Source organism: Sphingomonas sp. CCH21-G11 (assembly GCF_001555965.1).
Lineage (GTDB): Bacteria > Pseudomonadota > Alphaproteobacteria > Sphingomonadales > Sphingomonadaceae > Sphingomonas.
The window spans coordinates 1-55,822 of the sequence record NZ_LSHX01000042.1; the positions used below are offsets into that span (position 1 = coordinate 1).

A 55,822-nucleotide genomic window follows, 5' to 3' on the forward strand; every position below is an offset into this window, starting at 1 on the left:
CCCGCGCCCGCCTCGATGCCGCCCGCGTTCACCCGCCCCTCGACCACCCGCAGCTCGAGCCGATAGCCCGGCGCGCCGTCGACGCGGTCGCGCGCATAGACGATGCGATTGCCGTCGATCTGCGCCTTCACCGCCACTTCGGGCGGAAAGCGGCCGATCGCCTGATAGTCGCGCAGGAAGCGGACGTTGGACAGCACCGCTTGCTTGAGCGCGAGCCTCGGCGCGGTCAGCGACGCCACCGCCCGCACGCCGTTCAGCCGCCGGCCGTGCGCGTCGCGCACGTCGACGGGCTGCGGTGCGGACTCCAGCGCCCATTGCGCCGGTGCGGCCAGCGTGTCGAACCACAGCCCGACGCCGCTGTTTCCCGCCGGGAAGGCGACCAGGATGCGCGGGTCATTGCCCGAACGCAGCAACAGGTGCGCCGCCACCGCGCCGTCGCGAACGAACGCATTGATATTCTGTCCCTCGACAAGCTGATAGCCGAGTTCGGGTTCGGGCCTGGCCTGGCCGATCGCCGGCCCGGCGGCCATGCACAGGGCGATCGCCGCGGCCATGGGTTTCAGGTGCCGCATCTTCGTCTCTCCATCCGCTGCCACGTTCCGGTCGGGGGCGCTCGCGCGCCCCCGGGGATCAGAACCGCATCGTCAGCGTGCCGCCATAGGTCGGCCCGACAATGCCGCGCGCATAGAAGAAGCCCGAATCGGCGTTCTGGGTCTGGCCCTGGCGCGGATTGCCTTCGGTCAGGCCGATTTCATCGAAGATATTGTCGGCATTGAGCGCGAGCTGCAACCGGTCGGTCAGGTTGAGCGTCAGGCCGACGCCGGTCACGCCATAGCCCGGCAACGCGACGCCGTTGCCCGAATCGGCAAAGATGCGCCCGATATATTTGTAGCGCACGAACGCTTCACCCACCCCGTTGGGAAGCTTTACGGTGGGTGTGATCGTCCAGAGCTGCGACGGGGTCCGTTCGGGGCGATTGCCGTCGAATGTCGGCTGCGCCACCCCGTTCAGGCTGAGATTGTCGAGCGTCGGATCCTGAAAAACCCCGATGAAGTTGACCGACAACCAGTCGGTCGGCCGCACCATCGCATCGATCTCGACCCCCTGGGTGCTCAGGTCGGCGAGGAACGCAGTCTGGCGCGTCGGATCGAGCGGATCGATGAAGTTGTAGAACTGGTCGTTGAAATTGGTCTGGAACAGCGTGACCGACCCGCTGAACAGCCGGCCATATTCGACGCGCGCGCCGATTTCATACAGCTCGACCCGGGTGATCGGATCGACATTGTTGGTCTGGAACCCGTCGGCATAGCGCGCATAGACCGCCAGATTGTCGGTCAGCAGGTAATTGGCACCCACCGTCCACGCGATCGCGTCCTTGCTGTCGGTGCGCGTGGTGAACGTGCCGTTGAAGGTCGAGCCGACGTCGCGCACGACTCCCCCCAGACCGGCGGGCACCGGCTGATTTACTGCCGCCGCATTGCCATCGTCGAAGCGCGAGTCGAGGAACTCCCAACGGATACCACCGTCGATGCGCAGCCGGTCGCCGATCTGGATTTCGTCGTTGAGGTAGAGCGAAACCGATTCGTCGGTGCGCTCGCGGATGCCCGCGCCCCAGTTGCCATAGGACACGAGGCCGTTGTCGGTCAGCGACCCGATGACGTTGTTGTTCGCATCCAGCGCGACGACGTCATAGAGATTGCTGTTGTTGCGCACGTCGTTGAGCGCGGTCGCGGTCGCCGACTGGTTCTGGAACCGGCGGACATCGTAGTAGAGCACGCCGAAGGTCAGCGAGTTCTTGATCGCGCCGCTTTCGAACGCCCAGCGACCGCCGGCATTGAGGCCGAAATCATGCCCTTCCTGGAAATCGTGGTTGAGCGTGGTCTGCTGAAGGAAGCCGTTGCCGTTGAGCGCGTTGAGTTCGGCAACCTGATTGGAACCGAGCACGACGCCGCTGGTCCGGCTGCGGATGCCGAAGCGCGTCGCGGTCGGGAACGCGGCCTGGCCGAGCGTCAGCAGGCCGTTGATCGGCGAGCCCGCGCCAGGCGTCAGATATTCGACCGCGCTGGCAAGGCCGGCATTGCCGGTGCCCGATCCGGGGAACAGGCCGTTGAAGTCGAACGACAGATCGAGATAGCGCGCGCGGCCGAAAATCTCGAAACTGTCGCTAAGCGGCTTTTCGAAATCGATGCGGACCTGCGCGGTCTTGATCTGCACGCCGTCGGTGAAATTGAACTCGCGGAAGCCGTCGGGGTCGACAAAGGTCGACACCGGGGCCTGGATCCGTGCAAACGAGCTGCCGCCGATATGGTCGAACTGCGGGTCGAGCCCGGCGACCGCGCCGACTTCGCCGTCGTTCAGCGCATAGGGCTGGCCGGCGTAGAACACGGTCTTGAGGTCGCCGCCCTTGGCGCTGAGCCGCACGAAACCGCCATCGTCGAACCGATATTCGAGCGCACCCTTCAGCCGCCAGCCCTCATAATTGAACGGGTTGCGGCGTACGCCGGGACTGGTCTGGAGATAGCCCCCGACACTGAACGCCAGCTTGTCGGCCAGCAGCGGCGCGGAGTAATAGAAGTCGCCGCGCAGCAGCCCGTAATTATACGCCGTCGCCCGTGCGATCCCCTCGGGCTCGTCAAAGGCCAGGCGACGCGACACGAAGTTGATCGTCGCGCCCGCGCCGTTGACGGTCAGCACGCCCGACGAGCCGCCCTTCACCGCTTCGAGCCGGTCGATCGTCAAGTCCTGGGAGAAGAAGAAGTCGGCGCCGCCGCCATTATAGATGATCGGCAACCCGTCCTCTTCGAGCTGGACGAAACGCTGGCCGCCGCCCTGAAGGCCGCGGACCGAATAGTTGTTCGACACTTCGCCGCCCGTCCCCTCGACGAAGACGCCGGGCACCAGTTCGAGCAGGTCGGCGGTCGATCGCGGCGCACGGCGGTCGATCGCCTCGCGATCGGCCAGCGTGATGTCGGCCGAGGCGGTGATCAGGGGACGGTTGCGGGTCGTCGTGCCGGTGACGATGATGTCTTCGCCGCCCTGCGCATCGGCCTGGGATGCGTCTTCGGTCGCGGTCGATCCGGCTTCGGATGACGGCGGACCGACCTGAGCGAAAGCGGGGGCAACGGAAAGGGTCGAGCCGACCAGCAAAAGCGCGCGAAAGCTGAGGCCAAGGGTCGTACGCATATACTCACTCCCGGATACACAGCGGTCTTGATGAACCGCTCTTGTCATGAGGCGTGCTAGTTAACGCCAATCAGCGGGACATGCAAACGATTGCACGACCACCCGCGTTCAAAGCGTGTGGGCACGATGCCGCACACCCGACGTGGCTAGCGGGAAAGCCAGGTCGCGACGTCGCTCGCCACGCGGTTCGCCGCAGTATTGAGCGCGGTGCCGACGGCGTCGGCCTCGACCGCGGTCACCGGCTCGCGCGCCTCGAAGCGGCGCTTTTCCACGCCGGCGACCCCTTCGCGGATCAGCGCCGCGTCATAGACGACCACCGCCTCCTGCGTATCGGCATCGATGGTGAAGCTGCGCAGCTCGCCCGACAGCATCGCGCCCGGATCGACCTGGAACTGGCGCGCGCCCAGCACGACGAGCGGCGTCTGCGCCGTAACGGTATCGGCGAGCAGCCGCGCGAACATCCGCGCCGGCGGCTCGACCCACTGCGCGTCCTTGACATAAGTGACGCGGGTCCCCGCCGACCGCACCGGCACGCGCGTCACCGCCAGCTCCTGGGGCACCACCGGCACGGTGAGCGTCACGGTACGCGCGTCGGCGGACTTCTGCTCACGCCCGACCGGCACGGCGGCGGCGGGCGTCAGCGTCATCAGCGCCGGCGGCGGCTCCGCGCCGAAGCGAACGCACGCGGCGAGCGGGATCAGGGCGATGAGGACCAGTTTCTTCATTGCGCGCCTTGCTTCCTTGGCTTGTAGTCGGGCAGCTCGGGCTGGCCCAGGATCGAGCCCGCGCCCTCGCGATCGATCTTTTCGGCGACCGAGGTCAAAGCCGCCGACATCTGGCGCAGATCCTGGACCAGCTGGCCGACCTCTGGGATCGTCTTCTTGGAAAAGGCCTGGAGCCCTGGCCGCGCGTCGTTGATCGCGGCGTCGAGCGAGTCCATGCTCTTCTGGGCCGACAATACCGTGCGATTGAGGTTGGCCACGACCGGCTTCACATCATTGCTGAGCAAGCCATTGGTCGTGCCGGCAAGCTTGCCGATCTCGTCCGCCGCCATTCCGGCCTTTTGCAGCGCGACCCGCGTCTCGGCCAGCGTCGCGGCGATCTCGGGTCCGCGGTCGGCCAGCGCATCGGTCAGCCGGTCGGTGTTGGCCAGGATGTTCCCGATCGATTTCTGGTTGCGGTCGGACAGCAATTCGGAAAGCCGCTCGGTCAACGTGCTCAGCCGTTCGAGCAGCTGCGGCGCGGAGCTGAGCAGCGCGCCCAGCCCGCCGCGCTTCGTCGGAATGACCGGAACGCCGAGCGGACAGGCGCTTTCGGGCTTGATCTCCGGGCAGCGCAGCGGCGGCGCGCCCTTGATCGCCCCGTCGAGCTGGATGGTGCTGACCCCGGTAAAGCTGCCCTGGACGCTGGCGGTCGTTCCTTCCAGCACCGGCACGTCCTCGTTCACGCTGATCCGCACGCGGACCAGCTGGGGATCGGGCTTGTAAAGCGCGATTTCCTCGACCTGTCCCGACGGCACGCCCGAATAGGCGACCACCGACCCCTTGTTCACCCCGTCGACCGCCTGGTTGAAGAAGATGTCGTATTCGCGATTGCTGGCGGCGTTCAGCCGCGCGATCCACACGGTGAACAGCGCCAGCACGGCAAGCAGGATCAGCACGACGCTGCCGACCAGAATATGGTTCGATCGGGTTTCCATCAGCCCCTCATGCCTTGGCCGCCAGCGCGGCCGCTTCGTTGGTGGCGACCGCCGCGCGTCCGCGCGGGCCGTTGAAATATTCCTGGATCCACGGATGGTCCAGCGCCAGCAGTTCGTCGATCGTGCCGACCGCGATCACGCGCTTGTCGGCCAGCACCGCGACGCGGTCGCATATCGCGTAGAGCGTGTCGAGGTCGTGGGTGATCAGGAAGACGGTCAGGCCCAGCGTCTTCTGGAGCGACAGCGTGAGCTCGTCGAACGCGGCCGCCCCGATCGGGTCGAGCCCCGCGGTCGGTTCGTCCAGGAACAGGAGCTCCGGGTCGAGCGCCAGCGCGCGCGCCAGGCCGGCGCGCTTCTTCATGCCACCCGAAAGCTCGGACGGGTATTTGGGTCCCGCGTCGGCGGGCAGACCGGTCATCACCACCTTGTACCCGGCGATCTCGTCGAGCAGTGCCTGATTGAGCTTGGGGTAGAATTCGCGCAACGGCACCTGGACATTCTCGGCGACGGTCAGTGTCGAGAACAGGGCGCCGCCCTGGAACAGCACGCCCCAGCGTTTGCGGATCTCGATCGCCTCGGTTTCCTCGCGGCCGATCGTCTCCTCCCCGAACACGCGGATCACGCCCTCGACCGGGGTCTGCAGCCCGATGATCGACCGCATCAGCACCGACTTGCCGGTCCCCGATCCGCCGACCACGCCCAGAATCTCGCCGCGACGCACATCGAGGTCGAGGTTCTCGTGCACCGTCTGCTCGCCAAAGGCGTTGCTGAGGCCGCGCACGCAGATGACCGATTCGCCGCTCATATCCAGCCGATCTCGGTGAAGAAGACCGCGAAGAATGCATCGAGCACGATCACCAGGAAGATGGCCTGGACCACCGCCGACGTGGTGCGCAGGCCGACCTGCTCGGCGTCGGATTCGACCAGCATCCCCTGAAAGCAGCCGGCAATCGCGATGATCGCGCCGAACACCGGCGCCTTGACCAGCCCGACATACAGGTCGGTGATCGGCACCACCTCGCGCAGCCGCTGGATGAAGATGACCGGCGGGATGTCGAGCGAGATCCAGCACAGCAGGCCACCGCCGATGATCGCGATCACCGAGGCATAGAAGCCGAGCAACGGCATCATCAGCACCGCGGCCAGCGTGCGCGGCACGACCAGCGCCTCCATCGGCGACACGCCGATCGTGCGCATCGCGTCGATTTCCTCGGTCAGCTTCATCGTGCCGATCTGCGCCGCGAATGCCGAGCCCGATCGCCCCGCGACCATGATCGCGGTCATCAGCACGCCGAGTTCCCTGAGCGTGATCCGTCCGACCAGGTTGATGGTGAACGCCTCCGCGCCGAATTGCCGCAGCTGGACGGCGCCCTGCTGCGCGATGACGATGCCGATCAGGAAGCTCATCAGTCCGATGATGCCGAGCGCGGAGACGCCCACCACCTCGAACCGGTGCACCGTGGCGTTGAAGCGGAAACGGCTGGGGTGGCGGACCACATTGGCAAAGGCGATGGCGGTCGCGCCCAGAAAGCCGAGCAGCCCGACCAGGGTGGTCAGCGCGCCCATCACCGCCGCACCCAGTTCGTCGAGCACGCGCAGCACCGGCGGCAGCTGGTCGGGCTTCATCGCGACCTTGTGATCGGCGGCGGCGACCTGTTCGAGCAGGTGCGCGCCATCGGGACCGAGCCCGACGACTTCGGCCGACTGGTCGCGGGCGAAGCGGTGGACGATCCACGCCCCGACCGTATCGATCCGGTCGATCCCGGTCATGTCGATGCGGGCAACCTTGTCGGGCAGTGCGGCGAGCCGTTCGGGCAGGTCACCGATGCTCGCCAGCGACAGGTCACCCGAAAAACGGATGCTGCCGGCTTCATCCGACGGATCGAGAACGAAATCGGCGGGCTTCATTGCCGCCTTCCATCGTTTATTTCCGGCGTCGCGGCAAGGTATTGCACGGCCGGGGGCGCAATCATCGGCAATGCGGCGCGTCGGTCACAGCCACAGGTCGGCGGCATGGATGACGATCCCGACGCATCCCCCGACCAGCGTACCGTTGACCCGGATGTATTGAAGGTCGCGCCCGACCGCATGCTCCAGCCGGGTGGTGATCGTGCGTGCGTCCCAGCCGCGCACCGTGTCCGACACCAGCCGCACGATGCCGTCGCCATAGTCCGCCGCCGCGCCGACCATCGCGCGGCGGACGAGCCGGTTGACCATGCGGGCAAGCGCGCGATCGGACTGGAGCGTTTCGCCGAGCTGGCGCATCGCGCCGCCCAGCTGCCCCGCGGCCAGAGCATCGGGATCGCGCGCGACGCGCAGCAGCGCGGCACGCATCGTTTCCCACACGCCCTGCCACCAGCGGCCGAGCGCGGGATTGTCAAGCAGCTCCGCCTTGAGGCGTGCCACCTTTGCCTGCATCTCGGCGTCGAACTGAAGGTCGGAGGCGAGTTTTTCCAGCCCCTCCTCCGCCTTGGCGCGCAGGGGGTGGCCGGGATCGTCGGCCATGTCGTGGACCAGGCGCTCCAGCCCCGCGATGATCTTGTTGGCCAGCGTCTCGTCCAGCCCCGTCCAGCGCAGGATCGATCCGGCGCGTTCGTGCACCATCGCGCGGATCACGTCATCATTGGCCTCCAGCACCCGCGCCGCCCAGCGGATGACGCCGTCCAGCAGCGGCTGATGACGACCGTCGCGAATCGCCGCGTCGAGCAGCTGGCCGAGCAAAGGCGCGATGTCGAGCTGGCGCAACTGGCCGGAAAGTGCCCCGCGCACCATGTGGCCCAGCCGCTCCTGATCGAGCGACTGGAGCAGGTCGACCGCAAGGCGCGCCGCCCCGCGCCGCAGTCGCCCGCCAAGCGTCCGACCATCGCGATCGGTCAGCCAGCGCCCGACCGCGCCCGCCGCGTCGACGTCGCGCATCCGCCGCGCGACCACGCCGGGGATCAGGAAGTTATCCTTCAGGAATGCCGCAAGCGTGTCGCCGATGCGGTCCTTGTTGCGCGGCACGATCGCGGTGTGCGGAATCGGCAGGCCGAGCGGGCGGCGGAACAGCGCGGTGACCGCGAACCAGTCGGCGAGCCCGCCGACCATCGCCGCTTCGGCAAAGGCCTGGATGTAACCCCAGGCAGGGTGCGCGTCCTGGAATGCGCGCGCGACGAAGAAGGTCGCCGCCATCGCGACCAGCAGGCCGGTCGCGATGAAGCGCATCCGCACAAGGGCGGGTGGCGGACGTTGGTCACCAAAATCTAGCACGCGCACAGCAGATCAAACCCGACAGCCAAATCATGTGAACAAAATAAGTTCACCTGGCGGTTCTGCGCTACGCGAATGCGTGGCCCCATGCGACAAAAAACAAGCGGGGTTCCGGACCGACTTGTCCGTAACCCCGCGGGTTTTTCGTTACCACTGGTCGCCGGATATCAATTGTCCGTGTACGAACACCCGATGTCCTGAACAAGCGTGTCCCAGATCCACTCTGCAGCCGAGCATCGTTGTGCTTTTTGCTCCAGCAACATTCCCGTACCAACCGAAGATGCAGCGAAGATCGAAATCAAGAGCAGAGCAGTTCTCACGTCATGTCTCCTTCGGTCCAGAAACTAACGGGAACATGCGTAACCTGTATTCTAGCGCGAGGCAACGTTATTCGGCCGGCTGCCCATCTTCGGCACCCGGGCGATAGCCGATCCGGCCCCCGCCCGGCTCGTGCTCGATCGTCGGCGGCACGAGCGAGCCGTCGTCGCCGGGGCGATAGCTGAGCAGGCGGCGCGACAGACGCGGCCCGATCCAGCGTTCGACCGCGATCGCCAGGCTGAACGACGCGGGCACGATCACCAGCGTCAGCAGCGTCGACAAGATGAGGCCGCCGATCACGGTCACGCCCATCGGCGCGCGCCAGGACGAATCGCCCGACAGCGAAAGCGCGGTCGGCACCATACCGGCGACCATCGCCACGGTCGTCATCACGATCGGCTGCGCGCGCTTGTGACCCGAGTCGATGATCGCGGTCACCTTGTCCACGCCCTTGTTCAATTCCTCGAGCGCAAAGTCGATCAGCAGGATCGAGTTCTTCGCGACGATGCCGAGCAGCATCAGCAGCCCGATATAGACCGGTAGCGAAATGGCATGCCCGCTGACCCACAGCGCCAGGAGCCCCCCCAGCGGCGCGAGCAGCAGGGATCCCATATTCACGAACGGCGGCATCACGCGCTTGTAGAGCAGCACGAGCACCGCGAAGACCAGGAACAGACCCGAAAAGACCGCGATGATGAAATTCTGGATCAGCTCGGCAAACCATTTCGACTGACCTTGCTGCAGCTCGGTGACGCCGAGCGGCAGGTTCTTGAAGACCGGCAGCTCATGGATCGCCTTTTGCGCGTCGCCGCTGATCACGCCGGGGGCAAGGTCGACCCCGACCAGCAGCTTGCGCTGGCGGTTGGTGCGCTCGATGCGCGTGGGCCCGGCGCCGAAGCCGATATCGGCCACCACCGACAACGGGACCGACCCGCCATTTTGCGTCTGCACCGGCAGATTCTGGATGGTCGACAGGCGCTGGCGCGAGTCCTCGCTGAGCGCGACGCGGATCGGAATCTGGCGATCGCTGAGGCTGAAACGCGCGCTGTTCTGGTCGATATCGCCCAGTGTGGCGATGCGGATCGCGCTCGACAGCGCCTGGGTCGTGACACCCATGTTGGCGGCCAGGTCCATGCGCGGGGTGATGACGATTTCCGGCCGTTGCAAGTCGCCCGACACCCGCGGCGCAACCAGCATGGGCAGGGTCAACATCTCTTCGACCAGCCTGTTGGCGGTCTGGTTGAGGAGGACGGGGTCCTCGCCGCCGAGCGTGATGGTGATATCGCGACCGCTGCTGCCCCATCCGAACTGCGACCGGAACGACACGCGCGCATCGGCGATCTTGTTCAGCTCGGGTGCCAGCGCGCGTTCGAACTCGACGCTCGTCACGTCGCGGTCCTTCGACAGCATCGCGGTCACGCGACCGTTGCCGACAAAGGTGCGCGCGTAGGTGGCGGTGACGATGTCCTGCTTTTCCAGCAGCGCTTCGACCCGCCGCACCACCGCATCGGTCTGGGCCAGCGTGGTGCCGGGCACCATCTCGACCGTGACCGTCGCGTTGTCGCGGTCCTCCGGCGGCTGGAAGGTGCTCGGCAGCACCACGAACATGACCGCGGTCAAGCCCAGCGCAAGCGCGCCGATCCCCATGATCCAGACGCGATGATCGAGCGCGATCGACGCAAGCCTGCGCAGCCACCCGCCACGCGCCGCGAACGCCGTCGCGCGGCTGTGGTCGAGCGACCAGCGCAGCAGGCCGACATAGCGGTCCATGATCGGTCCTTCGCCATGGGTGGCGTGGCCCTTCGACTTGAGGAAATAGGCCGCGATCATCGGCGTCAGCAGCCGCGCGACGGCCAGGCTCATCAGCACCGCCGCGACGACGGTGAGGCCGAAATTCTTGAAATACTGGCCCGAAATGCCCGGCATCAGTGCAACCGGCAGAAAGACCGCGACGATCGCCATCGTCGTCGCCAGCACCGCCAGGCCGATCTCGTCCGCCGCGTCGATCGACGCCTGATAGGCGGATTTGCCCATCCGCATGTGGCGCACGATGTTCTCGATCTCGACGATCGCATCGTCGACCAGAACGCCCGCGACCAGGCTCAGCGCCAGCAGCGTCATCTGGTTGAGCGAAAAGCCCAGCAGGTCCATGAACCAGAAGGAGGGGATGGCCGAAAGAGGGATGGCGAGCGCCGAGATCACCGTCGCGCGCCAGTCGCGCAGAAACAGGAACACGACGACCACCGCCAGCAGCGCGCCTTCGATCATCGCATCGATCGCGCTGTGATACTGGGCCTCGGCATATTCGACATTGTTGAACAGCACCTCGAAGCGGACCTTCGGGTTGCGTTCCTGCAGCGCCTTCAGCTTGGCTTCGGCTTCGTGGAAGACGGTGACGTCCGACGCGCCCTTTGACCGGCGGATGTCGAACGCCAGCACCGGTTGCCCATTATAGCGCCCGGCCGAACGCAGCTCAGCAAACGCGTCGCGCACGTCGGCGATGTCGGCGAGCCGGACGGTCCGGCCGCCGCCGATCGCGATCTGTGTCTGGCTGAGCTCATAGGCGGTTGCGGCATTGCCGAGCACGCGCACCGATTGTTCGGAGCCCGCGATTTCGGCACGACCGCCGGCCGCGTTCAAGTTGATCTGGCGCAGCTGCTGATTGACCTGGGTCGCGGTCAGCCCCAGCGACTGGAGCTTGGTGGGGTCGAGCAGCACGCGAATCTCGCGATTGACGCCGCCGATGCGGTCGACCGCCGACAGACCGGGAACCGCCAGCAATTCCTTCGCCACCGCATTGTCGACATACCAGCTCAACTCCTCCAGCGTCATGTCGGTGGCGATGGCGGTGAAGCTGGCGATGTCGTTGTCGGTCGTGTTGGCGCGATAGACCTGCGGCTCGAGGATGCCGTCAGGCAGGTCGCCGCGAATCTGGTTGATCGCTTCGCGCACGTCCTGGACCGCGCGGTCGATCGGCGTGCCGATGTTGAGCTGGACGACGGTCTGCGACTGGCCCTCGGTGACGGTCGAATTGATCTCGTCGATGCCCTGCAGGCTGCGCACCGCCGCCTCGACACGCTGGGTGACCTGGCTCTCGAGCTCGGTCGGCGCGGCGCCCGGCTGATTGATCACCACGATGGCGATCGGAAAATCGAGATCGGGATCCTGATTCACGTCCATGCGCATGAAGCTGACGATCCCGGCGATCGTCAGCGCCACGAACAGGACGATGGGCGGAACCGGGTTACGGATCGACCAGGCCGAGATGTTCCTGAAATTCATCGTCCCGCCTCAGCCTCCGGCTTCACCGCCACGGGTTTCACTTTCTGACCGGGGGTCAGGAACGCACCCGCGCTCAGCACCACCCGCTCGGTTCCATCAAGGCCCGATGCGATCGACACGCCGTTGTCGGACACCTCGCCGACCGTCACCGCGCGCCGCACCGCTTCATCCTTGCGATCGAGCAGATACACGAAATTGCCCTTGTCGTCGCTCAGTACCGCCGATTCGGGCAGCAAAGGCGCGCTGGTCGAACCCACCACGATCCGCGCGGTGGCAAAGCCGCCGGGGCGCAGCGCGCGATCGTAAGGCACGGTGACGCGCGCAATGCCCTGGCGCGTCTGCGGATCGATGATGGGCGAAACCTGCCACACCCGCCCGGCAAAGCTCTGGGTGCTGCCGGCGGGCGTGACCTCTGCGCTGCTGCCGACGCGCACGCGCGCGAGATCGGCCTGGCTCAGCTGGACCTGCATCTCGATCTCGCCGTCCTTGGCGATGCGGAACAGCACACCGCTGCCGCGCGAGACGATCTGGCCCGGCTCGACCGAACGCGACAGGACGAGCCCGCGGGCGGGCGCGCGGATGTCGAGTTGGACGTTGCGCGCGCGCGTTTCCGCCAGCTGCGCCTGCGCCACGCGCACCCGGGCGCGCGCGGCGTCGCGGGTCGCCGTCCGCCGGTCGATGTCGGCGCGTGAGATGAAGCCGCGATCGACCAGCTGCTGGGCGCGGCGCAGTTCCGCCTCGGCCAGTTCCAGATCGGCCTGGGTCACCCGGATCTGCGCCTCGAGCGCGTCGGCGGACTGCGTCTGGACCGAACGGTCGACGGTCGCCAGCACTTGTCCCGCACCGACCCACTGCCCCGCCTCGACCAGCACGGCGCGGACCAGACCGCCCTCGCCCGCTTCGCCGACGGGCAACTCGCGCCGCGCCGCCAGCGATCCGGTGCCGGACACGACCCGCTCGACTGCGCCGCGGCCGGGCACGACATAGCTGATCGTCGGAATCTGCGCGTCCGCCGCGCCCGCGCCGTCCTTGCCGGCGGCGCCCTTGCCGTCTTCGCCCTTGCCGCCCAGCACGAACCATGCGCCGAGCGCCGCCGCCAGCACGACGACGCCGATGATGATCCAGCGCAGGCGGCGACTGCGACGCGGCGGCAGCTCGCCGTCAAATTCCAGATGCGGCGCCCCGCCGGCCGTCGCGCGTGATTCGTAATTCATCTGCGGCACTTTCCGTCGCGGCACCGTCACGGCCCGTCGTCATTATCCCGCGCTGTGTTATAGAAATAAGTCACTGGGCTCAAGACTGGATGTCGCTTTGCATGCCGATATGTTGATTTTGCGTCACTTTGCAGCGACACTTCGGGGGTAGCCGCAAAGAGCCCCTGCCGCGGCGCGGGCGGGAAGGGGTCAGGGCCGGCTATGGGAAAAGCGACTGGGAGGGGGGGGATCATGATGGCGGAGCCGGGATTTCTGGGTTGGCTGCTGATCGGCCTGATCGCCGGCGGGCTGGGCAAGCTGATCATGCCGGGCAAGGACCCGGGCGGCGTGATCGTCACGATCATCGTCGGCATCGTCGGCGCGCTGCTGGCGGGCTTTCTGGCGCGAACCGTGGGCATCGCGATCCGGGGACAAATCGCCACCTATGTGGCGGCGACGGTCGGTGCGATCGCGCTGCTGGCGCTTTATCGGCTGATTATCACGCGCCGGACGCGATGAAAAATCGCCCGGCGGCACAAAGGCCACCGGGCGGTTCGAAGTTGCAGGGGATCAGATGATCTCTTCGCCGTCGATCATGAACGGCTTGCCGGGAAATCGGACGGTCGATCCCCACAGAACGTCAACAGGCCCGGTCGGGCTGCGGAACGGGTAGATTTCCGGTGTCCCCCCGCCGCGCTCCCGTCGCGGTTCGACGCCATAGGTGATGATCGACTTCCCGCTATAATCGAGGATTGAGATGAAGTGCGCGAAAGTCGCTAATCCCGGACCGCGGCCGCCATAGCCGGCGAGGTTGATCGAGAGGGAGCCACCGACGGGATCCACCAAACGGCTGTCGGTGAACGAATACTGGACATCACCGGTCGGCCACGCGAACGTCACGCGGCGATCGCCACGGCTGATCAGCCACAGATCGTCTGATGCGGTTGCGGTCGAATTTACATAGGCAAAGCGGGGGTTACGTCCGGCCTGGAACTGGCCAAGCGGCTGTGCCGGCACCGTTCGGCCCACGGGCGAACCGAACAGGTTCAGACCCTGGACGTTGAAAATGCGCACCGTTCCATCCATCGATGCGATAAAGGCGCGGCTGCGCGCGATATAGCGTTCGGGCTCGACCCCGGACCAGTCGGCCTTGGGACTGCGCTGGAAATATTCGAAATAATAGTTGCTGCGGTCACCGAAAGTGCCGTTGGCTTGAACTCCCGCGCTGACCGACGTCGGCTGCTGCACATCCAATGTCGTGACGACAACCGGACGCTGCGAGGCCGCGACTGCAAAGGTGAACGGCCACTTGTTGGGATCGGTCGTGCTTTGATCGACCGTCTGGTCGAAGTTCGCCTGCGTCGTCAGGTACATTTGCCGATAATATTGGTAGAGCGGCGTCATATCGACGAAGGAGACCTTGTTCTCCGCCCGCGAGGCGACAACAGCGTAGCCCGACGACGGCAGCTGGCTCCATTGCTGGTTTTCGATGCCGAGTTCTTGATTGCCACCCACCGAGTAGATCGGCTCGATGCTGCTCCAGAGCTTGCGCGCCGACGGCAGCGACAGGTCGCCGCGCGCCGGTTCGGCATTGTCGCCATACCCCCGCGGATTGCCAAGCACGAGGTTGTTGGAAACGTCGACGCTGGTCGGTGCCGCAAAGGGCAGATCGGTAAAGCCGAGCAGTTTCATGCCGCGATTGGTCCAGGCACCAGGCGTGCCCCAGTACCAGCGCGTATAGGGCGTCTGCCATGGCGCGCCGTTCGCCATCTGTCGCGGCTTCAGTGCGATGAAGGCGAGCTTGCCCGATACCGTGTTGGTATCCCACACGCTGACGACCAAGAACTCGTTATAGGGCGTCACCGCCATCGCCGTCGGGACCATCCCTGCGGGCAGGCGTATGGCTGTGTCGTCGAAAAATTCCGGATCGCTGTTGCCGACAACCACCGGCGCGATCGTGCCGTCCTTGAACGCAGCAAAGCTGACCTGGCTGGCATTCGCACGACCGCGTGCGATCGCGACGGGCACAAGTGGCAGATCGGGGCGCCGCTCGGCGACAAGGTTGCGGATCTGGGGTTGGGCAGGCGTTGCGATGTTGCCACGGTTCCACCAGTCGGGGTTCCACGCCGCGATCATCCGCATGCACAGCCCGCCAGTATCGAAATAGGCGCCGTCGGCGGTGCGAACATTGCTGATGCCATAGCGATAATTGGGATCGCTCGGCGCTTCCGGCACAAAGGCGAGTTGACCGCCGATCAGCCAGCCGCCGCCCTTCAATCCGCGCGCCAGTTCTTCCTGATCGCTGCCCGGTTGACGCTCGGGCGGCAAACATTTTTCCGGCTCGCCGGGATTGTTGGTGGGTTGTGAGCCAAAAGGCCACAGGCCTTGCCCGGTCTGGTCCGGTCCCCACAGCGTCGGCGCGGGCGCTTCGCCGCTATGGTCGAAATCGGCATATTTCGGCCCAAGGCGATAGTCGATGATCGCGTCGGTGTTGATGTTGCTGGCGACGTAGCGATATTCCGCCGCGTTGATGCTGCCGTCGGCGTTCAGGATGCGCTCGCGCCAGCCGGTGGTCGCGGTGCTCGCCTTCTGTACGAATACCTTGACGCTGTCACTGCCGATCTTGCGCCCGCGCGCGTCGAAGGATTGCAGCTCGAACTTGTAGGTGCCCTCGCGGGCAAAGACGATCCGGGTCGTCGCCGAATTGGGCGAGATTACCGTCGAGCGCTCTGCGCCGGCGCGGGTCACCCACCGCGCGCTGACCCCATTGATCGTGCCGATCAGCGTGACTTCGTTGGTCGGCAGCATGATCGTCTGGTCCGGCCCGGCATCGACCGGCTTGGGCGCGGTGCTCACATTGGAGATGACGACGGTACCGACGGCGGCGAATGCGATCGGCGCGGTTGCAAGCGCGACCGCCGACCAGAACGACCGCCTCGTACCGCGGTAGCGCTTTGTGATGGATATCATACGCCCTGTTTCCTTTCTTGCGAGCTGCCGGGCGCAGTTCGACGGCTCGGGCGCACGACGCGCGGGCGCCGCTTCAAGGCGCTATGCCTTGCCGTATCCGTGATAGAAGTCCCGATCAGCGCAACAAATTTGAAGAAACCGGCGCGACCTGAAAACCCAGAATTGTAGTATTCACTACGTTAATTCGGATTTTGAGCAAATAAAGAAAAGTTGCGCGATCTGTTTCATTTTTGCGTTTTCGGCGTTTGATTTATTGCGCTTTTGGCTGCCGAACGACCAAACGTGACTGCAAAAACCAACAAGCTGTCCGAAAAATGAACAGGTCGTTCGCTTCCGTAGGGTCGTGCCCGGCTCAGCTTGCAATTTCGATGCGTCACCCGCAATTTTTGACCCGCGACGACCGGTTCCACCGTTACCCTGCGTTCCGGGGGCGTGGCAGGCCAAGGGCTTCTGAAATCTACGGTTCCGCAACGCCTCAGCCAGCGCGTGAGCGGAAGCCGCACGCGAACGAAGTATCCTGCGATGGTCGAACCGTCATTCAGAACGGGACGTCGTCGTCCAGGTCGTCGGGAAAGCCGCCGCCCGCCGGGGCACCGCCAAAGCCGCTGCCGCTGCGCGCACCGCCACCGCCGCCACCGCCGCGTGCGGACGACTGACCGGCGAATTCGTCGCCGCCGCCCCAGTCATCGCCGCCGCGCGCGCCGCCGCCAAAGCCGCCGCCACCGCCCCCGCCGGAGCCGGGCGCGCCGTCGAGCATGGTCAGCGTACCCGTATAGGGGCGCAGCACGATTTCGGTCGTGTAGCGGTCCTGGCCCTGCTGGTCCTGCCATTTGCGGGTTTCGAGCTGGCCCTCGATATAGACCTTGCTGCCCTTGCGCAGATAGCGTTCGGCGACGCCGGCCAGATTCTCGTTGAAGATCGCGACCGAATGCCATTCGGTACGCTCCTTGCGCTCGCCGGTGTTGCGGTCCTTCCAGCTTTCCGACGTGGCGATGCGCAGGTTCACGACCTTGCCGCCATTCTGGAACGACTTGCTTTCGGGATCGCGGCCGAGATTGCCGACCAGGATCACCTTGTTGACGCTGCCGGCCATCTGTCCCTCCTTAAAGTCCGAGCATGTTGGCGATCCAGTAGGTCGCCCCTGCTGCCGCATAGGCAAGCGCGAACAGATAGCCAAGCATGAACGCCGGCCAGCGCCACCCATTGGTCTCGCGCCGCGCCACCGCGATGGTCGAGATGCATTGCGGCGCGAAGACGAACCAGGCGAGGAAGGCGAGCGCGGTCGGCAGGCTCCAGCGCCGCGCCAGATTCTCGCGGATCGTCGCCTGCCCGGCCTCGCCCTCCGCATCGTCGACGGCATAGACGGTGCCGATCGCCGCCACCGCGACTTCGCGCGCCGCCATCGCGGGCAGCAGCGCGAGCGCGATGTCGCGGTTGAACCCGATCGGGGCGACGACCACCTCGATCGCCGAGCCGATCCGCCCGGCGAGCGAATATTCCACCTGCGCGCGACCGGCGGGGGCCTGCGGGAAGCTGAGCAGCGCCCACAGCACGATCGTCGTCGCCGCGATGATCGTGCCCGCGCGCTTCAGGAAGATGCTGGCGCGCTGCCACAATCCGAGCGCCAGATCGCGTAGCCGCGGCCATTGATATTTGGGCAGCTCCATCATGAATCCCGATGACGCGCCCTTCGCCACCGTCCGGCGCAGCAGCAGGGCGGCGACCAAGGCACCCAGGATCCCGGCGATATAGAGCGCGAACAGCACCAGTCCCTGCAGCCCGATGCCCGGCCCCACCGCCCGATCGGGAATGAACGCGCCGATGATGATCGTATAGACGGGCAGCCGCGCCGAACAGGTCATCAGCGGCGCGATCAGGATCGTCGCCAGCCGCTCCTTTTCGTCATTGATCGTGCGCGTGGCCATGATGCCCGGCACCGCGCAGGCGAAGGAGGACAGCAGCGGGATGAACGCGCGCCCCGACAGCCCGACGCCCGCCATCAGCCGGTCCATCAGGAACGCGGCGCGCACCATGTATCCCGACGCCTCCAGCATCAGGATGAAGGCGAAGAGGATCAGGATCTGGGGCAGGAAGACGACGACCGCGCCGACCCCGGCCAGCACGCCGTCGACGATCGCGGATCGCAGCAGCCCCGCGGGCAGCGCGCCCGCCACGACTTCGGACAGGATCGCCAGTCCCCCCTCGATCCAGCCGATTGGCGCCTCTGACCAGGCAAACACCGCCTGGAACATCACGAACATGATGACGACCAGCAGCACCGGGCCGCTGACCGGATGGAGCACGATGCGGTCGAGCCGCTGGGTCCAGCGCCGCACCGGGGTTTCGGAGACGATCGCGGCGCGCGCGATGGCGCGGGCGCGGGACTGATAGCTGCGGATGTCGAGCGCGGGGCTGCCCTCGTCCAGGTCGACGCGCGTCCGGACCGGCCCGGCGCGCACGCGTTCGGCCAGCGCATCGCGCAGCGCATCCAGCCCGCGCTTGCGCACCGCCACCGTCGCCACCACCGGCACGTCGAGCTCGCGCGCGATGACGTCGGGATCGAGCACCAGCCCGTCGCGCTGGGCCAGGTCGACCATGTTGAGCGCGACGACGACCGGCAGGCCAAGTTCCCTGAGCTGGAGCGCGAAGCGCAGATGATTGTCGAGATTGGCCGCATCCAGCACGACCAGCAGCGCGTCGGGCAGCCGCTCGCCCGGCTGGCGCCCGAGCAGCACGTCGCGCGTCACGCGCTCGTCCAGGCTGGCGGGATCGAGGCTATAGGTACCGGGCAGGTCGATCAGCTCGGCCGGCCGGCCGTCGCCCAGCGCCATGCGGCCCGAATGACGCTCGACGGTCACGCCGGGATAGTTGCCGACCTTTTGCCGAGCGCCGGTCAGGGCGTTGAACAGCGCGCTCTTGCCCGAATTGGGATTGCCGACCAGCGCGATCAGAGGGGCGGGGTTCATCGGCGGGGTTCAGGCGGCGACGGGCGCGACGCGGATCGCCGCCGCGACGTGGCGGCGCAGCGCGACATCCATGCGTCCGACGCGAACGGCAAGCGGCCCGCCCAGCCAGCCTGCGCGCTGGATGAGGGTTACCCCCACACCGTCGTCAAAGCCGAATTCGCGCAGCCGCTTCGCCTCCGGTGGCGACAGCGCCGTCCAGTCGATCGCGACGATCGTCACGGCGGCGTCGCGCGCGATGCTGGCGAGCGGGACCGACGCGGTGACGGGAGCTGCGATATTCATGCTGCGAGTGATTATCAATTAGACGATGACGACGCCAGCCCAATCGCACATGCGTCCCGTCGGGTCACGCGCCGTCACCCGGTCATTGCCTCGCCGGCCCGTTGCTGCAGCGCGCGGAGCACGACCATCGCCTCGTCGGCCGCCGCCGCCGGTACGAACACATGATCGTGATGGAACGCCGCGACCATGTTGCACGGAATGTCGCGCGCGGCGAGCGCCGACGCGACCGCCGCCGTCAGGCCCACCCCGTCCAGGGCCGAATAGACCCTCAACGAGATGCAGCGCATCGGCTGGTCGATCGCAAAACCCAGGTCGCTCGCTGCATCCGCCGTCAGGATGAAGGAGCACCCCTCCGGCTCCATGAACATGCCGATAGCGACGGGGGCGGCTCGCGCGCTCAGGCCGGGATCGGTCGAGGTGGCAAAGACGAACACGCGTTCATCGAGCCACGGGTCCATGCCTGCGACCATCGCTGCGGCGTCGCGTACCACCTCGATCATGCCGGGTCCCGTCAGCGCGCCGGATAGCGCAGCCGGCCGATGAAGCGCGACAGGCTGGGCCGGTATTCGGCCTGCGCCAGCCATTTCGCCTTGGCCTTTTCAAAACGCATGATCCCGTCGATCCGCCGCGCCAGGAAGGCGCGGGTGTCGGCCTGCCCCTCGCTTTCGTCGTCGAGGAACACGGTGATCGTCGCGGCATAGACGCCGCCCAGGATCGCGCGCTTGGTATAGTGGTTGTAATCGGTCGCGGTGTCCCCGGCGCGCCGCCACATCATGTCGGCCGACCGCCAGCCGAGCTTCGCCGCGGTCGCCAGATTGGTCGGCAGCGCCAGAATGGCGAGCGCGCGGCGCAACGCCTCGCGCTCGGGGGCGAGCAGATCGAGTCGCGCCTCGACCAGCGCGGCGATCCGCGCGCGGATCTTCATCGCCGCCAGCGTCTCGGCGGGCAGGCGCGCGGTCATCTCGGCATCGATCCACGCGAACCAGGCGTCGATCATGTCGACCGCGCCGCCGGGAAAGGCCAGCCGGGCGACGTCCGGATCGATCCCGAGCCCTTCGGCCGCCGCGGTCACCGCCTGCGGCGTCCAGCCGTCGAACGCGGCATTGCCCGGCAGCGCGGGCGCCAGCGCGGCGCGAATCTCGTCGAGCGTGGCGTCGGGGGACAGGGTGGGTGCCATCGGGTGCTGCTCCATGAATGACGTCGAGACTTAGGGGCTGTGCGAACGAGCGCAAGCCGCACCTTGGCCGTGGCGCGCGATCACCACTCGCGCCGGACGAGCACGAGCGCGGCGGCGACCAGCGTCGCACCGACCAGGTCGAGTGCACCCAGCCGCTCGCCATAGGCCAGCCAGCCGATCGTCGCGCCGACCGCGGGCTGAATCAGCAGGCCGATGCCGATGACCAGCGGGCTGAGATGACCGAGCGCATAGATCATCAGGCCCTGGCCGACGATCTGGCTGCACAGCGCCAGCAGGATCAGGGGCGTCCAGTCGCCAGGCAGGATACGCTCGCCGAGCACGAGCGCGAAGGCGAGAAGCGGGACGACGCTGGCAACGCCGGACAGCGCCAGCGCCGGCACCGCGTCGAGCCGCGCGCGCACCCCCGACATGGCGATGAAATAGACGGCGTAGAGCACCCCGGCCAGCACGCACAGCAGGTCGCCGACCAGATTGTCCGGCGACAATTCCGCCGACCGACCCATCAGCAGCGCGCCCCCCGCCAGGGCGAGGCCAAGCGCGATCGCCTGGCCCCGCGCGGGCAGGGCGCGCGCGACGACGAATCCATAGATGGGAAAGATCAGCGAGGCCGAATTGCCGAACAGCGTGGCGTTGGCGATCGTCGTGCGCAGGATGCCGACATGCCAGGCGGCAAGGTCGGCGGCAAAGGCCACGCCCGACACGAGCAGCGTGAGCCAAAGCATCGCCGGCAGGCGCAGGATCGCCGCACGGTGTCGCCCGATCGCCACCGCGAGCAGCAGCGGAGTCGCGATCGCGATCCGCCAGAACGCGGACGCCACCGGCCCGGTGTCGGCGAGGCGGACGAGCCACGGACCGAACGCCAGCGCGCCGTTCGCGACGACGAGCGCGAGGACGGCGCCGAACACCGGATTGCGGCTTGGCGGCGAAACAGTATTTCTTGGCGGCGGCGGCGGATGCATCGCGGCCCTTAGTCGACTATCTCCCGCAGCGTGCAACGGGAAATCGAAAGGACGATCCAAGATGCCCAGCCTGTTTGACCCGATCGATCTCGGCGCGGTGCGCGCGCCCAACCGGGTGCTGATGGCGCCGCTGACCCGCGGCCGCGCGACGCGCGAACACGTGCCCACCGCGATCATGGGCGACTATTATGCCCAGCGCGCCGGCGCCGGCCTGATCATCACCGAAGCGACCGGCATCAGCCGCGAAGGGCTCGGCTGGGCCTATGCGCCGGGCCTGTGGACCGACGCGCAGACCGAAGGATGGAAGCCAGTGGTCGAACAGGTCCACCGCGCCGGCGGGCGCATCTTCGCGCAATTGTGGCACATGGGCCGGCTGGTCCATCCCGATTTTCTCGACGGCGCGGCTCCCTTGTCCTCGTCCGCGACCCAGGCGCCCGGCGCGGTGCGCACCTATCTCAGCCTCGAGGAAAGCGAGAAGGCGAAGCGCGGCTATGGCATGGCGCGCGCCGCGACGCTGGACGACATCGCCCGCGTCCTCGACGATTATGCGCGCGCGGCGCGCAACGCGCGTGCCGCCGGGTTCGACGGCGTCCAGCTCCATGCCGCGAATGGCTATCTGATCGACCAGTTCCTGCGCGACGGCGCCAACCTGCGCGACGACGATTATGGCGGCAGCCCGGAAAACCGCGCACGCCTGTTGCGCGAGGCGGTCGCGCGGCTGATCGACGCGGTCGGCGCGGACCGGGTGGCGGTGCGCTTCAGCCCCAATGGCGATACGCAGGGCGTGATCGACAGCGACCCCGAATCGGTGTTCGTCCCCGCCGCCAAATGGCTCGACGACCAGGGCATCGCGTTCCTCGAGCTGCGCGAGGTCGGCCAGGAGGGCACGTTCGGCAGCACCGACCAGCCCAAGGTCGGCCCGGCGATCCGCCGCGTCTTCACGCGCCCGCTGATCCTCAACCAGGATTATCGCGGCGACAACGCGCAGGCCGCGCTCGACGCCGGGCTGGCGGACGGCATCGCGTTCGGACGGCCCTTCATTTCCAACCCCGATCTGGTCGATCGGCTGCGCACGGGCGCGGCACTGACGCCCGACGTGGTGGCGCACTGGTACAGCCGCGGCACCGAAGGCTATACCGACTATCCGGTGCTGGCGGAGGCGGCTTGAGCGATCAAGGCAGCTGAGGCGGTCTCCCCGATTCAGTTTCTGCACCACCCGTTCGTTTCGAGCGAAGTCGAGAAACGCGAGCCTGATCCACCCCATCTCTCGTCACCCCGGCCTTGCGCCGGGGTCCCGCTCTCGCTTTCCGCGCGTGAAGGCGCGGGGCCCCGGTCGAGCCCGGGGCGACAATCCGGCTGAGATCGAGGCTATGCCCGCCCGTCACGAATCGGGGCGCGACCAGATCCACAACCCGCTGATCACCGCCACGCTGATCGGCACGAATCGCCAATATCCGGGCAGCAGGAAAAGGCCGATGACCCCGCTGCCCCCCAGCATCGCGGTCGACATCCATTTGCCATAGCGCGGGATGGCGCCGTTGCGCCGCCACGCATGAATGGGCGGGCCGAAATGGCGGTGGTCGAGCAGCCACGCCTCGAAGCGGGGGCTCGACCGCGCGAAGCAGAAGGCCGCCAGGATGACGAACGGCACCGTCGGCAGCAGTGGCAGGAACACGCCGATAAAGCCCAGGGTCAGCGCGATGATGCCCGCAGTCAGGTAAAGGATGCGAACCATTCGCAACCCGTGCCACGAAGCGCGGGGCAAAGCGAGCGTTTAGCGCCCCGGGGTCATGCCGCGCGGCGGGCCCGCCACTGCGCCGCGCTCTGCCCCCACGCATCGACGCGGAACCGGTCGAGCGGCGGCGGCAGCGTCACCGGGCCGCCATTTTCGGACCCGAGGCGTCGCGCGAGCGCGATCGACCGCGCATTGTCGGGATCGATGGTGTGGATGATGTGATCCCAGCCGAGGATGTCGACCGCATAGTCCATGCACGCGACCGCCGCCTCATGCGCGTAGCCGCGCCCGGCGACCTCCGGAGTCACGCCCCAGCCGACTTCGGTGCCCGGCCACCCCTCGGGCTGCCACGGCCCGATCCGGCCGATCCAGCGCCCGGTCGCGCGCTCGACGACCGAAAACATCGCAAAGCCGCGGATCGACCACGCGCCGCGCATTGCCGCCAGCTCGCGCCATGCCTCCGCGCGCGATTTGGTGCCGCCCAGGAAGCGCATCGTCGCCTCGTCCGCCGCGAACGCGGCCCAGCCGTCCAGGTCGGATGCTTGCGGCAGGCGCAGCACCAGCCGGTCGGTGAACAGAACCGGCTCGCTCATTGCAGCCGCTGGCGCAATTCCAGCATCGCCAGCGCCGCCTTGGCCGCCTCGCCGCCCTTGTCCTTCTGGTCGGGGCGGGCGCGGACCAGCGCTTGGGCTTCGTTCTCGACGGTCAGGATGCCGTTGCCGATCGCGACGCCGTCCATGCTGAGCGCCATCAGCCCGCGCGCGCTTTCACCCGCGACGATCTCGAAATGATAGGTCTCGCCGCGGATGACGACGCCGAGCGCGACGAACGCGTCGTAACGCCCGCTCTCGACCGCCAGCGCCACCGCGCCGGGCACTTCCAGCGCGCCGGGCACCGTCACCGTCTCATGGGCATGCCCCGCCCCCTCGATCGCGGCGCGCGCACCCGCCAGCAGCAGGTCGTTCAGATGGTCGTAGAATCGCGCCTCGACGATCAGCAGCCTCGCCATTTACCTCACTCCCCCGTGCCGCAATCGATCGGCCGTTCGCCGACGATCGACAGGCCATAACCGTCCAGCCCGACCATCGTATGGTGCGTATTGGTCAGCAGGATCATCTCGCGCACGCCCAGTTCGGTCAGGATGGTCGCGCCGACGCCATAGTCGCGCAACTCCTCCATGTCGCGCGGCGCGAGCGCCCCCATGCGGGCCTGAAGCGCGACCGAGAAGGAATCGACCCGGGTCGGGCTGATAACGACGACGATGCCCGCACCGGCTTCGCCGATCATCTCCATCGACCGGCGCAACAGGCCGGCGCGGTCGCCTTCCTCGCCGAAAATGTCGCCGAACGGGTTGAGCGCGTGCATGCGGACCAGCACCGGCTGCGACGGATCGATCCGCCCCTTGACCAGCGCGACCTGTTCGCTGCCCGTCGCCTTGTTCCAGAAGGTCATCGCGGTCCATTCGCCGCCCCATTGGCTGACGAACCTGGCCTCCGCGCGGCGCTCGACCAGATGGTCGTGGCGGCGACGATAGGCGATCAGGTCGCGGATCGTTCCGATCTTGAGGTTGTGGAGCTGGGCGAAGGCGACCAGGTCGTCCATCCGCGCCATCGTGCCGTCGTCCTTCATGATCTCGCAGATCACGCCCGCCGGGTTGAGCCCGGCCAGGCGCGCGACGTCGACGGCGGCTTCGGTATGACCGGCGCGCACCAGCACCCCGCCCTCGCGCGCGACCAGCGGAAAGACATGGCCGGGCGTCACGATCTCGTCCCGGCCCTTCGATGCGTCGATCGCGACCGAGATGGTGCGCGCGCGGTCGCCCGCCGAAATGCCGGTGGTGACGCCGTCGCGCGCCTCGATGGACACGGTGAAGGCGGTTTCGTGCCGCGTGCCGTTGTTGCGGCTCATCAGGTCGAGGCCGAGCTCGTCGATCCGCGACTTGGTCATCGCCAGGCAGATCAGGCCGCGGCCGTAGCGCGCCATGAAATTGATCGCATCGGGCGTTGCCATCTGCGCCGGGATGACCAGGTCGCCCTCATTCTCGCGATCCTCGTCATCGACCAGGATGAACATGCGCCCGTTGCGCGCCTCGTCGATGATTTCCTCGGGCGTCGAAAGAAAGGCGTGGCGCAGCCGCGACAGTTCAGCCTCTTGCACGATAATGCTCCATGCGTTGCAGGTAGCGGGCGAGCACGTCGATCTCCAGGTTGACGGGCCGGCCGGCTGCGAAATCGCCGATCGTGGTGACGGCGGCGGTGTGCGGGATGATGTTCAGGCCAAAGCGCGTGCCGTCGGCCACATCCTCGACCGCATTGACGGTCAGCGACACGCCGTCGACGGTGATCGAGCCCTTGGCGGCGATGAACGGCGCGAGTGCTGCGGGGGCATGGATGACGATGCGGTGCGATCCGCCCTCGGGCGTCACCGATACGACTTCGCCGACGCCGTCGACATGGCCCGTGACGATATGCCCGCCCAGCTCGTCGCCCAGCTTCATCGCGCGCTCCAGGTTGAGCCGCGCGCCCGCGCGCCACTGGTGCGCGGCAGTGCGTGACACCGTTTCGCCCGACACGTCGACCGCGAACCAGCCGCCGATGCCCTGCGCGCCCATCGCCGGCGCGCCCTTGTCGACGACGGTCAGGCACACGCCCGAACATGCGATCGACGCGCCCAGATCGACCGACGACATATCGTAGCCGGTGTCGATGACGAGGCGCAGGTCGCCGCGATCCTCCGCCGTGCGGACCGTGCCGATATCGGTGATGATGCCGGTGAACATCGCTTCCCTCAATTCCTGACGCGCTCGTAGACCTCGACCCGGTCGCTGCCAAGCATCCGCGTGTCGTGCGCCTGCCAGCAGCCGTGCGCGGCATTCAGGTCGGTCAGGCCGATGTCGGGCAGGCTGCGCGCTCCGCCGATCACGATCGGCGCGCGATAGATCAGCAGCCGGTCGACCCGGCCGGCGGCGAGGAACGCCGCCGCCGTCACCGCGCCGCCCTCGACCATCAGATGATTGCCGGGCAATGCGTCGATCCGCTCGACCGCGTCGATCGCGGTCCAGCCCGCCGCATCATCGGGCAAAGGATGGCGGGTCAGCACGATGCGCGCCGGCGATCGCGACGCAAGCCCGGGCAGCCGTACGTCGAGGCGCGGGCGATCGGCGTCAAAGGTGCCGCGCCCGACCAGGATGGCGTCATGGCGGCTGCGCTCGACGTGCGCGTGCGCGCGTGCCGCCTCGCCGGTGATCCACTGGCTGCGCCCGTCCGCCATCGCCACCCCGCCATCGAGCGACAGCGCGAGCTTGAGCGTGACGTGCGGACGACCCAGCTGCTGGCGGGTGAGAAACCCGGCCAGCGAGCGCCGCGAGGCGGAATCGTCAAGCAGTACGACGTCGACCCCGGCGTCGCTCAGCCGCGCCGCCCCCCTGCCGTCGGTGCGCGGATCGGGGTCGCGGACACCGATGACGACGCGGACGATGCCCGCCGCGGGGATCAGGTCGGCGCAGGTCGGACCGCGCGGCGAGGCATGCGCGCACGGCTCCAGCGTCGTGTAAAGCGTCGCCCCCTTCGCCCGTGCGGCCGCCAGTTCGATCGCCTGCGCTTCGGCATGGGGGCGGCCGCCCGGCTGGGTCCAGCCGCGCCCGACGACCACGCCGTCGCGCACGATCACACAGCCGACCGCCGGGTTGGGTGCGCTTCGCACCCGCGCGCGTTCGGCCAGCGCCGCCGCCGCGGCCAGCCAGCGCCGATCGTCGCCTGCGTTCAGATGCCGAGCCGCTCGAGCCGGTCGTCGAGCCGCTTGAACTCGGCCTGGCGCTTCAGCTGACGGGCGCGCAGCTCGGCCGCTCGCTTCTTCTCGGCGATCAGATCGGCCTTCTGCCGGTCGATGATCTCGCGGTCGGTGCGGCTGAGCGGCCAGCTTTCGACATAAAGCACGTCGCGCTTGTACGTCGGCGGGATCGCCGCATCCTTGTAGAGCGCGAACAGGATCGTGCCGGTCACCGCAAACGAGATCACCATGAACCCGATTTCGTGCGGCTTGCGCAACGCGAGGAAGCGACGAAGGTCGCGCCAGGCGCGCAACGGCGAAAGGGATCGGAGAAACGACATCGTGCGCCAAGATAGGGTGGCGGAGCCGTTGAGGCCAGCCCCGCGCAACTGCACCCCCGGCAAGCTCAGCTTTCGAGCTGGAAGCGCACGGTCATCTCACGCCACGCCTCCACCGCGACGCCGTCGCGCGTCGCCGGGCGGAACCGCCAGTATCTGAGCGCGCGGTCGCGCGTCGCGTCGAAAAACGCATCGCTGGTCGCAAAGCTGCGCTCGACCGCCTTGACCCTTCCGTCGGTGCCGATCAGCACGCGCACCGTGACCCGTCCCTCGTTTTCCGCGAAGCGTTCGCGCGACGGATAGATCGGCTGGAAGGCGTCGGCATAGCGGGGATCCACCTGCGCATCGACGAACACCGGCGCCGGCTTGACCGGTTCGATCGCGGTGCCCGCGCCGGTGCCGGTGCCGCCTTCGATCCCGCTGCCCGGAAAGACATCGCCCGTCGGCGGCACCGCGTCGGTGTCGAGCAGATTGGGGCTGGGTTCGACCGGCTTGACGATCGGCTCGCGAATCATCGGCCCGGCGGGCGGCGCGGGGGTCTCGATCTTGCGCTCCACCGGCTTGGGCAGCGGTTCGGGCGGCACGGGGTCGAGCGGCACGAAGATCGTCTTCGTTGTGCGATCGATGATCTTCGTCGCGTCGACTGCACCGATCGCGATCATCACCACGACCATGCCGCCACTCAGTGCGAACGCGCCGGCCAGCGCGACCGGATCGATCCGCTTTCTGCCCAGATAGCCTGCACCCATCTTGCATCTCCCACGCCTCAAGGAAGTGCAATGTTACATCATCTCGTCATCCGATGATATAGAATTACATGACGCGCTGCAGCGTGGCAGTGGCGGTGCCCCCGGTTCGACCAGGGTTACGCGGTGCGCGGCCGTACGCCGGGTCTAGCCGGCAGCGGCGGCGAGCCGCGCGATCGCGCGGTCACGACCGATTAGCGGCAGCAATTCGGCCATGTCCGGGCCGTGTTCACGCCCGGTCAGCGCCAGGCGCAGCGGCAGGAACAGCGCGCGCCCCTTGCGCTCGGTTGCCGCCTTCAGCCCGGCGGTGAGCGCCGCCCAGGGCGCGTTCGACCAGTCGATCTCTCCCGCCATTTTGGCGGCGCGGCGAAGAAAGTCGCGGTCCGTTTCAGCCATCGCGCCGATCGCCGGCGCCGATTCGATCACGCGCCACCAGTCGGCGGCGTCGGCCACCCTTTCCAGATTGGGGCGGATCGCCTGCCACGCGGCCGCGTCCATCCCGTCGGGCAACCGATGGCGGACGGCGGCATAGTCGAGCTGATGGATCAGCCGGGCGTTGAGCTGCGCCAGCTCCGCCTCGTCGAAGCGCGCGGGCGCACGTCCGAAGTGCGACAGGTCGAACTGCTCCGCCAGCGCCTCTGCACTGGCAAAGGGCCGGACCGGATCGCTGGTGCCAATCCGCGCGAGCAGCGACAGGATCGCCATCGGTTCGATGCCGTCCAGCCGGAACTGGTCGCAGCCCAGCGAGCCCAGCCGCTTGGACAATTTGCCCTCCGCGCCGGTCAGCAGCGCGACATGCGCAAAGCGCGGGGGCGCGGCGCCCAGCGCGGCGAACATCTGCAGCTGCGCGGCGGTGTTGGTCACGTGATCCTCGCCGCGCACCACGTCGGTGATGCCCATGTCGATGTCGTCGATCACCGAGGGGAGCAGGTAGAGCCACGACCCGTCGGCGCGGCGGACCACCGGATCGCTCATCAGCGCGGGGTCGAAACGCTGCTGCCCGCGCACGCCGTCATCCCAGACGATCGGGCCGTCATGATTCATCCGGAAACGCCAGTGCGGACGCACGCCCTCGCCCTCCAGCCGCGCGCGATCGGCATCGCTCAGCTTCAGCGCGGCGCGATCATAGACGGGCGGCAGCCCGCGCCCGAGCTGCACCTTGCGCTTGAGGTCGAGTTCCTCGGGCGTTTCATAGGCGGGATAGACGTGCCCGGCCGCCGCGAGCTCGCGGAACCGCCGCTCGTAAAGCGCGAAGCGATCCGACTGACGCACTTCGGCATCCGGACGCATGCCCAGCCAGGCCAGGTCGTCGCGGATCGCCACGACATGGCCCTCGCGCGACCGTTCGGCGTCGGTATCGTCGATGCGCAGAAGAAAGCGCCCGCCCGCACGGCGCGCCGCCATCCAGTTGAGCAGCGCGGTGCGCAGGTTGCCGACATGCAGCTGCCCGGTCGGGCTGGGCGCGAAACGCGTGATGATCGTCATGGGCGTGCGCTCTATGCCGCAGGCGTCCGCGCGGCAATTCGCAATTCAGCGCGCCGGGTGCGCAGTCCGTTCGCAGACCCGCCGCCCTCGGCCTTCCCTTGTTCTGTCTCCCTCCGTCACCCCGGCACGAGTCCGGGGTGACGAGGAGATACAGGTCGGGGCTTTGCGTGCCGAGCAAGGTCGCTCCCTGCCGCGCCCCCTTCCCGTCGCGTGAAAGCACGCTAAAGGGGGCGCAGACCCCAAACTGTCATGGAGACGCGTCGGCATGAAGCTGCTGGCCGGCAATTCGAACCCGCCCCTTGCCGAGGCGATCGCGGGCTATCTGGAACTGCCGTTGACCGCGGCCAATGTGCGCCGTTTCGCCGACGAGGAAATCTTCGTCGAAGTGCTGGAAAATGTGCGTGGCGAGGATGTGTTCGTCCTCCAGTCCACCGCTTATCCCGCCAACGACAATCTGATGGAGATGCTGATCATGATCGACGCGCTGAAACGCGCGTCGGCCAAGCGGATCACCGCGGTCATCCCCTATTTCGGCTATGCCCGCCAGGACCGGAAGCCGGGGCCGCGCACCCCGATCTCGGCCAAGCTGGTCGCCAATCTCATCACCGTCGCCGGGGCCGATCGCGTGCTGTCGGTCGACCTCCATGCCGGCCAGATCCAGGGCTTTTTCGACATCCCGACCGACAATCTCTACAGCGCGCCGGTGATGTCCGCCGACATCGAGACGCGCTTCGGCGACAAGAACCTGATGGTCGTCTCCCCCGATGTCGGCGGCGTGGTGCGTGCCCGCGCGCTCGCCAAGCGGCTCGGCAACGCGCCGCTCGCCATCGTCGACAAGCGCCGCGAGCGACCCGGCGAATCGGAGGTGATGAACATCATTGGCGACGTCGCGGGACGGTTCTGCGTCCTGATCGACGACATCGTCGATTCGGCCGGCACGCTCTGCAACGCCGCGGCGGCGCTGAAGGCGGCGGGCGCGGAAGGGGTCGTCGCCTATTGCACGCACGGCGTCCTGTCGGGCGGCGCGGTGGCGCGCGTCGATGCCTCGGCGCTCGAGGAGCTGGTCATCACCGATTCGATCGGCAACCATGCGATCGTCACCGGCGCGCAGCGGATCCGCCATCTGACCATCGCGCCGCTGCTTGCCGAGGCGATCCGCCGCATCGCCGAGGAAGCGTCGGTCTCCAGCCTGTTCGATTAGCCGCGGCCGGCGGTCAGCCGCAGCAGCACCAGCACGCCCGCCGCCACGAACCCGGCCAACGCCAGCACGGCATAAGTCAGCGTTTCCAGCAGGCGCGCGATCCGCTCGATCGCGCCGTCGCGTGCGGCACCCGACATCGCGACGGGCCGCTCGCCCGGCGACGGCGGCGTCGGCGCTGCATCTTCGTCCCCGGCACGCCCGTCGGTCAGCAGTGGCGCGTCGGGTGCGGAGGGTACCGGCATCGACACACTGTTGCCGGTGGCGCCTTCCCCGGCACCGACGGGTGTCGTCGCCGACAGCGACGCGATCGCCTGGATCAACGCAAAGGTGGCGAGCCCGCTGACGATCAGGAACAGCGTGCGCCCCAGCCAGTCGGCGATGCTCACGCCTCGACTTCGTCCAGCACCGCCGGATTGACGCGCACCGGCGCGCGGACACCCGCGCGGCCACGCCGCTTCAGCTCGGCCTTCAGCGCCTCGGGCTTCGGCGCCCACAGGAATCCGAAGCTGACCGTGCCGTGCTTGGTCTCGACCGCATGGTGCAGCCGGTGGGCGGAGATGATCCGCTTCATATAGGCCGACTTCGGCAGATAGCGGTGGTTCAGCCGACGATGGACGATGATGTCGTGAAAGCCGAGATAGATCGCGCCATAGCCCGCGATTCCCGCACCGACCCATAGCGTCCATTCCGGCCAGCCGGCATAGACGCCACCCACCAGCAGCGTGATCGACGGGGTCGCGAACAGCACGAAATACAGGTCGTTCAGCTCCCAGTTGCCGGTGCGCGGGCGGTGATGGCTTTCGTGCAGGAACCAGCCCGGCCCGTGCATCAGCCAGCGATGCGCGACATAGGCGAATCCCTCCATACCCAGGATGGTCGCGACGAAGATGAGAAGGCCGGTTGCGAGCTGCATGAGCGCGATATAGCGATGCCGTCCGATGAACGCGAGACGTCCTGAAGCCCGGGTGATGCGTGTTGCCACGCTTGCGGCCGCGTTGCTCGCCCTGACCGGCTGTGCCGTCCCGGAGGCCCGGCTGCGCAGCGGGCTGCAACGCGCCGGGGTACGGCCGGCGCTCGCCGCCTGCATGGCCGAACGGATGGTCGACCGGCTGTCGCTCGCCCAGCTCGCGCGGCTCGGCGACCTGCCCGATGCTGACGAGTCGCGCGATGTCGGCGAATTTCTTCGCCGGGTGCGCGCATTGCGCGACCCCGAAATCCTTGCCGTTACGTCAAGCTCGGCGGCGCTGTGCGCCACCGGCATCGCGCGCTGATCGGGCCGGCGGACGCACGCGTCTTTCCCCCGGCACGGGTTTGATTCACGCCCGCCACTGTGCTTTAGGCCACCGCAATCACCCGCGCTGATCGAGGAAGGCCGCACCCCATGAACATCCATGAATATCAGGCCAAGGAACTGCTGGCGAAGTTCGGTGTGCCCGTGCCCGCCGGTCGTGCCGCGATGAGCGTCGAGGAGGCCGTGGCGGCATCGAAGAAGCTGCCGGGGCCGCTTTATGTGGTGAAGGCCCAGATCCATGCCGGTGGGCGCGGCAAGGGCAAGTTCAAGGAATTGCCGCCCGAGGCCAAGGGTGGCGTCCGCCTCGCCCGCACCGAGGACGAGGTGCGCGCGGCAGCGAGCGAGATGCTCGGCAACACGCTGGTCACGATCCAGACGGGCGAGGCCGGCAAGCAGGTCAACCGCCTCTACGTCACCGACGGCGTCGACATCGATCGCGAATTCTACCTCGCGCTGCTCGTCAACCGCGCCAGCGGCCGGATCGGCATGGTCGTTTCGACCGAGGGCGGCATGGACATCGAAACCGTCGCCCATGACACGCCGGAGAAAATCCACACGATCGACATCGATCCCGCGACCGGCTTCATGCCGCATCACGGCCGCGCCGTCGCCGCCGCGCTCGGCCTGACCGACGACCTCGCCAAGCAGGCCGCGTCGACCGCATCGAAGCTCTACGACGCGTTTCTGGGCACCGACGCCGCGCAGATCGAGATCAACCCTCTCGCGGTCACCACCGACGGCAAGCTGATGGTGCTCGATGCCAAGGTCGGCTTCGATTCGAACGCGATGTTCCGTCACAAGGACCTGATGGACCTGCGCGACGAGACCGAGGAGGACCCGGCGGAGCTCGAAGCCTCGAAATACGACCTCGCCTATATCAAGCTCGACGGCGACATCGGTTGCATGGTCAACGGCGCGGGCCTCGCCATGGCGACGATGGACATCATCAAGCTCAACGGCATGTTCCCGGCCAACTTCCTCGACGTCGGCGGCGGCGCATCGAAGGAGAAGGTGACGGCCGCATTCAAGATCATCCTGAGCGATCCGGCGGTGAAGGGCATCCTGGTCAACATCTTCGGCGGCATCATGCGCTGCGACATCATCGCCGAAGGGATCGTCGCCGCGGCCAAGGAAGTGAACCTGTCGGTCCCGCTGGTCGTCCGCCTCGAAGGCACCAATGTTGAACAGGGCAAGGCGATCCTGGCCAATTCGGGCCTGGCAATCGTGCCGGCGAACGACCTGGGCGATGCGGCACAGAAGATCGTGGCGGAAGTGAAGCGGGCGGCGTGAATGGGAATGGTCAGTGGCATTGCGTCCCTACTACTATTGACCGTCGCCATCATCGGCCCGATCGTCGTGTTGATTTTTGGCGCTCGTCTCGTGAAGTGGTTGCTCATCGCATTGTTCGTGGCAGGAACTGTCGGAATACCGCTGGCCGCCGCGAGTGAACCCGTTGAATTTCGAGGATCGGCACTCATCATAAGCGTGCTGATTTTCACTTTTGGACTTGTTGCAATTAACATCGCTGGCGCGTTGAAAGCGCCGAGGAGAGTGCAATGAAGGTGCTGGTGCCCGTCAAGCGCGTGCTTGACTATAACGTAAAGCCCCGAGTGAAGGCCGACGGGTCGGGCGTCGACCTGGCCAACGTCAAGATGAGCATGAACCCCTTCGACGAGATCGCGGTCGAGGAAGCCATCCGCCTGAAGGAAAAGGGCGTGGCGACCGAGATCGTCGTCGTTTCGGTGGGCGAAGCCAAGGCCCAGGAAACGCTGCGCACCGCGCTCGCCATGGGCGCCGACCGCGCGATCCTGGTCACGCATGACGGCCCGGTCGAGCCGCTGGGCGTCGCCAAGCTGCTCGCCAAGATCGCGGCCGAGGAGGCGCCCGGCCTGATCATCCTGGGCAAGCAGGCGATCGACGACGACAACAACCAGACCGGCCAGATGCTGGGCGCACTGCTCGGCTGGGCGCAGGGCACGTTTGCCAGCAAGGTCGAGGTGAGCGGCGAGACCGTGGCCGTCACGCGCGAGATCGACGGTGGCCTCGAAACCGTATCGCTCAAGCTGCCGGCGATCGTTACCACCGACTTGCGGCTCAACGAACCGCGCTATGCCTCGCTGCCCAACATCATGAAGGCGAAGTCCAAGCCGCTCGCGCAGAAGACCCCGGCCGATTACGGCGTCGACCTGACCCCGCGGCTGACCGTCGTGTCGGTCGCCGAGCCGCCCAAGCGCCAGGCAGGCGTCAAGGTTGCCGATGTCGATGAGCTGGTGACGAAGCTGAAGGCGATGGGAGTGGCGAAGTGAAGACTCTGGTTCTGGTCGAACATGACGGTCAGTCCGTCAAGGATGCCACGCTCGCCGCGGTGACCGCTGCGGGCAAGCTGGGCGAGGTCCATCTGCTCGTCGCGGGCGAAAATGTCGGCGCGGTTGCCGGCGAAGCCGCGAAGATCGCGGGCGTCAGCAAGGTGCATGTCGCCGACGATGCGGCCTTTGGCCATGGGCTGGCGGAAAACGTCGCGCCGCTCGCCGCCGAGCTGATGGGCCATCACGACGTGTTCGTGGCCCCCGCCACCACCAGCGGCAAGAACATCGCGCCGCGCGTCGCCGCGCTGCTCGACGTCATGCAGATCTCCGAGATCCTGTCGGTCGAGGGGCCCGACACCTTCACCCGCCCGATCTATGCCGGCGCGGCGATCGCGACGGTCAAGTCGTCGGACGCCAAGAAGGTTATCACCGTGCGCGGCACCGCGTTCGACAAGGCCGCGCGCGAAGGCGGCAGCGCGGAGATCGAGAATGTCGCCTCCACCGGCGACAAGGGCCTGTCGAACTTCGTCTCCGCCGAGCTTGCCCAGTCGGCGCGGCCCGAGCTGACCAGCGCCAAGGTGATCGTCTCGGGCGGTCGCGCGCTGGGGTCGGAAGAGCAGTTCCACGCGCTGATCGATCCGCTCGCCGACAAGCTCGGCGCCGGCGTCGGGGCCAGCCGCGCGGCGGTCGACGCGGGCTATGCCCCCAACGACTATCAGGTCGGCCAGACCGGCAAGATCGTCGCCCCCGAAGTCTATGTCGCGGTCGGCATTTCGGGTGCGATCCAGCACTTGGCCGGCATGAAGGATTCCAAGACGATCGTCGCGATCAACAAGGACGAGGACGCCCCGATCTTCCAGGTCGCGGACCTCGGCCTGGTCGGCGACCTGTTCAAGGTCGTCCCGGAGCTGACGGAGAAGCTGTAGCCGAAGCGGCAGGTCGGCAACTCCGTTGCCGACCGTTGCGCGCAAAGCGAAGCGCGCGTGCGGCGGCTCGGCCGGCCGGCGCGGCATCAAACCGCGACCGACGACGCGGGATTTATTCCCGCGTCGGTCTTTCCTTCTGAATCGGCGCATTACATGATGCCGCGGTGTCTCACGGCGTCTTCATCTACAAGGAAGGGTCGATCTACGACGACTCGCCTGCCGTCCGATATCATTTCCCGAGACAGTATCTCGAACGCGCCCGGGCGTTTGTCGGCGATTGGATCGTCTATTACGAACCGATCAAAGAGCGTGCCTCTAGAGGATATTGGGCAGTTGCACGTGTAAGCGACATTACCTCTGACCCGTCGCAGCCCGGCATGTACTACGCGTGGATCGATCCCGGAAGCTTCCTTCAGTTCAGCACTTTCGTGCCCCGTATGATCAATGGGGAGATTGTTGAATCGGGTCTTGCAAATGCGCAGTGGTCTATCAGGCCTCTGTCGAATGACGACTTTAGCAAAATAATCCGACTTGGCTTGCCCGATGAAGATGATTTGCTGCCTCGGGCAATGTGGTCCGACTCGAACACCTTGAAAGACAACCGGCTTGATTTTGATTTTGGAGATCGAGCCAGGCAATCGCGACTTCTTTCCAGACCGGTGCGCGATCGCGCCTTCAGGCGATCGGTATTGCGGGCTTATGGTGAGCGCTGCGCCATCACGGGCCTTAAGTTGATCAATGGCGGCGGCAGAGCCGAGGTAGAAGCGGCTCACATTCAATCAGTCGCGGATAATGGACCTGATATGGTCGCAAACGGACTTGCCCTGTCAGGCACGATCCATTGGGCATTTGATCGAGGCCTCATTTCGCTCGACGACAGCCTGGAGATTATTGTTTCGAGGCATATCAACGACCGGGGCAGCATCGAAGCGTTGATCAACGCGGATGGCCACGCCCGGCTGCCCGCCGATATAAGGGAACGTCCGCATCCCGCCTTTTTGAAATGGCACCGCGAACATTGTTTGAAACGATAGGCGTGCGCCGATTGCAGCAGTTCGCCAGTCCCCAAGGAGTGCCGGCATGACCACGCACCGCATCGCCGTCGTCCAGGCAGGCAGTACCCTGTTCGACACCCCCGCCACGCTCGACCGCATGGCGCGGCATGTCGCTGCGCTGAAGGATGCGGGGGTCGAGCTTGCCGTCTTCCCGGAAGCCTATGTCGGCGGGTATCCCAAGGGGCTCGATTTCGGTGCGCGGGTCGGGTCGCGCACCCCGGCGGGCCGCGATGATTTCGCGCGCTATCATGCCGCGGCGATCGACGTTCCCGGCCCCGAAACCGCGCGGATCGGCGAAATGGCAGCCGCCGCCGGGCTGACGCTGGTTACCGGCGTCATCGAGCGCGACGGGGGAACGCTCTATTGCACCGCGCTCACCTTCGGCCCCGACGGCACGCTGATCGCCCGCCACCGCAAGCTGATGCCGACCGCCAGCGAGCGGCTGATCTGGGGTCAGGGCGACGGGTCGACGCTGCCGGTGGTCGACACGCAGGTGGGTCGCGTCGCGGCCGCGATCTGCTGGGAAAACTATATGCCCGCGCTCCGCCAATATTATCACGCCGCGGGTGTTCAGCTCTATTGTGCGCCGACCGTCGACGATCGCGACATGTGGCCCGTGTCGATGCGCCACATCGCCTATGAAGGCCGCTGTTTCGTGCTCAGCGCCTGCCAGTTCATGACCCGCGCCGATGCCCCCGCCGACTATGACTGCATCCAGGGCGATGACCCCGCAACCGTGCTGATCCGCGGCGGCAGCATGATCGTCTCGCCGTTGGGGGAGGTCCTGGCCGGCCCGGTCTATGGCGCGGAGGCGGTACTGCTCGCCGATATCGACCCGGGCGACATCGCGCACGGCAAGTACGACCTCGACGTTGCCGGCCATTATGCGCGACCCGACATCTTCGAGCTGCGCGTCGACACCCGCGCCCGCCCGCCGGTCCGCACAACCGACGGATAGCCGCGGTCGGGCGTGTTTCAGCGGGGCTGAAAACGAGTCTAGAACCCGCTCAGGAAGCTCGCGACGTTCGCGCCCAGCGCGTCGACGGCATAGCCGCCCTCCATCACGATCACCGTCGGCCACCCGCACGCGGCGATGTCGCGTGCGATCGGGGCATAGTCGGCGGTGGCCAGCCGGAAATGGCTGATCGGATCGCCGATGAAGGTGTCGGCACCAAAGCTCACGACCAGGAGCCCCGGCGCGAAACGGGCGATCGCGTCGAGCGCGGTCGCATGCGCCGCGCGGAACGCGTCGATCCCGGTGCCCTGCGGCAGCGGCAGGTTGAGCGTCGCGCCCTCGCCCGCGCCCGCGCCGACCTCGTCGCCGTGCCCCCAGTAGAAGGGATAGTCGGTCGCCGGGTCGGCATGGACGCTGGCGTAGAACACATCGCCACGCTCCCAGAAGATATCCTGGGTGCCATTGCCGTGGTGATAGTCGATGTCGAGGATCGCCACCCGCGCCACGCCGGCATCGCGCGCCGCCTGTGCCACGACGGCGGCATGGTTGAGGTAGCAATAGCCGCCGCAATAGTCCGCACCCGCATGGTGGCCGGGCGGACGCGACAGGGCAAAGGCCGTGCGCTCGCCCGCCAGCACCGCGTCGAGCGCCGACAAGGCCGACTGGGTCGCGCCATAGCTGGCGGCATAGGTCGCCGCCATGATCGGGGTCGACGCATCGAAGCTGAACTGGCCGATCCGCGCATCGATGCGGCTCAGCTTCAGCGGCCGACGGCCGACCACCGGCCAGACATAGCCGATCACATCGCCGCCGCGCCCCGCCGCCGCCCACTCGGCCGCCGCACCCTGCAGGAAATCCAGATAGTCGCCGCCATGCACCGCGCGGATCGCCGCGTCGCCGTGATCGACCGGCGGTGCTGCCCCGCCGATTGCATCCAGGATGGCGCGGGCACGCGCGGGAACCTCGGCATAGGGCGTCCAGCCGCCATTGTGCAGTTCCTGCACGGGCGCGTGGGCAAGCTGGCCGGGATCGAAAAAGGCGTGCATGCGATCAGAGCCCCGCCACTTCGCGCAATGCTGCTTCCTGCTTGGCTGCGCGCTCGGCCGCGGTGTCCGCGCCGCGCAGGATCAGGTAGCCCGCGACCGCCGACAGGATCGACCCGAGCAGCACGCCGATCTTGACCTCGTCGATCAGCAGTTCGTTGCCGGGAAAGGCGAGGCCGCCGATGAACAGGCTCATCGTGAAACCGATGCCGGCCAGCATCGCGACGCCATAGATCTGGGTCCAGCTGGCCCCGCCCGGACGTTCGGCGATGCCCAGCTTCACCGCGCCCCAGATCGCTGCGAAAATCCCGAACTGCTTGCCCAGGAACAGGCCGAGCAGCACCGCGAGCGGCAGCGGTTCGAGGATGATCGCGGGGCTCAGTCCGGAAAGCGAGACCCCGGCATTGGCAAAGCCGAACACGGGGACGACCAGATAGGCGACCCAGCCGTGCAGCGCATGCTCCAGCCGGTGGAGCGGCGACTCATGCGCGTCGGGCGTGCCGGGCGTCTTGACGATCGGGATCATCATCGCGGTCAGCACGCCCGCGATCGTCGCGTGGACGCCCGACAGGAAAACGAAGTACCACAGGACCAAGCCGAGCAGCAGATAGGGCCAGAGCCGCAGCACGTTCGACTTGTTGAGCGCGTACATCACCGCCATCACCACCGCCGCGCCGAGCAGCGCCAGCGATTTCAACCCCGCCGTATAGGCAAGCGCGATGATCAGCACCGCGCCCATGTCGTCGACGATCGCGACCGTGGTCAGGAACAGCTTGAGCGACGCGGGGGCGCGCTTGCCCAGGATCGCGAGCACGCCGATGGCGAACGCGATGTCGGTCGCCGCCGGGATCGCCCAGCCCTGCGCCAGCGCCGCGTCGCCGCGGGTCACCGCCAGATAGACCAGCGCGGGCACCACCATGCCGGCGGCCGCCGCGATGAAGGGCAGGCGGCGGCGCTCCCAGGTGGCAAGCCGCCCGTCAACGAACTCGCGCTTGATCTCGAGCCCGACGAACAGGAAGAACACCGCCATCAGCGCGTCGTTGACCCACAGGTGGATGGTCATCGGCCCGTATTTCGGACTAATCACCGGCCCGGTTTCCAGGTGGAGCAGGTGGAAATACGCTTCCGACATCGCGTCCAGATTGGCGATCACCATCGCCAGCGCCGCCGCCGCGATCAGGATGATCCCGCCGGCCGCCTCGCTTTTCAGGAACTGACGCAATGCCGAATTGCCGCCCCGGCGTGCCGTCATCCCGCTTCCCCCGTCCATTGCCTTGTCCGACCCTCGTAGATGCTGGCCCCGGTCGAGAAAACCCCTTACCGAGCGCAAGATGGAGTTGCCCCACATGGTCGCCCGGCTCAACCCGATGTTCCGTTGGTGGCTCGACCATGTCGTGACCAGCGTCGACCACAACCGCGTCATGGACCGGGTGCGCGACGATGCGGGGTGGAGCGGCCGATACGCCTTCATGGTGCTGATGTCGGCGGGCATCGCGGTGCTCGGGCTGCTGCTTTCGTCGCCGGCGGTGGTGATCGGCGCGATGCTGATCTCGCCGCTGATGGGGCCGATTATCGGGCTGGGCTTCGGCCTGGCCACCTTCGATTCGGACGAGATCCGGACTTCGGCGAGCGCGCTGGCGCTCGGCACGGTGCTCGCGATCCTGTTTACCGCCGCGCTCGTCCTCATCTCGCCGCTCCAGAACGTGACCGACGAGATCGCGGCGCGGACCCGGCCCAACCTGTTCGATCTGATGGTCGCGTTGTTTTCCGCGCTCGCGGGTGCCTATGCGATGGTGCGCGGACGCGAGGGCACGGTGGTGGGCGTGGCGATCGCCACCGCGTTGATGCCGCCGCTCGCGGTCGTCGGCTTCGGCCTGGCGACGACCAACTGGACGGTGTTCGGCGGCGCGCTGCTGCTGTTCCTCACCAACCTGATGACGATCGCGCTCGCCGCCGCGGTGATGGCGCGGCTCTATGGCTTCGGCTCGCACCTGACGCCGCAGCACACCCTGTTGCAGACGGTGCTGGTCATCGGCAGCTTCGTCGCGCTGGCGATCCCGCTCGGGCTGTCGCTGCGCCAGATCGCTTGGGAGACCGCGTCGTCACGGACCGCGCGCGAGGTCGTCGCGGCGCAATTCGCCGGCGACGCGCGGCTGAGCCAGATCGAGATCAACTATGCCCGCGATCCGATCAGCGTCGCCGCCGTGGTGCTGACCCCCAAGATCGAGCCGCAGGCCGAGCGCGCGGCGGCGGCGCGGCTGACCGACCTGCTCGACCGGCCGGTGCGCGTCAGCCTGGAACAATATCGCGTCGGCACCAGCGCGCAGGCGGAGGCCGCGCAGATCGCAGCGGCGCGCGGCGGGCCGGCCGGGGCCGCGGGGGACCGCGTCACCCAGCGCATCGTCGCCCAGCTGGCGGTCGCCGCCGGCGTGGCGAGCGACCAGATCCTGGTCGATCCGGCCAATCACCGCATCCTCGTCAACGCGACCCCGTTGCCCGGCGCGACGATGGCGGCATATCGCACGCTGGAGGCGCGCGTCGGCAGCGGCGCCAGCGGCTGGTCGGTCGAGCTCGTGCCGCCGATGGTCGCGCTGGGGCCCGTCGGCTTTGACGGCGACGAACCCGATACGGCGGGTGCAGATGCGATCGCCACCGCGATCTGGGCGGGGCAGCGGCTGAAGCTGCCCGTCACCGTCACTGGCCCCGCCGAGCCCGCCGGGCTGGTCGCCGAGCGGCTGACCGCAGCGGGGGTCGCCGCGACGGTCGAGCCTTCGGGCGGCGAGGTGCGGCTCGCCTGGGCGCTGCCGGTGGAGTGAGCCGGTCCTGATAAATCCGTCACCCGGGTCGAGCCCGGGGCGACGAACAGGGTTCAGCCGTCCGCGCCCGCTTTCGCCAGCGCGTCGGCGATCAGCCTGCGGCTGTTCTCGATACCGTAGAGCGCGATGAAGCTGCCCATGCGCGGGCCCTGCGCACTGCCGAGCAGCGTTTCATAGAGCGCGCGGAACCAGTCGCGGAGATTGTCGAACCCGGCGGTCTTGCCGATCTCGTACACCTCGTTCTGGATCGCTTCGGCATGGGCACCGGCGGGCAGCGCGGCGAGCACCGCGTCGAGACGGCGCAGCGCCTCGATCTCGACTCCTTCGGGCGCGCGGCGGACCAGGGTGGGGGCGACGACATCGCGGTTATAGGCGAGCGCCCGGTCGATCAGCGCGTCGAGCGCGGGATGGCTCTCCGGCGTCGCATCGGCGACATAGTTGCCGAGATAACCCCACACCTGCGCGCGCGTCGCCGCCGCACCCATCACCCCGACCAGGTTGAGCAGCAGGCCGAACGTCACCGGCAGTCCGGCGACCGGCGGCGGGCCGTTGTGGATGTGGTGGACCGGATTGCCGAGCCGTTGTTCGATCGGCTGGTCGGCATAGTTGCCCGCGAACTGCCAATAGTCGTCGACCGCACGCGGGATGACGCCCATGTGCAGCGCCTTCGCCTTTTTCGGCTCGCGATAGATGTAGAAGGCCAGGCTCTCGTCGGTGCCATAGGTCAGCCATTGGTCGAGGCTGAGCCCGTTGCCCTTGGACTTCGAGATCTTCTCGCCCTTCTCGTCCAGGAACATCTCGTAATTGAAGCCCTCGGGCGGGCGGCCGCCGAGCACGCGGGCGATCTTGCCCGACTGAATGACCGAATCGATCAGGTCCTTGCCCGCCATTTCGTAATCGACGCCGAGCGCCACCCAGCGCATCGCCCAGTCGACCTTCCACTGCAGCTTGGCCCCGCCCGACAGGATCGACTGCTCGATCACGTCGCCGTCGTCGGTGAAGCGCACGATCCCCGCATCGGCGTCGACGACCTCGACCGGGACCTGGAGCACCACGCCCGACTTCGGGCTGATCGGCAGGACGGGCGAATAGGTCGCCCGGCGCTCGGCGCGCAGCGTCGGCAGCATCACGTCCATGATCGCCTGATAGTGGCGCAGCACCGCGCGCAGCGCGTCGTCGAAGCGGCCGGACGTGTAGTAATCGGTCGAAGACGCGAAGACATAGTCAAAGCCGAAGCGGTCGAGAAATTCGCGCAGCATGGCATTATTGTGCGCAGCAAAACTTTCGAACCGGCCGAACGGGTCGGGCACCCGTGTCAGCGGATGTCCCAGATATTGCTGCAGCATTTCGGGGTTGGGGACATTGTCGGGCACCTTGCGCAGGCCGTCCATATCGTCGGAAAAGGCGATCAGCCGGGTGGGCTGATCCGACAGGGTTTCAAATGCCCGCCGCACCATCGTTGTGCGCAGCACTTCGTTGAAGGTGCCGATATGCGGTAGCCCCGAGGGGCCGTAGCCGGTTTCGAACAGCACCGCGTCGACCCGTCCATCCTTGGCCGGCTTGCCGTCGGGATAGCGCTTCAAAAGCTTGCGCGCCTCCTCAAAGGGCCAGGCCTTGGAGTCGAGCGCGGCGGCGCGGAGTGCGGAATCAATCTTGGTCATGGTGCGATGCCCTTGGCGCGAAGCGCGGCGAATCGCAAATCCGGGTGTGCAGGCGGATGCGCCGGGGCAAGCGAAGTTGTGGAAGTTGCGGGCTGTGACAGCTTTTGCCCCCCCGCGCCGCGGGCCATGCGGAAGGGCGGCGGGGCAGGCGTTTGGCGGTGCGCATGACGCGACGCTGGCATGTCGCGCCGATGCAGGACAGCCGGTCCCGTCAGCAGGCGGATTGCGGCGAAATGCCGCGTGTGGGCGCATCGTCAAAGGTGCGCGCGAGCAGCGGGCCGAGCGCAAAGGGTTCGACGACGTAGGCCTGCCGCCAGTCGGGCGCGAAGCGATCGAGCATCTCCGCCTCCGCCGCGCCGAGCGCGTAGAAGGCACCGCGTTTCCAGATGCCCAGCCCCTGCGCGCGCGCGGATTTCAGGCTGACGCTGAGCCAAAGGCGACGGTCGCGCGCGGCGCGGCGCAGCTTGGATGATTGCGCACCCGCGACCCGCGCGAACTGAAGCTCGGTCCAGCGCGCCACCCCCTCCTGCCCCAGCTGGAATTCGAGATAGCAGCGGTCGCGGGCGTCGAGGCGGCCAGTCACCTCGCCCCTTGCAGCGACATAGGCCGTGGCGGCCGCGCGCGCGGCATCGGGCGTGGTCGCGGACAGAAATTCCCCGGCCATATCGTTCAGCCGGGCAAAGCCCGCCGCCACCGCCGGATCGGCGTAGGGAAAGGGATGATCGAGCATCCACGCCGCATCGGACGCCGTGCCGCGCAGCCGTGCGTCGGCGCGGTCGCGCGCGGCGGCAAAGCCCGGCAGAACCTGCTGATACTGGTGGAACTGCTCGTGCAGCAGGGTGAGCAGCCAGTCGGTGCCGGTGCGGCCCGTGGCCCTGGGCAGGCCGATGACGACCAGCGGCACGCCGTCCTCGTCCAGCGTGGCCTCGCTATCGACATCATAGCGGCGCGGACGGACCTGCATCGCACAGCCGCTGACGGCATCGTCGCCGATCGCGATGAAACCCGGTGTGGGCGCCGCACAGAACAGCGTCTCGCGCGCTGCCTCGACCAGCAGGATACGTTGCGGCGCGCGCGACAGGCCGGGCCACACCGCGTCGCCGTGCCGCGCGATGAGGAGGCGCGCATCGCGGATGATGGCGCGCACGTCGCGCGGCGGCGGCGGCTCGGCGGGCGCGGGTGCGAACAAGGCGAGCGAGAGGATCAGGGCGAGATGGATCATGTGCGCTCCCGTCCATGACCGGCCTGGACGCCCAGCAACCTGCGCCAGCCATGGGATGCCCGCAAGGCTTCCTTAAGCGACATTGCCGCATGTTGCGAGAATGAGCGCGAAGCTCGCCGCCCTGACCGCGATCCTGTCCACGCTGACCTTTGGCGGGGTGTGGTTCGGCATGAGTCCAGCGGACGGCGCGAGCCAATCGGGAAGCGGCGGCTTGACATCTTCGCGATCCTTCGCGCTTCCGATCTACTACCCAAATTGCGGGGCGGCACGCGCGGCGGGCGCTGCGCCGCTCAAGCGCGGCGAGCGGGGCTATCGCGCCGGACTGGACCGTGATGGCGACGGTGTGGCGTGCGAGCCTTATCGCGAGGGCGGCGGCTCTAGCGGGCGGCGTAGGCGGCGGCGCTGATCCAGCGCCCGCACGCCTAGCCGGACCGGACGACAAACTTGTTCATTCAGGATCGATCTGATTGCTGAAGCCCTCAACCGGCGGCAACTTGCGTGGGTGAAAAGACCCGCCCTGCTGCTGATGGCGTTTGTCGCTGCCTGCTCGACTGAGCAGGAACAGCGTCAGTCGCACCAGACTCAGAGTGATCCGCCCATTACCACCGTCAAGGCGCGAATCCCCCTGGCGGGCCGCGTGTCGGATGCCGCCGACATCATCGATGCGGACACCGAAGCAGCGCTCACCGGCCAACTGGCCGCGCTCGAACAGGCGACAGGTCATCAGATGGTGGTCGTGACCGTCACGTCGCTTGATGGACAGGATGTCGCGGATTTTACGCGCGACCTGGGCAATGCGTGGGGCATCGGCCGCAGGAACCATGACGACGGCGTGGTCGTCCTGATCGCACCGAATGAACGACAGGTTCGGATTGCGGTCGCGCGCGGTCTGGAGAAAGCGCTGCCAGATGCGCTTTGCAAGGCGATCATCGACGAGCAGATACTGCCGCACTTTCGTGCCGACCAAATGCAACGCGGGATTGAGGCGGGGGTCAGCGCACTGATCCAGAGGATGATGAAAACGACGAAGCTGTATCGGGAAACTGACCGGCTGTCCGAAAAAAAGTCGTCGCAAAGTTTGAACGAATTTTCCCCGTCACCCCGGCCTTGCGCCGGGGTGCCGCTGCCTGACCCGGTGCGAGAAACAGCGAGACCCCGGGTCAAGCCCGGGGTGACGGGAAATTGAGGTCTGACTTCGATCAAGACGCTTTCCGGGTCAGATTTTTAGGTCGGGGTTGGGACACCAAGGGCTGGCCGTCGACAAGCTCCGGCCAAGCGGAAATCGGCAGCGACTCCATTCAGTCCCACCCCGTTGCCATTTCGTTCCGCAGCGGCGATACCGCGCCCATGCTCCCCCACCCTGCCCTGCACGCCAGCCATGGCGGCGTCTGGATCGCCGACGGCGACGGCACGCGGGCGATCGGGCGGGGGGAGGCGATCCGGATCGCCGCCGACACGCCGGTCATCCTGCTGAACGCGCCGCTGGTCGCGCAGCGGCTGGGCTATGGCGAGCTGTCGGGGTTGGACGTGCTGGAGCTGTTCGCGTTCCTGCACCCGGCGCGCTTCATGGTGCCGACGCCGCGCGGGCTGGCGCGGACGATCGGGCTGGACGAGCCGGCGGGTGACGCGGGCGTGCCGGCGTTGCTGCGCGCGGCGACCGCGCGGCTGTTGGCGACGTGCGAGGGCGACTGGCCGGAACGCGAGGGTGCGTGGACCGCCGCGCAGAGCCTGGCGCGGCTGCGTTGGCCCTGGGCGGCGCTGGTGACGCAGCGGCTGGCGCGGCCGGACAAGGCCGAACGCTGGCTGTTTTCCAAGCTGCCCGAATGGGACGAATCAGCCCCCCGCCCTGCGCCGCGCACGGTGACGCTGGACGATGCGGAGGTGGCCGCGCGGCTGGCGCAGCTGACCGGCGACGGGGCAGAGCAGCGGCCGGGCCAGCGCGCCTATGCGAGCGCGGCGGCCGCCGCGTTCCAGCCGCGCGCGATGCGCGACGCGCCCAATCTGGTGCTGGCCGAAGCCGGAACGGGGATCGGCAAGACGCTGGGCTACCTCGCCCCCGCCGGCCTGTGGGCGGAGCAGGCGGGCGGCGCGGTATGGGTGTCGACATTCACCAAGGCGCTGCAACGCCAGCTGAACCATGAGGGCGCGAGGCTGATCGCCGATCCGGCGGCGCGGCGGCGGCGGATCGTGACGCGAAAGGGGCGGGAGAATTACTTGTGCCTGCTCAACTTGGAGGATGCGCTGCAGGGCGGGTTTCAGGGGCGCGCCGCGGTGCTGGCGCAGCTGGTCGCGCGCTGGGCCGCCTATAGCGCCGATGGCGACATGGTCGGCGGCGACCTGCCCGGCTGGCTGCCCACCTTGTTCCGCCGCAACGGATCGACCGCGCTGACCGACCGGCGCGGCGAGTGCGTCTATGCCGGGTGCCCGCATTATCGGAAGTGCTTCATCGAACATGCCGCGCGTGCATCCGCGCAGGCGGACATCGTCATCGCCAACCACGCGCTCGTCATGGTCAACGCCGCGCGCGGGCGCGAGACGGGGACGCGGCCGACCCGCTATGTCTTCGACGAGGGGCATCACCTGTTCGACGCGGCGGATGCGATGTTCGCGGTGGCGCTGACCGGGGCCGAGACGATCGAGCTGCGCCGCTGGATCATGGGGCCGGAGGGCACGTCGCGCGGGCGCAGGCGCGGGCTGGCGGCGCGATTGTCGGATGTCGCCAGCTATGACGAGGCCGGGGGCGCGGCGATCAACGACGCGGTCGATGCCGCCCGCGCGTTGCCCGGCGACGGATGGCTGCAGCGGCTGCACGAGGGCGCGCCGTTCGGGCCGGTCGAGGCGCTGCTGGGGGCGGTGCGCGGGCTGGTCTATGCGCGCGATACCGGCGCGGCGGACGCGGGCTATGGGCTGGAAACCGAGCTGGCCGAGCCCGACGCGGCGCTGGTCGAGGCGGCGGGGCCGGCGGCGGATGCGCTGGATGCGCTGCTCCGCCCGCTGGTCGCGCTGGGGCGGCGGCTCGACGCGGTGCTGGCGGATGCGCCCGACTGGATGGACGCGCCGGCGCGCGCGCGGATCGAGGGGGCGATCGCGTCGCTCGGCTGGCGCGCCGACATGGTCGCGGCCTGGCTGGCGCTGATCGCGCGGATCGGCGGCCCGGCGGACGCGGACTTCGTCGACTGGCTGGCGATCGACCGCATCGAGGGCCGCGAAGTCGATGTCGGGCTGCACCGCCACTGGCTGGACCCCAGCCGGCCGTTTGCGCGCACCGTGCTGGAGCCCGCACATGGCGTGCTGGTGACCTCGGCGACGTTGCGCGCGGGCGGCGACTGGGCGGTCGCGGAGGCGCAGAGCGGGGCCGGCCACCTGATCCGCCCGGCGGCGCGCTTCGAGGCGGCGAGCCCGTTCGACTATGCGACCCAGGCCGAGGTGCTGATCGTGACCGACGTGGCGCGCGGCGACCTGGCGGCGCTGGCCAATGCCTATGGCCGGTTGATCGTCGCGTCGGGCGGCGGCGTGCTGGGGCTGTTCACCGCGATCCGGCGGCTGCGCGGCGTCCATGCCCGCATCGCCGACCGGCTGGCGCGCGAGGGGCTGGCGCTCTACGCCCAGCATGTCGACCCGATCGACACCGGGACCCTTGTGGACATTTTCCGCGACGATCCGCGCGCCAGCCTGATCGGCACCGATGCGCTGCGCGACGGGGTGGACGTGCCGGGCCGCTCGCTGCGGCTGGTGGTGATGGAGGGCGTGCCGTGGCCGCGCCCCGGCGTGCTGCACGCGGCACGGCGGCTGGCGGGCGGCGGGGCAGCCTATGACGACCGCATCGTCCGCGCGCGGCTGGCGCAGGCGTTCGGGCGGCTGATCCGTCGCGCCGACGATTCGGGCGCGTTCATCCTGTTGTCGGCGGCGATGCCGTCGCGGCTGCTGGGTGCCTTTCCCGAGGGTACGCCGGTCCGGCGGGTGACGCTGGACGAGGCGGTCGCACGCGCGCGGCACCTTTCCACGCGCGCGGCGATCGGGCATGACGCGGAGCAGACCGCCTGACGGGGACTCCATGAAGACGCTTACCCTGCTTCGCCACGCCAAGTCCGGCTGGGACGACCCCGTCGCCCGCGATTTCGACCGGCCGCTGAATGCCAAGGGCGAGCGCGCGGCGACGACGATGGGGCGGCACGTCCGGTCGCTCGGGCTCGGCTTCGACCATGTCGTCGCCTCCCCCGCCCGCCGGGTCGAGGAAACGATCGCGGGGTTCGAGGCGGGTTATGGCGCGACGCTGGGCGCGGTCCCCGACCGGCGCATCTACCTCGCCTCGGCGGTGACGCTGCTCGACCTGGTGCGCGAGCTGCCCGCCGATGTCGAGCGCGCGCTGCTGATCGGGCACAATCCGGGGCTCGAGGACCTGGTGCTCATGCTGGTGCCGGCCAGCGACGACGATGCGCTGCGCGCGCGCGTCGAGGACAAGTTCCCGACCGCCAGCCTGGCCGTGATCGCGTTCGACGGGGCGTGGGCGGACCTGAAGATGAATGGCGGGCGGCTCGAAAACTTCGTCAGGCCGCGCGACCTCGACCCCGCGCTCGGCCCCGATCAGGCCTGATCGGCACCCAGCGCGTCGGCGAGCAGCGCGCGGATCCGGCGCAGCGCGTCGGGCACGGGCTCGGCGGCCGTCGCGGCCCCCCCACGCTCCCCCGCGAGCAGGCGCTGCACCCCGGCGATCGTATAACCTTCCTGACCCAGCAGGCGATGGATGCGGCGGACCAGCGCGACGTCGGCGGGCCGGTAATAGCGACGCTGCCCGGCGCGCTGCATCGGCCGCAGCTGCGGAAAGCGGGTTTCCCAATAGCGCAGCCGATGCTGCGGCAAACCAAGCTCGCGCGCCAGATCGCTGATCGTCACGAAGGCGCCGGGTGTGCTGTCCGACCGGCCGGACACCCCGTTCAGTCGGCGCGCACGATGCGGTCGCGCATCATCTGGCTGGCGCGGAAGGTAAGGACGCGGCGCGGCGCGATCGGCACCTCGACCCCCGTCTTGGGATTGCGGCCGATCCGTTCGCCCTTGTCGCGCAGGATGAAGCTGCCGAAGCCGGAAATCTTCACATTCTCGCCGCGGGCGAGCGCGTCGCACATATGGTCGAGGACCTGTTCGACCAGGCGCGCCGAATCCGCGCGGGACAAACCCATCTGGCGATGGAGCGATTCCGCCAGGTCGGCGCGGGTCAAGGTTCCAACTGTCGACATTCGATGTTCTTTCGTCCCCCCTGTTCAGCCGCGCGGTGTAACACACTGTGGCGCGGGTGCAATATTGGACCATTCCGGAGCTAATTGCCGATGTGCTAGAGTTGGACGACGCTGGCGCCCCAGGTGAAGCCGCCGCCCATCGCCTCCAGCACGATCAGGTGACCCGGCCGGATGCGCCCGTCGCGAATCGCCGCGTCGAGCGCCAGCGGCACCGACGCCGCCGAGGTATTGGCGTGCTGGTCGACGGTGACCACCACCTTTTCCGGGGCGAGGCCCAGCTTGCGCGCGGTCGCATCGAGGATGCGGGCATTGGCCTGATGCGGCACGACCCAGTCGACCCGGTCCGCCGCCATGCCCGCCGCGTCGAGCGCCTCGCTCATCACCGCCGCCAGATTGGTGACGGCATGGCGGAACACCTCGCGCCCCTTCATCCGCAGCTTGCCGACGGTGCCGGTGGTCGACGGTCCGCCATCGACATAGAGCAGCTGGTTGTGGCGCCCGTCGGCGTGCAGCCGGGTGGCGAGCACGCCGCGCGTGCCGTCGCCCTCGTCGGCCTCGAGCACGATCGCGCCCGCCCCGTCGCCGAACAGGACGCAGGTCGCGCGGTCCTCCCAGTCGAGGATGCGACTGAAGGTTTCCGATCCGATCACCAGCGCGCGCGTCGCCGCGCCGGCGCGGATCATCGAATCGGCCACCTGGAGCGCGTAGAGAAAGCCCGAGCAGACTGCCGCCACGTCGAAGGCGACGCAGTCGTCGATGCCGAGCGCGGCCTGCACCAGCGTGGCGCTGGCCGGAAAGGTCTGGTCGGGCGTGGCGGTGGCAAGCACGATCAGGTCGATGTCGGCGGGTACGCGACCGGCGGCGGCGAGCGCGGTGCGTGCAGCGGCGGTCGCGAGCGTCGACGTCGTCTCGTCGGCTTCGGCGATGTGGCGGAAACGGATGCCGGTACGCTCGACGATCCATTCGTCGGAGGTATCGACGCGCGCCGCCAGATCGGCATTGCTGACCCGCGTACGCGGCAGGGCGGAGCCGGTCCCGGTAACGACGGCGCGACGAATGGTCATGTCAGGAACCTTCAGGCAGCCTTGGCTTCGAAATTTCCGAGATCTTCGGCGATCCGGCGCGTGAGGTCGTCGCGCACCATCTTGGCGGCGACGGCGATGGCGTGGGCGACGCCGGCTTCGTTGGCGCCGCCATGGCTCTTCACGACCAGGCCGTTGAGCCCCAGAAACACCGCGCCATTGTGGTTGTTGGGATCGAGATGATGGCGAAGCAGGTCGGTCGCCGGACGCGAGATCAGGAACCCGATCTTCGACCGCACCGAGCTCTGGAACGCGCGGCGCAGCAGGTCGGCGACGAAGCGCGCCGTTCCCTCCGCCGTCTTGAGCGCGATATTGCCGGAAAAGCCGTCGCACACCACGACGTCGACTTCGCCGCGCGAGATCCGGTCGCCCTCGATAAAGCCGGCGAAGTGCAGCGGCAGATGGTTCGCGCCGCGCAGCTGGGCGGCGGCGTCGCGCACCGCATCGGTGCCCTTCAGTTCCTCGGTACCGATGTTGAGCAGCGCGACGCGCGGATTGTCGAGGTCGAGCGCGGTGCGCGCATAGGCCGCGCCCATGACCGCAAACTGGACGAGGTTGCGGGCGTCGCATTCGGCATTGGCGCCGAGATCGAGCATCACCGTGTCGGTTTCGCCCAGGCTGGGCAGCAGCGCAGCGAGCGCGGGGCGGTCGATGCCGGGCATGGTGCGCAGCGCCAGCTTCGCCATCGCCATCAGCGCGCCGGTATTGCCGCAGGAGATGGCGGCATCCGACTCGCCCCGCTTCACCAGGTCGATCGCGATCCCCATCGACGTGGTGCGCGCGCGCCGGATCGCCTGGCTGGGCTTGTCGTCGGCACCGACGGTTTCGGCGGCATGGACGATGCGGACCGCATCGGCCAGTTCGGCATAGGCAGCAAGCCCGCCGGCGACCTGCGCCTCGTCGCCGACCAGGGTGAAGGCGAGCGCCGGATCATGGCGATGTGCGCGGGCGACACCCGCCAGCATGGTCGAAAGCCCCTTGTCGCCGCCCATCGCATCGACGGCGATCCTCGAGCCCCTGGCCATGACGGCGACGTACTCCTGTCCGTGCGCGGGCCTCAGCCCTCGACCGAAACGATTTCCCGGCCGTTATAGTGGCCGCAAGCCATGCACAGATTGTGCGGGCGCTTCAACTCGCCGCAATTCGGGCATTCCTGGAACGACTCGACCGAGAGCGAGTCGTGCGCGCGGCGCATGCCACGGCGGGAGGGCGAGGTCTTTCTCTTCGGAACTGCCATTTCGGCACCTTATCCATCTGCAATCTGGGTGTTCGGGGTCGCGATACGCCACACCCTGGTTCCAGGCAAGCCGCGCCGCAAGCGCGCGACCCGCCCGACCGGCGGGCTGGCAGGTCACGAAGCGAGCGAGCGCCTATAGCCGATTTCCGCCACGTTGCAAGTATCGCCCGGCCGTGGCAGCCCAGGCGACACCAATATCCGGGGGAACGCTATACATGGACACCATCATCCTGCCCGTCACGCTGGCGACCGCGGCCGCGGCGGCGCTGATCAACGTCTGGCTGGGCGCGCGGATCATCCGCGTCCGCTTTGCCGAGAAGATCGCGATGGGCGACGGCGGCAATGCGACGATGCAGTGCCGGATGCGCGCCCAGGCGAACTTCATCGAATATACCCCGATCATCGTGATCCTGATCGCGCTGATCGAGCTGGCACTGGGAACGAGCGGGTGGCTGTGGCTGGCCGCGGCAGCCTATATCGGCGCGCGCGTGCTCCATCCTTTCGGCATGGACGGGTGGATGCTGGGGCGCCAGATCGGCACGATCGTGACGCTGACCATGACCATCCTGCTGGCCGCAACCGCGCTGGCGATCCCGTTCCTGAGCTTCGGGTGAGGGGCGGCATCGATTAGCGAGCTCTGACCCTCCGCTGATCCGGTGAGGCTGACCGGGACAGGGCCTTATCGGAAAGCCCAGCCACTCCTCGCTCGTCACCCCGGCCTCGAGCCGGGGTCCCGCTGCCTGATCCGGCACGCGAAGAAGCGGGACCCCGGGTCAAGCCCGGGGTGACGACAAGATTCAAGATCACATCGATGCAATGCGCGTTCCGGGGCAGTCTCCCCGGATGGAGGTCCGAAGCGCCTCTCTCAAGATCTTCCGCCCCTCAACGCCCCGCGAGCGCGCGGTCGCCGACCAGCGGATTGGTGCGGCGTTCATGGCCGAAGCTGCTCGTCTCGCCATGCCCCGGCACGAAATGGGTGTCGTCGCCGAGCGGCCACAGCCGCCCGGTGATCGAGGCGATCAGGTCGTCGTGATTGCCCATCGGAAAGTCCCAGCGCCCGATCGAGCCGCGGAACAGCACATCGCCGACCACCGCGAATCTTGACGGCGCGTGGTGGAAGACGACGTGACCCGGCGTATGGCCGGGGCAGTGATAGACGTCGAGCACCAGATCGCCGACCGTGACCTGGTCGCCATTTTCGAGCCAGCGATCGGGCTCGAACACTTCGCCGCGCACGCCATAGTTGCGGCCGTCATCGGCCAGCCGGGCGATCCAGAACCGGTCGGCCTCGTGCGGCCCCTCGATCGGCACGCCCAGCTGGCGGGCGAGCACGCCCGCCTGGCCGCAATGGTCGATATGGCCGTGGGTGATCAGGATCTTCTCGATCGTCACGCCCAGCTGCGCCGCCGCCCCGGCCAGCCGGTCGAGATCGCCGCCGGGATCGGTGAAGGCGCCGCGCATCGTGGCGGTGCACCACAGGATCGTCGCATTCTGCTGAAGCGGCGTCACCGGAACGATCGCGGCGCGCAACGGCGGTTCGCCGGCGGAAGGGGCTTGGGTCATGGCCAGCGGAGATAGGCAAGGCGACCGGCGGCGGCAACACGCACTTGCCCCGGCGGCGCGCGCGCTGCATGGCCGGGCGGCCATGATGTACGGCACGTCCCCGCCCTTCGTCCTCGTCGACGACGCCCGCACCCCCGGCACGCCGGCACGGCTTTATCGCGACCCCGTCCGCATCCTGCGCGCCGACCGGCTCGACGCGGTCGCGCCGCTGCTCGACGCGATCGACGCCGCGGTGGCGCAGGGCGCGCATGTCGCCGGGTTCCTGGGCTATGAGGCCGGCTTTGCGCTCGAACCCCGGCTGACGCGCCACGCCCGCATGCTTGTCCCCGACGGCGACGACCGGCTGCCGGTCGGCTGGTTCGGTGTGTTCGACGCGGTGACGCCGATCGATGCCGATGCGTTGCACGCCGCGCTGCCGCCCGGCGACGGCGCCTATGTCGGCGCGGCGGTGCCCGAGATCGATCCGGCGGGCTATGCCGCCCGCTTTGCCACGGTGCACGACGCGATCCTGGCCGGCGACATCTATCAGGCCAACCTGACCTTTGCGGCGCGCGCGCCGGTCGCGGGCCACCCGCTGGCGCTGTACGCCGCGATCCGCGCGCGCGCCGCCGCCGGCTATGGCGGCGTGGTGTGGACGGGCGAGGACTGGCTGCTCAGCTTCTCGCCCGAGCTGTTCTTTGCCGCCGCCGACCGCCGCATCGCGGTGCGTCCGATGAAGGGCACCGCCGCGCGCGGCGACACGCCGGAGCAGGATCGCCAGGCCGCGGCGGCATTGCGCAACGACCCCAAGCAGCGCGCCGAAAACCTGATGATCGTCGACCTGATGCGCAACGACCTGTCGCGCATCGCCCGGCCGGGCAGCGTGACCGTGCCCGAGGCCTTTGCGATCGAGACCTATCCAAGCGTGCACCAGATGGTGTCGACCGTCGCCGCCGAGCTGCCTGACCGATGCCCGCCATCGACGATGCTGCGCGCGCTGTTCCCGTGCGGGTCGATCACCGGCGCGCCCAAGCTGCGCGCGATGGAAATTTTGGCCGAGGTCGAGGGCGAGCCGCGCGGCGCCTATACCGGCGCGATCGGTACGGTGACGCCGCAGGGCAGCGCGCAGTTCAACGTCGCGATCCGCACCCTGCATCTGAAGCCCGGCGCATTGCAGGCGCGCATCGGGCTGGGATCGGGGGTGGTCGCCGATTCGGTTGCCGAACAGGAATGGGCCGAATGCCTGACCAAGGCCGCGTTCCTGACGACGGGGGCGCGGCCGATCGACCTGGTCGAGACGATCGCCTTCGACCCGCTGGAGGGGATGCCGCTGCTCGAGCGCCATCTGGAGCGGATGCGCGCAAGCGCCGCCGCGCTCGGCTTTCGCTTCGACCGGCATGGCGCGCGCAACGAGCTGCAGGCCGCGACCTTCCGGCTGCGTGCGGCCGCGCGGGTCCGCCTGTTGCTCGCGCGCGGCGGCACCATTGCGATCGAGGTCGCGCCGATGCCCGCCACGCCCGCACTGCCGGTGCCGGTCGACATCCGGCCGCTGCCCGTCGACGCCGACGATTTCCGGCTGGCGCACAAGACGAGCGACCGGCGCCACTGGGCGGCGGCGCGGGCCGGAGCGACGACGTTCGACACGCTGTTCACCCACGCTGCTGGCCTGCTGACCGAGGGCAGCTTCACCTCGATCTTCGTCGAGCGGCCCGACGGCATGCTGATGACGCCGCTGCTGCGCCCCGGCATGCTGCCGGGCGTGCTGCGCGCGCACCTGATCGCGGAGGGCCGCGCGGTCGAGGCGGACCTGACCCCGGCCGATTGCGCGCAAGGATTGTTCGTCGGAAATGCGCTGCGCGGACTGATTGCTGCGCGGCTGGTTGCGGATGACGAGGGACGCGGCTAAGGCCCGCGACGATTTCCCAAGCCCGCAAAGGTCCCGCCCCATGAAGCCCTCCGCCGCGCTCGGCCGCATCCAGCCCTCCGCCACGCTCGCGATGACCGCGCGCGTGTTCGAGCTGAAGCGCCAGGGCATCGACGTGATCGGGCTGGGCGCGGGCGAGCCTGATTTCGACACCCCCGATTTCGTCAAGGATGCCGCGATCGAGGCGATCCGCGCGGGCAAGACCAAATATACCAATGTCGACGGCACGCCCGAATTGAAGCAGGCGATCGTCGCCAAGTTCGCGCGCGACAACGCGCTGACCTATGGCATCGACCAGGTGACGGCGAATGTCGGCGGCAAGCACACGCTGTTCAACGCGATGGTCGCGACGATCGATGCGGGCGACGAGGTGGTGATCCCCGCCCCCTATTGGGTCAGCTATCCCGACGTCGTCCAGTTCGCCGGCGGCGTGCCGGTCTATATCGAAGCCGGTGCCGACCAGGCGTACAAGATCACCCCTGAACAGCTCGACGCCGCGATCACGCCGCGGACCAAGTGGGTGATCCTCAATTCGCCGTCCAACCCGACGGGTGCGGCCTATTCAGCGGCCGAGCTGAAGGCGCTGGGCGAGGTGATCGAGCGCCACCCGCATGTCTGGGTGTTCGCCGATGATATGTACGAGCACATCCTGTACGACGGCTTCGAGTTCGCGACGATCGCGCAGGTGTGCCCGTCGCTCTACGAGCGCACGCTGACCGTCAACGGCTGTTCCAAGGCCTATGCGATGACCGGCTGGCGGATCGGGTTCGCGGGCGGGGCGGCGTGGCTGATCAAGGCGATGGCCAAGCTGCAGTCGCAATCGACCAGCAATCCGTGCTCGATCGCCCAAGCCGCCGCCACCGCCGCGCTGACCGGCGACCAGTCGTTCCTGAAGGACCGCGCCGCCGCGTTCCAGCAGCGGCGCGACCTGGTCGTCGCTGCGCTCAACGCCATTC

General features: G+C 67.9%; 54 protein-coding genes and 1 pseudogene (1 of these 55 cut by a window edge). 18 read left to right on the forward strand and 37 right to left on the reverse strand.

Translation table 11 applies throughout. From position 1 onward, the window contains the following. The 9 genes and pseudogenes from AX676_RS11820 to AX676_RS11860 all read right to left on the reverse strand — a co-directional run. Nucleotides 1-572, reverse strand: a pseudogene (locus AX676_RS11820) (hypothetical protein); the annotation flags it as partial. 58 nt (nt 573-630) lie between these two features. After that, nucleotides 631-3,183, reverse strand: a complete 2,553-nt coding sequence (locus tag AX676_RS11825; protein WP_197417170.1) for a TonB-dependent receptor domain-containing protein — start codon at nt 3,181-3,183, stop codon at nt 631-633. 146 nt (nt 3,184-3,329) lie between these two features. After that, nucleotides 3,330-3,908: an ABC-type transport auxiliary lipoprotein family protein gene (locus AX676_RS11830; RefSeq protein ID WP_066480755.1), complete on the reverse strand. Its 579-nt coding sequence runs from the start codon at nt 3,906-3,908 to the stop codon at nt 3,330-3,332. Then, complete coding sequence (locus AX676_RS11835; protein ID WP_066480754.1) at nt 3,905-4,882, reverse strand: MlaD family protein; 978 nt, start codon at nt 4,880-4,882, stop codon at nt 3,905-3,907. Before AX676_RS11835 ends, AX676_RS11830 begins: the two co-directional genes overlap by 4 nt. 7 nt (nt 4,883-4,889) lie before the next feature. Next, nucleotides 4,890-5,687, reverse strand: coding sequence for an ABC transporter ATP-binding protein (locus AX676_RS11840; RefSeq protein ID WP_066480753.1), 798 nt, complete (start codon nt 5,685-5,687; stop codon nt 4,890-4,892). Further along, complete coding sequence (locus AX676_RS11845) at nt 5,684-6,790, reverse strand: ABC transporter permease (RefSeq protein WP_066480752.1); 1,107 nt, start codon at nt 6,788-6,790, stop codon at nt 5,684-5,686. Before AX676_RS11845 ends, AX676_RS11840 begins: the two co-directional genes overlap by 4 nt. A gap of 84 nt (nt 6,791-6,874) precedes the next feature. Further along, nucleotides 6,875-8,086: a DUF445 domain-containing protein gene (locus AX676_RS11850; RefSeq protein WP_066480750.1), complete on the reverse strand. Its 1,212-nt coding sequence runs from the start codon at nt 8,084-8,086 to the stop codon at nt 6,875-6,877. Nucleotides 8,087-8,518: 432 nt separating this feature from the next. Beyond that, nucleotides 8,519-11,731 carry an efflux RND transporter permease subunit gene (locus AX676_RS11855; protein ID WP_066480748.1) on the reverse strand — a complete coding sequence of 1,071 codons (3,213 nt, stop codon included), beginning with the start codon at nt 11,729-11,731 and terminating at the stop codon, nt 8,519-8,521. Continuing rightward, on the reverse strand, nt 11,728-12,945 hold the full coding sequence (locus AX676_RS11860; protein WP_066480854.1) for an efflux RND transporter periplasmic adaptor subunit: 1,218 nt from the start codon (nt 12,943-12,945) through the stop codon (nt 11,728-11,730). Before AX676_RS11860 ends, AX676_RS11855 begins: the two co-directional genes overlap by 4 nt. 231 nt (nt 12,946-13,176) lie before the next feature. Between AX676_RS11860 and AX676_RS11865 the strand changes: the two genes are divergently transcribed. Next, on the forward strand, nt 13,177-13,443 hold the full coding sequence (locus AX676_RS11865; RefSeq protein WP_156437769.1) for a GlsB/YeaQ/YmgE family stress response membrane protein: 267 nt from the start codon (nt 13,177-13,179) through the stop codon (nt 13,441-13,443). 51 nt (nt 13,444-13,494) lie between these two features. Here the strand turns inward: AX676_RS11865 and AX676_RS11870 are convergent, their stop codons facing one another. The 7 genes from AX676_RS11870 to AX676_RS11900 form a co-directional block, all read right to left on the reverse strand. Then, nucleotides 13,495-15,894, reverse strand: coding sequence for a PKD domain-containing protein (locus tag AX676_RS11870; protein WP_066480745.1), 2,400 nt, complete (start codon nt 15,892-15,894; stop codon nt 13,495-13,497). Between the two features lie 538 nt (nt 15,895-16,432). After that, nucleotides 16,433-16,987: a single-stranded DNA-binding protein gene (ssb, locus tag AX676_RS11875; protein ID WP_066480743.1), complete on the reverse strand. Its 555-nt coding sequence runs from the start codon at nt 16,985-16,987 to the stop codon at nt 16,433-16,435. 10 nt (nt 16,988-16,997) lie between these two features. Further along, nucleotides 16,998-18,860, reverse strand: coding sequence for a ferrous iron transporter B (feoB, locus tag AX676_RS11880; RefSeq protein ID WP_066480739.1), 1,863 nt, complete (start codon nt 18,858-18,860; stop codon nt 16,998-17,000). 9 nt (nt 18,861-18,869) lie between these two features. Beyond that, complete coding sequence (locus AX676_RS11885; protein WP_066480737.1) at nt 18,870-19,142, reverse strand: FeoA family protein; 273 nt, start codon at nt 19,140-19,142, stop codon at nt 18,870-18,872. A gap of 74 nt (nt 19,143-19,216) precedes the next feature. Further along, nucleotides 19,217-19,642 carry an ACT domain-containing protein gene (locus AX676_RS11890; protein WP_066480736.1) on the reverse strand — a complete coding sequence of 142 codons (426 nt, stop codon included), beginning with the start codon at nt 19,640-19,642 and terminating at the stop codon, nt 19,217-19,219. Nucleotides 19,643-19,653: 11 nt separating this feature from the next. Beyond that, complete coding sequence (locus AX676_RS11895; protein WP_066480735.1) at nt 19,654-20,334, reverse strand: COQ9 family protein; 681 nt, start codon at nt 20,332-20,334, stop codon at nt 19,654-19,656. A 65-nt stretch (nt 20,335-20,399) separates the two neighbouring features. After that, nucleotides 20,400-21,299 (reverse strand): DMT family transporter, encoded by a 900-nt coding sequence (locus tag AX676_RS11900; protein WP_066480734.1) that lies wholly within the window; start codon nt 21,297-21,299, stop codon nt 20,400-20,402. Between the two features lie 61 nt (nt 21,300-21,360). Here AX676_RS11900 and AX676_RS11905 point away from each other — a divergent pair, with 61 nt between their 5' ends. Continuing rightward, nucleotides 21,361-22,467 (forward strand): alkene reductase, encoded by a 1,107-nt coding sequence (locus AX676_RS11905; protein WP_066480732.1) that lies wholly within the window; start codon nt 21,361-21,363, stop codon nt 22,465-22,467. 213 nt (nt 22,468-22,680) lie between these two features. On the opposite strand, the gene AX676_RS11910 is transcribed toward AX676_RS11905, so the two are convergent. The 9 genes from AX676_RS11910 to gltX all read right to left on the reverse strand — a co-directional run bounded on the left by AX676_RS11910 (nt 22,681) and on the right by gltX (nt 29,371). After that, the gene (locus AX676_RS11910) at nt 22,681-23,034 is read right to left on the reverse strand and encodes a YbaN family protein (protein ID WP_066480730.1); all 354 of its coding nucleotides are present in this window, start codon (nt 23,032-23,034) and stop codon (nt 22,681-22,683) included. Between the two features lie 53 nt (nt 23,035-23,087). Beyond that, a complete protein-coding gene (locus AX676_RS11915; protein WP_066480728.1) occupies nt 23,088-23,627 on the reverse strand; it encodes a GNAT family N-acetyltransferase in 540 nt (179 codons plus the stop codon). Continuing rightward, entirely contained in the window at nt 23,624-24,043 is a 420-nt protein-coding gene (ribH, locus tag AX676_RS11920; RefSeq protein ID WP_066480723.1) for a 6,7-dimethyl-8-ribityllumazine synthase, read from the reverse strand. Before ribH ends, AX676_RS11915 begins: the two co-directional genes overlap by 4 nt. Nucleotides 24,044-24,048: 5 nt before the next feature. Further along, entirely contained in the window at nt 24,049-25,191 is a 1,143-nt protein-coding gene (gene ribB / locus AX676_RS11925; protein WP_066480721.1) for a 3,4-dihydroxy-2-butanone-4-phosphate synthase, read from the reverse strand. Beyond that, nucleotides 25,178-25,813, reverse strand: a complete 636-nt coding sequence (locus tag AX676_RS11930) for a riboflavin synthase (RefSeq protein WP_066480719.1) — start codon at nt 25,811-25,813, stop codon at nt 25,178-25,180. Before AX676_RS11930 ends, ribB begins: the two co-directional genes overlap by 14 nt. 8 nt (nt 25,814-25,821) lie before the next feature. Further along, nucleotides 25,822-26,736 carry a bifunctional diaminohydroxyphosphoribosylaminopyrimidine deaminase/5-amino-6-(5-phosphoribosylamino)uracil reductase RibD gene (gene ribD / locus AX676_RS11935; protein WP_231726090.1) on the reverse strand — a complete coding sequence of 305 codons (915 nt, stop codon included), beginning with the start codon at nt 26,734-26,736 and terminating at the stop codon, nt 25,822-25,824. Between the two features lie 59 nt (nt 26,737-26,795). Continuing rightward, nucleotides 26,796-27,143: a hypothetical protein gene (locus tag AX676_RS11940; RefSeq protein ID WP_066480718.1), complete on the reverse strand. Its 348-nt coding sequence runs from the start codon at nt 27,141-27,143 to the stop codon at nt 26,796-26,798. 65 nt (nt 27,144-27,208) lie between these two features. Beyond that, nucleotides 27,209-27,889 (reverse strand): energy transducer TonB, encoded by a 681-nt coding sequence (locus tag AX676_RS11945; protein ID WP_066480717.1) that lies wholly within the window; start codon nt 27,887-27,889, stop codon nt 27,209-27,211. Between the two features lie 144 nt (nt 27,890-28,033). Next, the gene (gene gltX / locus AX676_RS11950; protein ID WP_066480716.1) at nt 28,034-29,371 is read right to left on the reverse strand and encodes a glutamate--tRNA ligase; all 1,338 of its coding nucleotides are present in this window, start codon (nt 29,369-29,371) and stop codon (nt 28,034-28,036) included. A 265-nt stretch (nt 29,372-29,636) separates the two neighbouring features. Between gltX and AX676_RS11955 the strand changes: the two genes are divergently transcribed. After that, nucleotides 29,637-30,572: a ribose-phosphate pyrophosphokinase gene (locus AX676_RS11955; protein ID WP_066480713.1), complete on the forward strand. Its 936-nt coding sequence runs from the start codon at nt 29,637-29,639 to the stop codon at nt 30,570-30,572. Here the strand turns inward: AX676_RS11955 and AX676_RS11960 are convergent. Further along, nucleotides 30,569-30,958: a hypothetical protein gene (locus tag AX676_RS11960; RefSeq protein ID WP_066480711.1), complete on the reverse strand. Its 390-nt coding sequence runs from the start codon at nt 30,956-30,958 to the stop codon at nt 30,569-30,571. The genes AX676_RS11955 and AX676_RS11960 overlap by 4 nt on opposite strands. Beyond that, a complete protein-coding gene (locus tag AX676_RS11965) occupies nt 30,955-31,485 on the reverse strand; it encodes a sterol desaturase family protein (protein ID WP_066480709.1) in 531 nt (176 codons plus the stop codon). The genes AX676_RS11960 and AX676_RS11965 overlap by 4 nt, the downstream gene beginning before the upstream one ends. A gap of 55 nt (nt 31,486-31,540) precedes the next feature. On the opposite strand from AX676_RS11965, the gene AX676_RS11970 reads away from it, so the two are divergent. The 7 genes from AX676_RS11970 (at nt 31,541) to AX676_RS11995 (ending at nt 37,108) form a co-directional block, all read left to right on the forward strand. Further along, nucleotides 31,541-31,843, forward strand: a complete 303-nt coding sequence (locus AX676_RS11970) for a hypothetical protein (protein WP_066480707.1) — start codon at nt 31,541-31,543, stop codon at nt 31,841-31,843. Between the two features lie 110 nt (nt 31,844-31,953). Further along, a complete protein-coding gene (gene sucC / locus AX676_RS11975; protein ID WP_066480705.1) occupies nt 31,954-33,153 on the forward strand; it encodes an ADP-forming succinate--CoA ligase subunit beta in 1,200 nt (399 codons plus the stop codon). Then, complete coding sequence (locus AX676_RS11980) at nt 33,154-33,423, forward strand: hypothetical protein (RefSeq protein ID WP_066480703.1); 270 nt, start codon at nt 33,154-33,156, stop codon at nt 33,421-33,423. It abuts the gene before it with no gap. Continuing rightward, complete coding sequence (locus AX676_RS11985; protein WP_066480702.1) at nt 33,420-34,169, forward strand: electron transfer flavoprotein subunit beta/FixA family protein; 750 nt, start codon at nt 33,420-33,422, stop codon at nt 34,167-34,169. Before AX676_RS11980 ends, AX676_RS11985 begins: the two co-directional genes overlap by 4 nt. After that, a complete protein-coding gene (locus tag AX676_RS11990; RefSeq protein WP_066480701.1) occupies nt 34,166-35,095 on the forward strand; it encodes an electron transfer flavoprotein subunit alpha/FixB family protein in 930 nt (309 codons plus the stop codon). The genes AX676_RS11985 and AX676_RS11990 overlap by 4 nt, the downstream gene beginning before the upstream one ends. 164 nt (nt 35,096-35,259) lie before the next feature. Then, a complete protein-coding gene (locus tag AX676_RS17400; protein ID WP_082731255.1) occupies nt 35,260-36,129 on the forward strand; it encodes an HNH endonuclease in 870 nt (289 codons plus the stop codon). A gap of 46 nt (nt 36,130-36,175) precedes the next feature. Beyond that, nucleotides 36,176-37,108, forward strand: a complete 933-nt coding sequence (locus AX676_RS11995) for a carbon-nitrogen hydrolase family protein (RefSeq protein WP_066480700.1) — start codon at nt 36,176-36,178, stop codon at nt 37,106-37,108. Between the two features lie 38 nt (nt 37,109-37,146). On the opposite strand, the gene AX676_RS12000 is transcribed toward AX676_RS11995, so the two are convergent. Then, nucleotides 37,147-38,151, reverse strand: a complete 1,005-nt coding sequence (locus AX676_RS12000; protein ID WP_066480698.1) for a histone deacetylase family protein — start codon at nt 38,149-38,151, stop codon at nt 37,147-37,149. A gap of 4 nt (nt 38,152-38,155) precedes the next feature. Continuing rightward, entirely contained in the window at nt 38,156-39,400 is a 1,245-nt protein-coding gene (nhaA, locus tag AX676_RS12005) for a Na+/H+ antiporter NhaA (protein WP_066480850.1), read from the reverse strand. A gap of 79 nt (nt 39,401-39,479) precedes the next feature. On the opposite strand from nhaA, the gene AX676_RS12010 reads away from it, so the two are divergent. Next, a complete protein-coding gene (locus AX676_RS12010; protein WP_231726596.1) occupies nt 39,480-40,964 on the forward strand; it encodes a DUF389 domain-containing protein in 1,485 nt (494 codons plus the stop codon). A gap of 53 nt (nt 40,965-41,017) precedes the next feature. Here AX676_RS12010 and AX676_RS12015 read toward each other — a convergent pair whose 3' ends face one another. Both AX676_RS12015 and AX676_RS12020 read right to left on the reverse strand, forming a co-directional pair. After that, nucleotides 41,018-42,625 carry a lysine--tRNA ligase gene (locus tag AX676_RS12015; protein ID WP_066480697.1) on the reverse strand — a complete coding sequence of 536 codons (1,608 nt, stop codon included), beginning with the start codon at nt 42,623-42,625 and terminating at the stop codon, nt 41,018-41,020. Between the two features lie 211 nt (nt 42,626-42,836). Continuing rightward, entirely contained in the window at nt 42,837-43,847 is a 1,011-nt protein-coding gene (locus tag AX676_RS12020) for a hypothetical protein (RefSeq protein ID WP_066480696.1), read from the reverse strand. Nucleotides 43,848-43,947: 100 nt separating this feature from the next. On the opposite strand from AX676_RS12020, the gene AX676_RS18115 reads away from it, so the two are divergent. The 4 genes from AX676_RS18115 to AX676_RS12040 all read left to right on the forward strand — a co-directional run bounded on the left by AX676_RS18115 (nt 43,948) and on the right by AX676_RS12040 (nt 48,441). Further along, nucleotides 43,948-44,253 carry an excalibur calcium-binding domain-containing protein gene (locus AX676_RS18115; protein WP_197417126.1) on the forward strand — a complete coding sequence of 102 codons (306 nt, stop codon included), beginning with the start codon at nt 43,948-43,950 and terminating at the stop codon, nt 44,251-44,253. Between the two features lie 96 nt (nt 44,254-44,349). Then, nucleotides 44,350-45,033 carry a TPM domain-containing protein gene (locus tag AX676_RS12030; protein ID WP_066544394.1) on the forward strand — a complete coding sequence of 228 codons (684 nt, stop codon included), beginning with the start codon at nt 44,350-44,352 and terminating at the stop codon, nt 45,031-45,033. A 161-nt stretch (nt 45,034-45,194) separates the two neighbouring features. Beyond that, a complete protein-coding gene (locus AX676_RS12035) occupies nt 45,195-47,891 on the forward strand; it encodes an ATP-dependent DNA helicase (protein WP_066480694.1) in 2,697 nt (898 codons plus the stop codon). A 10-nt stretch (nt 47,892-47,901) separates the two neighbouring features. After that, entirely contained in the window at nt 47,902-48,441 is a 540-nt protein-coding gene (locus tag AX676_RS12040) for a SixA phosphatase family protein (RefSeq protein ID WP_066480689.1), read from the forward strand. Here AX676_RS12040 and AX676_RS12045 read toward each other — a convergent pair. The 5 genes from AX676_RS12045 to rpmF all read right to left on the reverse strand — a co-directional run bounded on the left by AX676_RS12045 (nt 48,432) and on the right by rpmF (nt 51,400). Further along, nucleotides 48,432-48,776, reverse strand: a complete 345-nt coding sequence (locus AX676_RS12045) for a MerR family transcriptional regulator (protein ID WP_066480687.1) — start codon at nt 48,774-48,776, stop codon at nt 48,432-48,434. The two genes, AX676_RS12040 and AX676_RS12045, sit on opposite strands and share 10 nt — an antisense overlap. A gap of 5 nt (nt 48,777-48,781) precedes the next feature. Then, nucleotides 48,782-49,081, reverse strand: coding sequence for an integration host factor subunit alpha (locus AX676_RS12050; RefSeq protein WP_066480686.1), 300 nt, complete (start codon nt 49,079-49,081; stop codon nt 48,782-48,784). A gap of 95 nt (nt 49,082-49,176) precedes the next feature. Next, on the reverse strand, nt 49,177-50,145 hold the full coding sequence (locus AX676_RS12055) for a beta-ketoacyl-ACP synthase III (RefSeq protein WP_066480684.1): 969 nt from the start codon (nt 50,143-50,145) through the stop codon (nt 49,177-49,179). Nucleotides 50,146-50,156: 11 nt separating this feature from the next. Then, complete coding sequence (plsX, locus tag AX676_RS12060) at nt 50,157-51,188, reverse strand: phosphate acyltransferase PlsX (protein ID WP_066480683.1); 1,032 nt, start codon at nt 51,186-51,188, stop codon at nt 50,157-50,159. Nucleotides 51,189-51,220: 32 nt separating this feature from the next. Further along, nucleotides 51,221-51,400, reverse strand: coding sequence for a 50S ribosomal protein L32 (gene rpmF / locus AX676_RS12065; RefSeq protein ID WP_066480682.1), 180 nt, complete (start codon nt 51,398-51,400; stop codon nt 51,221-51,223). A gap of 215 nt (nt 51,401-51,615) precedes the next feature. On the opposite strand from rpmF, the gene AX676_RS12070 reads away from it, so the two are divergent. Beyond that, nucleotides 51,616-52,014: an MAPEG family protein gene (locus AX676_RS12070; protein ID WP_066480681.1), complete on the forward strand. Its 399-nt coding sequence runs from the start codon at nt 51,616-51,618 to the stop codon at nt 52,012-52,014. 268 nt (nt 52,015-52,282) lie between these two features. Here the strand turns inward: AX676_RS12070 and AX676_RS12075 are convergent, their stop codons facing one another. Beyond that, nucleotides 52,283-52,963: an MBL fold metallo-hydrolase gene (locus tag AX676_RS12075; RefSeq protein WP_066480680.1), complete on the reverse strand. Its 681-nt coding sequence runs from the start codon at nt 52,961-52,963 to the stop codon at nt 52,283-52,285. Nucleotides 52,964-53,045: 82 nt separating this feature from the next. Between AX676_RS12075 and pabB the strand changes: the two genes are divergently transcribed. Both pabB and AX676_RS12085 read left to right on the forward strand, forming a co-directional pair. Then, nucleotides 53,046-54,848, forward strand: a complete 1,803-nt coding sequence (gene pabB / locus AX676_RS12080) for an aminodeoxychorismate synthase component I (protein WP_066480679.1) — start codon at nt 53,046-53,048, stop codon at nt 54,846-54,848. Nucleotides 54,849-54,888: 40 nt separating this feature from the next. Next, nucleotides 54,889-55,822, forward strand: the 5' portion of a protein-coding gene (locus AX676_RS12085; protein ID WP_066480678.1) for a pyridoxal phosphate-dependent aminotransferase. Its footprint extends 266 nt past the window's final position; only the first 934 of its 1,200 coding nucleotides appear in the window; its start codon is at nt 54,889-54,891; its stop codon lies off the right edge, out of view.

Bases quoted from the DNA above. Each gene is read 5' to 3' on its own strand.
- AX676_RS11860 (WP_066480854.1), bottom strand. From the start codon at position 12,945: ATGAATTACGAATCACGCGCGACGGCCGGCGGGGCGCCGCATCTGGAA.
- AX676_RS11915 (WP_066480728.1), bottom strand. From the start codon at position 23,627: ATGAGCGAGCCGGTTCTGTTCACCGACCGGCTGGTGCTGCGCCTGCCG.
- AX676_RS12055 (WP_066480684.1), bottom strand. From the start codon at position 50,145: ATGACCATTCGTCGCGCCGTCGTTACCGGGACCGGCTCCGCCCTGCCG.
- AX676_RS12000 (WP_066480698.1), bottom strand. From the start codon at position 38,151: ATGCACGCCTTTTTCGATCCCGGCCAGCTTGCCCACGCGCCCGTGCAG.
- AX676_RS12075 (WP_066480680.1), bottom strand. From the start codon at position 52,963: ATGACCCAAGCCCCTTCCGCCGGCGAACCGCCGTTGCGCGCCGCGATC.
- AX676_RS11855 (WP_066480748.1), bottom strand. From the start codon at position 11,731: ATGAATTTCAGGAACATCTCGGCCTGGTCGATCCGTAACCCGGTTCCG.
- feoB (WP_066480739.1), bottom strand. From the start codon at position 18,860: ATGAACCCCGCCCCTCTGATCGCGCTGGTCGGCAATCCCAATTCGGGC.
- AX676_RS12040 (WP_066480689.1), top strand. From the start codon at position 47,902: ATGAAGACGCTTACCCTGCTTCGCCACGCCAAGTCCGGCTGGGACGAC.
- AX676_RS11865 (WP_156437769.1), top strand. From the start codon at position 13,177: ATGATGGCGGAGCCGGGATTTCTGGGTTGGCTGCTGATCGGCCTGATC.
- AX676_RS11985 (WP_066480702.1), top strand. From the start codon at position 33,420: ATGAAGGTGCTGGTGCCCGTCAAGCGCGTGCTTGACTATAACGTAAAG.
- AX676_RS11965 (WP_066480709.1), bottom strand. From the start codon at position 31,485: ATGCAGCTCGCAACCGGCCTTCTCATCTTCGTCGCGACCATCCTGGGT.
- pabB (WP_066480679.1), top strand. From the start codon at position 53,046: ATGATGTACGGCACGTCCCCGCCCTTCGTCCTCGTCGACGACGCCCGC.
- gltX (WP_066480716.1), bottom strand. From the start codon at position 29,371: ATGACGATCATCACGCGTTTCGCGCCCAGCCCGACCGGGCAGCTGCAT.
- AX676_RS11850 (WP_066480750.1), bottom strand. From the start codon at position 8,086: ATGCGCTTCATCGCGACCGGCCTGCTGGTCGCGATGGCGGCGACCTTC.
- AX676_RS12050 (WP_066480686.1), bottom strand. From the start codon at position 49,081: ATGTCGACAGTTGGAACCTTGACCCGCGCCGACCTGGCGGAATCGCTC.
- ssb (WP_066480743.1), bottom strand. From the start codon at position 16,987: ATGGCCGGCAGCGTCAACAAGGTGATCCTGGTCGGCAATCTCGGCCGC.
- AX676_RS12020 (WP_066480696.1), bottom strand. From the start codon at position 43,847: ATGATCCATCTCGCCCTGATCCTCTCGCTCGCCTTGTTCGCACCCGCG.
- AX676_RS12015 (WP_066480697.1), bottom strand. From the start codon at position 42,625: ATGACCAAGATTGATTCCGCACTCCGCGCCGCCGCGCTCGACTCCAAG.
- AX676_RS11885 (WP_066480737.1), bottom strand. From the start codon at position 19,142: ATGAATATCGCAGCTCCCGTCACCGCGTCGGTCCCGCTCGCCAGCATC.
- AX676_RS11870 (WP_066480745.1), bottom strand. From the start codon at position 15,894: ATGATATCCATCACAAAGCGCTACCGCGGTACGAGGCGGTCGTTCTGG.
- AX676_RS11840 (WP_066480753.1), bottom strand. From the start codon at position 5,687: ATGAGCGGCGAATCGGTCATCTGCGTGCGCGGCCTCAGCAACGCCTTT.
- AX676_RS12070 (WP_066480681.1), top strand. From the start codon at position 51,616: ATGGACACCATCATCCTGCCCGTCACGCTGGCGACCGCGGCCGCGGCG.
- AX676_RS11830 (WP_066480755.1), bottom strand. From the start codon at position 3,908: ATGAAGAAACTGGTCCTCATCGCCCTGATCCCGCTCGCCGCGTGCGTT.
- sucC (WP_066480705.1), top strand. From the start codon at position 31,954: ATGAACATCCATGAATATCAGGCCAAGGAACTGCTGGCGAAGTTCGGT.
- ribH (WP_066480723.1), bottom strand. From the start codon at position 24,043: ATGGCGAGGCTGCTGATCGTCGAGGCGCGATTCTACGACCATCTGAAC.
- nhaA (WP_066480850.1), bottom strand. From the start codon at position 39,400: ATGACGGCACGCCGGGGCGGCAATTCGGCATTGCGTCAGTTCCTGAAA.
- AX676_RS11910 (WP_066480730.1), bottom strand. From the start codon at position 23,034: ATGGTTCGCATCCTTTACCTGACTGCGGGCATCATCGCGCTGACCCTG.
- AX676_RS11905 (WP_066480732.1), top strand. From the start codon at position 21,361: ATGCCCAGCCTGTTTGACCCGATCGATCTCGGCGCGGTGCGCGCGCCC.
- AX676_RS11900 (WP_066480734.1), bottom strand. From the start codon at position 21,299: ATGCATCCGCCGCCGCCGCCAAGAAATACTGTTTCGCCGCCAAGCCGC.
- AX676_RS11890 (WP_066480736.1), bottom strand. From the start codon at position 19,642: ATGATCGAGGTGGTACGCGACGCCGCAGCGATGGTCGCAGGCATGGAC.
- AX676_RS11845 (WP_066480752.1), bottom strand. From the start codon at position 6,790: ATGAAGCCCGCCGATTTCGTTCTCGATCCGTCGGATGAAGCCGGCAGC.
- AX676_RS12010 (WP_231726596.1), top strand. From the start codon at position 39,480: ATGGAGTTGCCCCACATGGTCGCCCGGCTCAACCCGATGTTCCGTTGG.
- AX676_RS11970 (WP_066480707.1), top strand. From the start codon at position 31,541: ATGCGTGTTGCCACGCTTGCGGCCGCGTTGCTCGCCCTGACCGGCTGT.
- AX676_RS11955 (WP_066480713.1), top strand. From the start codon at position 29,637: ATGAAGCTGCTGGCCGGCAATTCGAACCCGCCCCTTGCCGAGGCGATC.
- AX676_RS11895 (WP_066480735.1), bottom strand. From the start codon at position 20,334: ATGGAGCAGCACCCGATGGCACCCACCCTGTCCCCCGACGCCACGCTC.
- AX676_RS11930 (WP_066480719.1), bottom strand. From the start codon at position 25,813: ATGTTCACCGGCATCATCACCGATATCGGCACGGTCCGCACGGCGGAG.
- plsX (WP_066480683.1), bottom strand. From the start codon at position 51,188: ATGGCCAGGGGCTCGAGGATCGCCGTCGATGCGATGGGCGGCGACAAG.
- AX676_RS11940 (WP_066480718.1), bottom strand. From the start codon at position 27,143: ATGTCGTTTCTCCGATCCCTTTCGCCGTTGCGCGCCTGGCGCGACCTT.
- AX676_RS11945 (WP_066480717.1), bottom strand. From the start codon at position 27,889: ATGGGTGCAGGCTATCTGGGCAGAAAGCGGATCGATCCGGTCGCGCTG.
- AX676_RS11825 (WP_197417170.1), bottom strand. From the start codon at position 3,183: ATGCGTACGACCCTTGGCCTCAGCTTTCGCGCGCTTTTGCTGGTCGGC.
- rpmF (WP_066480682.1), bottom strand. From the start codon at position 51,400: ATGGCAGTTCCGAAGAGAAAGACCTCGCCCTCCCGCCGTGGCATGCGC.
- AX676_RS11995 (WP_066480700.1), top strand. From the start codon at position 36,176: ATGACCACGCACCGCATCGCCGTCGTCCAGGCAGGCAGTACCCTGTTC.
- AX676_RS11980 (WP_066480703.1), top strand. From the start codon at position 33,154: ATGGGAATGGTCAGTGGCATTGCGTCCCTACTACTATTGACCGTCGCC.
- AX676_RS18115 (WP_197417126.1), top strand. From the start codon at position 43,948: ATGAGCGCGAAGCTCGCCGCCCTGACCGCGATCCTGTCCACGCTGACC.
- AX676_RS12035 (WP_066480694.1), top strand. From the start codon at position 45,195: ATGCTCCCCCACCCTGCCCTGCACGCCAGCCATGGCGGCGTCTGGATC.
- AX676_RS11835 (WP_066480754.1), bottom strand. From the start codon at position 4,882: ATGGAAACCCGATCGAACCATATTCTGGTCGGCAGCGTCGTGCTGATC.